Below are 57251 nucleotides of genomic sequence, written 5' to 3' on the forward strand. Positions count from 1 at the left end.
CCGGTGCTCTCGGCTGCAGCGAACGCGGATAGCTCCCGTCCACCACGGCGGCCCGCAGTTCGGGGAAGATCACCCCGTCAAACGCGCCGCTGACAAAGGGGGAGTGAATCCACTCCACGCTGCCGGCGCGGGGGGCCAGCTCGTCTCCGATCCGCTGAATCAGCGTCGAAGCCAGCCCCTCCACTCCTCCGGTCAGGACGAACAGGCGGTCCACCTCCGCCAAAACGGAATCAAAAAAACAGCGGTATCCTCTGGCCGTATTGCCGCCCGCGTAAATGTGGCGCACCGTTGCATTCATTGGCAACCCCTCCTGGATGTTGTGTGTCAATCCGGATCGGTTTTATCCTATGCGTTCATGAAGCGATAGGCTTCTGCCCACGGCAAGAAAATGTGCTGCCGCCTTGGCCCCCGCTGCATGGCCCACCCGTCGTGAAAGCCGGCGCCGCCCGCCGGGGCCGATCAGCTTCCCGATCAGCCGCCGTAAAAAAACCGGACAGCCCCGCGGACTGCCCGGTTTGTTGGGCGCGTTACTTGTTCAGATCGGTCATTTTGCCGGTGTTGAGGTAAATGATCCACTCGCAGATGTTGGTGACGTGGTCGGCGATCCGCTCCAGGTACTGCGCCACCAGGAGCAGGTGGGTGCCCTGGTTGATGGACTGCTTGTTGCTGCTCATTACGTCGATCAGGTCGCGGAAAATCGTGGAGAACAGCTTGTCGACGGCGTCGTCGCGCAGGGCGATCTCTTCGGCCGCTTCCTTGTCGCGGGCGATGTAGGCGTTCAGGCAGTCCCGCACCATCGCCTTGACATGGTCCGCCATCAGCGGAATGTCGATCAGCGGCTTGACGTACGGTTCCGCCATCAGCCGGCGCGTCGTCTTGGCGATGGCAACGGCGTGGTCGCCCATCCGCTCCAGATCCGTCACCAGCTTCAGCATCGTGCCCAAACGGCGCAGATCGCTTCCCACCGGCTGCTGCAGCGCGATCAGGCGGAAGCAGCCGCTTTCGATGTCGTGCTCCAGTTCGTTAATCATCGTATCGTGCTCAATGACCTGTTGGGCCAATTCCACGTCCCGTTCGACCAGACTTTTGATGGCCTTGTGGATGGCTTCCTCCACCAGCGTGCCCATGGACATCAGGCTGCGGTGCAGGACATCCAGTTGTTCTTCGAATGCGTGCCGCGTCATACCCTTTTCCCCTCCATTTGTCTGTACCCCCAATGCTACAGGGGGATTGTATACGGGGAGTGAAGAGAATGTTAGCGTTGTGTAAAGGTTGTGAACATCCCGGCGAGCGGCATGGCGGCCAAACAGGGGAGGGCATGCGGCCAGAACAAAAAAGCGAGAGCCCTTCAACTCTCGCTTCACGACGTGACGTGTTCCCCTGACGGCAGCGTCACCGTAAACGTGGTTCCCTCTCCCTCCACGCTTTCCACGCCGATCTGGCCGTGCAGATTTTCCACCAGGTGCTTGACGATGGCAAGCCCCAGGCCGGTGCCGCCGGAATCGCGGCTGCGCGCCTTGTCCACGCGGTAAAACCGTTCAAAGATGCGCGGGATGTCCTGCTCCGGGATGCCGATGCCGGTGTCCTCCACCTGAATCTGCACCTGCGCCCCATCCTGTTTCACCCGCAGCGCGATGGAGCCGCCTTCCGGGGTATAGGCCACGGCGTTGGACAGGAGGTTGAGCACGATCTGCTGCAGGCAGTCCTTGTCCGTCGTCAGCCAGACCGCCGGCTCCGGGTCCGGCAGGGTGAGCGACAACTGCTTGCGGTTCACCTGCTCCTGCACGATCGCGGCCGTCGAGGCGATCAGCTCCTGCACATGGACCGGGGCCATCTGCAGGTGGATGCGCTTCTGCTCGATCTTGGAGAGGTCGAGAATATCGCGGATCATGCGGTACAGCCGTTCGCTCTCGTCGTAGATGATTTGCAGGAAGTTGCGGCAGGTTTCCTCGTCCTGCATCGCGCCGTCCAGGAGCGTCTCCGTAAATCCCTTGATCGAGGTGATAGGCGTTCTGAGCTCGTGGGAGACGTTGGCGACAAATTCGCTGCGCATCTTCTCCAGGCGGCGGATCTCGGTGATGTCGTGCAGGACGACCACCACCCCTTTCGCCTCTCCCTTGAAGTTGATGTACGGCGCGAAGCTCACGTCCAGGATGCGTTCCTGCGGATAGTAGATGTGCACCTCCTGGCGGAACTTTTCCCCCGTGTCGAGGCAGCGGTCGATATACTGGCTCAACCCGAAGTTTTTGCTCGCCTCGATGTGCAGCCGGCCGACGAGTTCGTGTCGGGACGTGCCGAGGAGCTTTTCGACGGCGGGGTTGACCAGCATGATCCGGCGCTGTTCGGAGATGAAGATCACCCCGCTGGTCATGTTGGTAAGCACGCCGGTAAGGCGCTGCTGATTTTCGGAGATTTCGTACATCTGCTGTTCCAGGCTGGAGGCCATGAAGTTGATGGCTCCCGCCAGTTGGCCGATCTCGTCCTTGGCCTTGATCCGCACCCGGCTTTCATAGTGGCGCTGGGTGATATTGCGGGCCACCCGGGTAATTTCCTCGATCGGGCGAATGATGCTGTAGGAAATGCGCGAGACGACGATCGACCCGACCACCAGCGTCACCAGGAGTCCCGTGAGCAGGCTGTACCACATGTTGTGGACGGTGTCGGTGATGTCTTTCATCGACATGGAGGAGCGGACGGCCCCGATGATCTTGTTCCCCTGCTCGACAGGCACGGCCACGTACATCATGTCGTAGCCCATCGTTTCGCTGTAGCGGCGGGAAATGCCGATATCCCCGTGCAGCGCCGCGATAAATTCCGGCCGGTCGGCGTGGTTCTCCATCCGCTCCTTGTGGGTGCTGTTGTCATAGAGCACCTGCCCCGTCCGGTCAATGATCGTGAGGCGCACCTCTTCCGGGGCTACCTGGCGCACGCGGTCGGCCAGCGTCTTCTCGTCGGAAAAGACCTCGGGAAAGCGAACCACCTGCGACACCAGCTTGGACTCCCGGGAGAGCAGCTCATGCAGCGTCTGCAGGTAGGAACGCTCCAACACCTTCGCAAAATACGTTCCCATCAGCAGGAGGACCAGCGAGATGAGGCCGAGGATCGTCATGGTCAGTTTGATGCGAAAGCGCGTCAAGGAAATGGCCTCCCGTTATCCTTCCAGTTTGTATCCCAACCCGCGCACCGTTTTGATGTAGCGGGGATTTTTCGTGTCGTCCTCCAGCTTCTCGCGCAGATGGCTGACGTGGACGTCGACAATGCGCGAGTCCCCGATGAAATCGTAGTTCCAGACCGCGTTCAGCAGTTGGTCGCGGGTCAGCACCCGGCCGGGATGGCTGGCCAGGTAGTGGAGCAGTTCAAACTCCTTGGGCGTCAGCTCCACCTTGTCGTCCCGCCGGTACACCTCGTATTTTTCCGGATAGATGCGGATCTCGCCAAACTGCAGCACCACTTCGTCCGGCGCCGCCGTCGATTCGGGGCCCGTCTGGACGCGGCGCAGAATCGCCTTGACGCGGGCGATCACTTCCCGCGGGCTGAACGGCTTGGTCAGGTAATCGTCCGCTCCCAGCTCCAGACCGAGAATTTTGTCCAGTTCGTCGTCCTTGGCGGTCAGCATCAGGATCGGCGTGTTGTTCCGCTCCTGTCTCAGCGTCTTGCACACATCCATGCCGTCCATTTTCGGCAGCATCAAGTCCAGTATGATAAAATCGGGCTGTTCGCTCCGGACCACGTCCAACGCCTGTTTGCCGTCGAACGCGGTCACCACCTGAAACCCCGCTTTTTCCAGATTGAATTGCAACAACTTCACAATCGACACTTCGTCGTCCACAACCAAAATTTTGGTCACAAGCCAGTACCCCCCAGGTTTTTGCAGTCCTTTTCGCTAGCTTTACCAAAACAACATAAAAACTCAATTTTAGTCTGCCAGATGCCCAGACAGCTTTACAAGTTAATTTTCAGTAAAGAATACCCTGCCCGGATCTGTTTCCGTTTTCTGCCGTGTGGTAATATGTGGTTTCGGCCATAACGGTACGATCCACTGAGGAGGTGGCACATGTCTTCTTTCCGCGCCCATGTGTTGATTCTCGCATCGCTGCTGTTGATCGCGGGAGCTGGCCTGATCGGGTGTCATTCAGGCGGCGATCTTGAGATACCAAAAGCTCATGAGGACTATATCACTTCGTTTGGCTGGCATGTTGAGAAAGGGCCCGTATCCTGCACCCGAAAGGTTTCTACACCGGGGAGAAACTCGACATGCTGAAAAGCGTGGACATCGATGTATCTCCCTATAGAGACAAGGAAATCCAGGAATCGATCTATCTGCTGCAGGAACGGCAGGAACAGCAAGAACACGGAAGCATTTCCTTTCACATCTATGAGGTTGATGGGAAGATCATCGGGGCTCATTTGGCGTACGAAGGATATTCACCCGGGTTGGTGAAGCTGCGAAAACGTGAGTAACCCCAACAAAAAACGTCCCGCGTGTGCGGGACGTTTTTTTTGCTGCTCGCCGAGAGTCGGCGCCGCCTTCCTCAAAGGTCCGACGAGCAGCGTTTTTTATATTAGGCGAGAACTTTCAGCACGTTGCGAACCGATTCGGCAGATTTGTCGAGTGCCGCTTTTTCTTCCGGCGTCAGATCCAGCTCGATCACTTTTTCCAGGCCGTTTCCGCCCAACAGGGTCGGTACGCCCAGGTAGAGGTCGCTGTATCCGTATTCGCCTTCCAGGTAGGCGATGGCCGGCAGAATGCGCTTCTTGTCTTTCAGGATCGCTTCCGCCATTTGCACCAGGGAAGCGGCAGGCGCATAGTAAGCGGAGCCGTTGCCCAGCAGGTTGACGATCTCGCCGCCGCCTTTGCGGGTGCGTTCCACGATGGCATCCAGACGATCTTTCGGGATCAGTTTTTCCAACGGAATGCCGCCTGCGTAGGAGTAGCGCACCAGCGGCACCATGTCATCACCGTGACCGCCCAGCACGAAGCCGGTTACGTCTTCCACGGAGACGTTCAGTTCCATCGCCACGAAGGTGCGGAAACGGGCGGTGTCCAGCACGCCGGATTGGCCGATGACGCGCTCTTTCGGGAAACCGGACGTTTTGAAGAAGGTGTAGGTCATCGCGTCCACCGGGTTGGACAGCACGATCACGATGGAGTTGGGCGCGTAGGTTTTCACCTGTTCGGCCACGGATCGCATGATGCCCGCGTTGGTGTTCACCAGGTCGTCGCGGGACATGCCCGGTTTGCGCGCGATGCCCGCGGTGATGATCACGAGGTCGGCGTCTTTGATGTCGGCGTAGTCGGCCGTACCGGTGATGTTGGCGTCAAATCCCAGCACCGGCGAGGATTCCATCATGTCCAGCGCTTTCCCTTTGGTCGGGTTTTCCAATTGCGGAATGTCAACCAGCACGATGTCTCCCAGTTCTTTTTGCGCCAGGATGAATGCCGTGGTAGCACCGGTGAAGCCGCTGCCGATGACAGCGATTTTTTTGCGTTGGAATGCCATTTTGGTTCGCCTCCAATTGTTTTGAAGTGCAAAAGCCGGTGATCGTCTCGCTTACTTACATGTTACATGTTTTTGATCAGGGCGTCGGCAAACTCGGAGCATTTCAGCTCGGTTGCGCCTTCCATCAGACGAGCGAAGTCGTAGGTCACGGTCTTCGCGGAGATGGTTTTTTCCATGGAGGAAATGATCAGGTCAGCCGCTTCGTTCCAGCCCAGGTGACGCAGCATCATTTCGCCGGACAGGATGACGGAAGACGGGTTTACCTTGTCCAGACCCGCGTATTTCGGAGCGGTGCCGTGCGTCGCCTCGAATACGGCATGGCCGGTCAGGTAGTTGATGTTGGCGCCAGGCGCGATGCCGATGCCGCCCACCTGCGCAGCCAGTGCGTCGGAGATGTAGTCGCCGTTCAGGTTGAGGGTAGCCACGACGTCATACTCGGCCGGACGGGTCAGAATTTGCTGCAGGAACGCGTCGGCGATGACGTCTTTCACGATGATCTTGCCGGCTGCTTCCGCTTCTTTTTGCGCCTTGTCAGCGTCGCCGCCTTCCGCTTTGATGCGGTCGTACTGTGCCCACGTAAACACTTTGTCGCCAAATTCGCGCTCAGCCAGTGCGTAGCCCCAGTTTTTGAACGCGCCTTCGGTGAACTTCATGATGTTGCCTTTGTGCACCAGCGTGACGGATTTGCGCTTGTTGGCCAGCGCGTAGTTGATCGCTGCGCGCACCAGACGCTCGGTCCCCTCTTTGGAAACCGGCTTGATGCCGATACCGGACGTTTCCGGGAAGCGGATTTTTTTCACGCCCATTTCCTTTTGCAGGAACTCGATGACCTTTTTCACTTCCGGGGTGCCTTCCGCCCACTCGACGCCGGCGTAGATATCCTCGGTGTTTTCGCGGAAAATGACCATATCAGTCAATTCAGGATGTTTCACCGGAGACGGAACGCCCTCGAAGTAGCGAACCGGACGCACGCACGCGTACAGGTCCAGCTCCTGGCGCAGCGCAACGTTGATGGAGCGGATGCCGCCGCCGACCGGCGTGGTGAGCGGACCCTTGATCGCGATCAGGTATTCGCGAACGGCGGTCAGGGTATCCTCCGGCAGCCACTCGCCGAACTTGTTGTACGCCTTTTCACCTGCATATACTTCAAACCAGGCGATTTTCTTCTCGCCCTTGTACGCCTTTTCCACGGCCGCATCCAGCACGCGGACAGCCGCATTCCAGATGTCGGGACCGGTACCGTCACCTTCGATGAACGGGATGATCGGGTTGTTGGGAACCACCAGTTTTCCGTTGTCTACCGTGATTTTCTCACCGGCAGCAGGCTGCGACAGGGTTTTAAACACAAGAATCCCTCCAGTGTGAAAAAGTATTGAAAGAATATTTCCAGACGTAGGAGAACTACCACGCGACGTGGTAGTTCTCAAGCTTGCGCTCAGGAGTGTCGTGCCGCTGCGGCGGCCGCCTCCTCCACGCTCGGAAAAGCAAAGGTCTTAGCGCTGGTCAATCGGCACGTAGTGCTGGTTGACCGGGCCGGTGTAGTCCGCGCGCGGACGGATCAGGCGGTTGTTCTCATACTGCTCCATGATGTGCGCGGTCCAACCGGACATGCGGCTGATGGCAAAGATCGGCGTGAACAGGTCGCTTTCCAGTCCAAGCGAGGTGTAAACGGACGCGGAGTAGAAATCGACGTTCGGCTTCAGGCCTTTTTCGCCGGTTACCATTTCTTCGATTTTGACGGACATCTCGTAGAGCTCGGGACGGCCCACCTGAGCAGTCAGCTCCTTGGACATCTGTTTCAGCCACTTGGCGCGCGGATCGCCGTCCTTGTACACGCGGTGTCCGAAGCCCATGATCTTTTCCTTGTTGTCCAGTTTTTTGCGGATGTAGGATTCCACGTTGTCGATGGAACCGATTTCCGCCAGCATGGCTGCCACCGCTTCGTTGGCGCCGCCGTGGAGCGGACCTTTCAGCGTGCCGATGGCGGAGACGATGCCGGAGTAGATGTCGGTCAGAGTCGCGACAGTGACGCGCGCAGCGAACGTGGACGCATTGAACTCGTGATCCGCGTGCAGAATCAGCGCGATGTCAAACGCCTTCACGGCCGTTTCCGACGGTTCTTCCCCCGTCAGCATGTACAGGAAGTTTTTCGCAATGCTGTAGGACGGATTGGGGGCAACCGGCTCCAGCCCTTTGCGGATTCGGGCAAACGCTGCCACCAGGGTAGGGGTTTGTGCCACCAGGCGGATCGATTTGCGGTAGTTGGCTTCCGGAGACATGTCCTGCGCCTCTGTGTCGTAGAGCGCTAGCGAAGAGACAGCTGTGCGCAACGCCGCCATGGGGTGTACGCCTTTCGGATAGGTGCGGATGCTGTCGATAACCTCTTTCGGCACCGCAGCATTTTCACCCAACTGCTTTTTCAAAGCCTCCAGCTGATCGCGCTTCGGTAGGGCTCCATGCCAGAGCAGGTACACAACTTCTTCAAAGGTAGCGTTTTCAGCGAGTTCGTCAATGTTGATGCCTCCGTAGCTGAGCACACCGTCGACGATGGAACAGATCGAAGATTGAGCGGCAACAACGCCTTCCAGTCCGCGAGTAACTGTCATGTAACTCTCTCCTTTTCCACTCTAAGCTATATGAAATTGTCAGGAAGAAGTAGGGGCGGTTCTTTTTACTACCCCCCTCCGCTGTGAATGATTGAGAAGTGCTGAGGATCATCATTCGCTTTCTCGACGCGCCGAAAAGAGGAGGAGAGACCGGATGGCCTTGCGACTGCATGGCAATAAAAAGAATCCAACCGTAATTCGACACAATTATAAAAGATTATAGCGATTTTGTGAATGAAAAAAGTACAACTTGCCAGGAAAAGCCTGCGGCCCAGCCAAAACTTGTCAGCCGCGGAAAGCATGCGGCATAATAGGTACAAGTGAGTTCGCCGTCCCTTTGGGGTCAGAAAGGAGAACGCGTTTGAATCGGGAAAACTGGGTGGAACGCCTCTTTCAACTGATTCGCTTGTTGTGGGTCTGTCTGCTCGTGTACGCGGGCTTCAAGCTGATCCAATTCGCATTACCCTTACTTTACCCATTTCTCATCTCGTTAGTCATCGCGCTGATCATTCACCGGCCGGTCACCTATCTGACGAAAAAGGCCAGGATCCCCCGCTGGCTGTCGGTGACCATCGCCCTGCTCCTGCTGATGGTGCTCACCGCCGGCGTCGTCACCCTGGTCGTCACCGAGACGGTCGTCGAAATCGGGGAACTGGCCAAGCGGCTGCCCGGGTTTGCCAACGAGCTGGGAACGTACCTGCAGCGGACGATTTCCCAAGACTTCCTGATGGGGCTGTACAACCAGGTGCAGTGGTTCTACGAGCAGCTTGATTCCAGTTACAAGGAAGAGATCGACAACACCGTGGGCAAGGGGATCAGTTCGATCACCCAGGCCGGTCAGATCCTGATCGTGCAGTTCCTGGACGGGCTGAAAAACCTGCTCGTCTCGCTGCCGAACCTGGCGACCGTGCTGGTGATCTCGATCCTGGGCGCCTTCTTCATCGCCAAGGACTTTTTCCTCTGGGAAGCGCGCTTCCGCCGCCTTTTGCCAAACGGCGTGAACAACCGGCTGGATCAGATTTTCAAAGACCTGAAAGCCGCGCTGTTCGGCTTTGCCAAGGCGCAGTTGACGCTGATTTCGCTCACCGCCGCGATCGTGATTGTCGGCCTGTTGATCCTGCGCGTCGAATACGCCATCACGATCGGGCTGATTACCGGTCTGGTGGATCTGCTGCCGTATCTGGGGACAGGCACGGTCTTTATCCCGTGGATTGTCTATCTCTTTTTCAAAGGCAACTACAGCCTGGTGATCGGCCTGTCGATCCTGTACGCCATCGTCTTGATTTTCCGCCAGATCATCGAGCCCAAGGTAGTGGCGGAAAACGTCGGTCTCGACCCGCTGCTGACGCTGGTCGCCCTGTTCGTGGGGCTGAATCTGTTCGGCTTTCTCGGCCTGATTATCGGTCCCGTCTCGCTCGTGCTGATCAATGCGCTGGTGAAGGCGGACGTCTTTTCCGACATCTGGCGATACATCAAGGGCACGTAAAAAAGGAGGCGTCATCCCTCCTTTTTTTCATGTCCTGATGCCGATTTACCTGCGGAAAAGGATGTGCACGCGGCCGCTGGAGATGAGCGACCAGAGCCAGCGCTTCAAGAGATGGCGCACGATCATCCGCGTGTAGGGAATGAGAAACACGAGCCCGAACAGATCGGTGAAAAATCCCGGCGTCAAGAGCAGCACTCCGCCCGCGAGGATGAGCGCGCCGTCGATCAGCGCCTCCGTCGGCATCTGGCCGCGCGAGAGCTGGAGCTGCAGCAGCCGAAGCACCTGCATGCCCTGCTGCTTGGCCAGCCAGGCGCCGACCAGCCCGGTCAGGATCACCAGCGCCACCGTGTTCCAGCCGCCGATCACCTTGCCTACCGCGATCAGCCCCCACAGTTCAATCGCCGGCACGACGATAAACAAGACCACGAGGATGCGAACCAGCATGCTTACTCTCCTCCTTCGTACTGGGCCTGAAGCCAGGCGTAGACGTCCGGTTCCGCGCGGGAGAGACGGATCGGTTTCATCGCCGGTGTCGTGAAGGCGTGCAGCGTTTTGCCGGTCACCAGCAGCGCCTCGTCCGGGATGCGGTACAGCTCGTAGGCAAACGTCAGCCGCACCGGCGTCAGCTCCTCGATCCGCGTGCGAATCTCCACCCAGTCGTCGTACCGCGCCGGCAGCCTGTACCGAAGCGTCGCCTCCGTGACGGGCAGCAGCACGCCTTTTTCCTCCAGGTCGCGATAGGTCAGCCCCGATCGGCGAAGAAACTCCGTCCGCCCCACTTCAAACCAGGTCAGGTAGTTGGCGTGGTAGACCACGCCCATCTGGTCGGTTTCACCGTACCGCACCTGTATCCGGTGAGTATGTACAACCGCACTCAATGCAACCGCCCCTTTCTCCTGTTATTGTACCACAGTCCGGCGGAAAAACGCTTCTCCCGGCGGGATGAGCCGTCCGTCGGTGCGTTCCTCCGGCTTCGCCGCCTGTCCGCATGCCGTCCTCCCCTCCCGGACAAACAAAAAACCGGGGAAGAACGAAGGGGTTCGTTTCTTCTCCGGTTTTGTTCTGTGAAAACGGGCGGCGTTAGCGGATCGGGCACGCGCCGGATTCGCACGATTCCGCCGTCGACAGGTCGGCATCGCCGCCTGTCTCGAACTGCTGCAGGATGGCCGGGTCAAACGGCTTCATCGACGCTTTCAGCGCTTCGTACTCCTCTTTGGTGCAGGCTTCGTACGGAGCCAGTTGGTACGTGCCGCCGTCGAGCTGCAGGAACGACACGCCGACGAAATTGTCCCAATTGGAGTAGACGATCTCTTCCACCTCGCCCCACTCTTCCGGCCGAACGGTAATCGTGTTGGAGGAGTTGTGCTCCGTATACTCCTTCTGGAAGCGGAAATACGTCTCAAACTGCCGTCTGGCGCTGACCTGGTCCTTCGTTTCCTTGGCTCCGGAAGCCACCGGGAAGTCGATCACCAGCGTGCGGGCGTTGGCCATGCGCTCCTCGTGTGTTTCGCCCGGCGTGCCCACTTCCGGATGGACCCTCCAGCCCAACGCCTGAACCGCCTTCGCCAGCGGGTCTTCGGCGTTGATGCGGATGCGGCGGATGTAGTACGGCGAGTGGGACCAGTGCAGACCGCTGGACACCCCGCCGGCCACCTGGGAGAGCGTGCCCTCCGGTTTCACCGTGGTCACCAGGAGCGGCGCGTTGACGCGCAGCTCGTAGGCGTAGCGGTTCGCTTCCTCGCGCGCGGTTTTGCCGAGCAGGCGGAGCAGTTCCACTTCCTGCTCCTCGGTGTATCCGAGCGAAGCGATGGCGTCCTTTACCCCGGTCAGCGACGTGCCGAGCAGACGGTCACGCTGCTGCACCCTGTCCCAGTGGGGCAGTTCCAGGGTGACCAGCGTCATGCGCAGTCCGGCGCGGGCCGATCTGCGCTGCGCGTCCAGGAGGCCGTCCAGGTCCAGGTATTTGGAGCCGTCCGTGCTTTCCTTGACGAACTGCACCAGGTTGACGGTGGTCAGGTTGCAGACGCCGTAGGAGTCGAGCAGGATTTCCGCACACGGGTTGAGCCCCTCCGCGTTGGGACGGCGCCGGTTCGCCTCTTCCAGGTTGATGAAGCCCGGTTCGCCTTCCAACTGCATCATCGTGAAGACGAGGTGCAAAAACTCCCGACTCGGCTTTTGCGTGAAGGCGATGGAGTTGTTGGACATGCGGCGGTGATCCAGTCCAAAGCGGCCGTCTCCCACCTTTTGAATCGTGTCAAACCAGGACGGTTTCCGGTCGCCCAACAGTTCGCCCACTTTGCGGTGATGGTCGAGCTGCTCTTCCGTCCAGAATCCGTTGATGCCGTATTTGGCAAACAGGCACTCGTAGTCGTCGTGGTCAAACAGGAAGATCTCCGCCGTGCGGCGCACGCCGCCCACCACGACGTTGGCCCCGATCAGGTTGCCGATGTCGAGAATGTGGATCGGACGCACCTTGCCGTAGCCCTTCTCGTCGCTTTCAATCGGCGCCAGATGAGGATCGATCTGGTTTTTCAGCACCTTGTCGATGCCTTCGAACATCTCGCGGAGCGGTTCGTGGCCGCTGGCCGTGCCGCCGAAGCGCTTCAGCCGCTCCCCTTTGGGGCGGACGCTGTTGTAGGAGATCTTCACGGTATGGATGTGCTCGTATTCCTTTTTCGTCAGGATGTCCAGGTAGAGGCGCAGCGACTCCACCCAGCCTTCCTTGCTGTCGCCGACGTAGATTTTGGCGTAGCCGTTTTCCAGCACCTTCAGTTCGGAGCGCTCCAGCCGCTGGTGTTTCGGCAGGGGCTTGTACTCCGAGGAGAGCAGGGTGACATTGGTGCGAATCGGCGCGAGTCCTTCCGCCATCTGCTTCGTGCACTTGAAGCCGACGCCCGTCCCCACCAGCAGCAGGTAGAACAGGTCGCACAGGTCCTCCCACGACTTGATGTTCAGGAAGGAGCAGTTGAAATTGGCCAGCGGATACAAATCGGCCACGCCGTTTTCCGCTCCGCCCACCCAGAGGGTGCGGCCGGACAGGAACTGCCTGAGGTTGAACATGTTGTCAAACAGTCCCTCCGCTTCCTTCTCCAGTTCCCGCAGGTCGGGGGTCAGCCCGATCTTTTGCAGATGCTGGTAGGCCAGCTTGATATTGTAATCCACCGAGCGGCGGCAGGTTTCTTTCCAGGTCTCCCGCCTGCCTTTTTCCGGGAGAAAACGGGAATACGTCCGATAGTAGACAAATTGCCCCAGCGCATTCATGTGCGGCGGGAAATCGGGGTAACGGTCAAGAAATTCATCCCGCAAAAAACGGGTTCTCGTCTCTGTTGCCAACATGTCGGTTCCTCCTTCAATGCTATCATCTCTAGTTAACTCTTTTTCCAGCAAAAACTCAATAGTTTTTTCTATATGTTGTGTGCAATATTTTTCGACAACACAATATGTAGTGTTTTTATGAAAAAAGGGACTTGACAAGGCTGTTCGCCTGCCGGGAGAAAACACGTTCGGGAAGTCCTCATTGTAGCAGATTTTCTGTCGTTTTTCAGCCCCCTCCTGCACTTATGGTGCCCGAAATGGAAACCGCCCTGCCCGCGAAAGCAGTGCGGACAGGGCAGGAAGGAGGCTTTTTTCCGAAAAAACGGTATGGGAAAGAGAGGGTGACGCTGTCCATCACCCCCTCCCAGATTCAGGGTGTTTCCGGCACTTTTTTACAGCACTCGGGCATGTCCGGTGTAAATGTGGCCGCGTTCGGAGTCGACGGTGACGATTTGGCCGTCTTTCAACAGTTCCGTGGCACGCGCGACGCCGACGATCACCGGGACGTTGAGGTTGAGCCCGACAATGGCGGCGTGAGAGGTGAGTCCGCCCTCCTCGGTAATGACCGCCCCCGCCTTTTCAAATGCGCCGATCATGTCCGAATCCGTGCCAATCGTCACGAGGATGGTGCCCTCCTGCATCTTCTCCAGCGCTTCCTCCGCCGAGCGGGCGACCGCCACCCGGCCGGTCACCACTTTGCGGCCGATGCCTTGTCCCTTCGCCACAATATCGCCGATGACGTGAATCTTCATCAGGTTGGTGGTGCCCACTTCACGCACCGGCACGCCTGCGGTGATGACCACGAGGTCGCCGTGGCGGACATACCCCGCCTCCAGCGCCTGCTGCACGGACATCTCCAGCATTTCGTCGGTCGTGTTGGCCATCGGCCCGAGCACGGGGTAGACTCCGTTGACGAGCGCGAGGCGGCGCACCACGTCGGCGTGCGGCGTGACGGCGACGATCGGCGCTTTGGGCCGGTATTTGGAGACCATGCGCGCGGTATGGCCGCTTTCCGTCGCCGTGATGACGGCCGCGGCGTCCAGGTCGAGTGCGGCGTTGGCCACGGCCTGGCTGATCGCGTCCGTAATCGTCACCTGCTTTTGCAGCGCCTGGTTGTACAGGATCTCCCGGTAGTTCAGCTCCTGCTCCGCTCTGAGCGCAATCCGGTTCATCGTCTCCACCGACTCCACCGGATACTTGCCGGCCGCCGTTTCGCCGGAGAGCATGATCGCGTCCGTGCCGTCAAAGATGGCGTTGGCCACGTCGCTCGCCTCCGCCCGGGTGGGACGGGGATTGCGCTGCATCGAGTCGAGCATCTGCGTCGCGGTGATGACCGGTTTGCCCAGCTCGTTGCACTTCTTGATCAGCTTTTTCTGCACCAGCGGCACTTCCTCCGCCGGGATTTCCACGCCCAGGTCGCCGCGGGCCACCATCAGGCCGTCGGAAACGGCGAGGATCTCGTCCACGTTGTCCACGCCTTCCTGGTTTTCAATCTTGGCGATGATGTCGATGCGGACGCCGTGGCGTTCCAGGATTTCGCGAATCTCCAGGATGTCGGACGCCTTGCGCACAAACGAGGCGGCGATAAAGTCGACGCCCTGCCGGATGCCGAATTCGATGTCCTGCGCGTCCTTTTCCGTAATCCCCGGCAGGTTGATCTTGACGCCCGGCACGTTGACGCCCTTTTTGCTTTTCAGCGTGCCGCCGTTCTTGATGCGGCAGACGATCTCATGCCCCTCCACCGCTTCCACGGTCAGGCCGATGAGCCCGTCGTCGATCAGGATGGTGTCGCCCTTCTTCACGTCGCGCGGCAGATCGGCATACGTAATCGATACGCGTTCCGCCGTGCCGGGCACGTCCTCCGTGGTCAGCACGATCGTTCCGCCCTCCTGCAGTTCCACCGCATCCACGGCCAGCAAGCCGGTGCGGATTTCCGGTCCCTTGGTATCCAGCAGGATGGCCACCTGCTTGCCCGTCTCTTCGGCCGCCTGCCGGATGTTGGCGATCCGGGCGGCATGCTCCTCGTGCGAACCGTGGGAAAAGTTGAGCCGGGCCACGTTCATGCCGGCGTGAATCAGTTTTTTCAGCGTCTCGACCGACTCGCTCGCCGGTCCGATGGTACATACGATTTTCGCCTTACGCAGCACTGTGCGTCCCTCCTATAAAACAAGCTGTCATTCCCGCCGCTCTAAATGGACAGCGTGCGCGCCAACTGATAGACGGACAAGTCGAGCTGGTGCTTTTGCGACAACGCTTCCTTGAAATCGACGTCAACGATCTGGTTGTTGCGGATGCCGACCATTCGGTCCCGCTTTCCTTCCAGGAGCAGGTCCACGGCCGCCGCGCCCATGCGGCTGGCCAGCATGCGGTCAAACGCGGTCGGTGAACCGCCCCGCTGGATATGGCCGAGCACGGTCACGCGGGTCTCCCAGCCGGTCCGCTGCTTGATTTCCTCCGCGTAGGTGGCGGCGCTGCCGACGCCTTCCGCCACGATGATGATCGAGTGCTTCTTGCCGCGGCGGTGTCCGGCGAGCAGTCGCTCGATGATGTCGTCCATGTCCTGTTCCGCTTCCGGGATGATGATCGACTCCGCGCCTGCGGCCAGACCGGCCCACAGCGCCAGGTCTCCGGCGTCGCGCCCCATCACCTCGATGATGTAGGTGCGCTCGTGCGAAGTGGCGGTGTCGCGGATTTTGTCGATCGCTTCCACAATCGTATTGAGCGCGGTGTCAAACCCGATGGTGAAATCGGTGCACGGAATGTCGTTGTCGATGGTACCGGGCACGCCGATGGTGGGGATGCCCTTTTCCGTCAGCTTCTGCGCTCCGCGGAAGGAGCCGTCGCCACCGATCACGATCAATCCTTCGATGCCGTGGTTGTGCAGTTGGCGAACCGCCTTCTCCTGGCCTGCCTCCGTCTTGAACTCTTCACTGCGGGCCGAATAGAGGATGGTTCCGCCCCGATGGATGATGTCCCCGACGGATCCCAGCGTCATCTCCTGGATATGGCCGCGCATCAGCCCTTCGTACCCGTGGTACACCCCGTACATCTGCACGCCGTGATAGGCGGCGCGGCGCACGGCGGCGCGAACGGCCGCGTTCATCCCCGGAGAATCCCCGCCGCTGGTCAAAACTGCGATTTTCTGCATGGAAACCACCTCTCCTGTCGTAAACAAAGGCTCAACGACCCTTCTTATCGTCATTAGCATGTCTTGAAACGGAAACAGTATGTGCCAAAACGCGTTTGAAACATGCTGTATCAGTTCCACATTTATATCTGTTACACTCATTGCGGAATATGTGCCATACTTTTTGAAAGATCTGACAAATCCCGCATCCGAATACGATTGTAGCAGATTTCCCGCGCAGAAAAAAGCCAAAAACGCCTCCTCTGGATCAGAGGGAGGCGTAGGCGCCGATCTGTTTGAACTTTTCGTAACGATCCTGTATCAGTTGTTCCGGGCTCAAACGGTCGAGCTGTTCCAATCCTTCCAGCAGCTTCGCCTTGACATGGCTGGCCTGCTGGACCACATCGCGGTGGGCTCCACCAAACGGCTCCTCGATAATCCCGTCGATCACGCCCAGCTCTAAAAGGTCGGGCGCGGTGATCTTCATCGTTTCCGCCGCGCGCATCGCCAGGCTGGCGTCCTTCCAGAGAATGGCCGCCGCCCCCTCCGGCGAAATGACCGAGTAGGTGGAGTTCTCCAGCATGTAGACGCGGTTGCCGACGCCGATGGCCAAGGCGCCGCCGCTGCCGCCTTCGCCGATCACCACGCAGATGATCGGAACGCGGAAGCCCGCCATCTCCCGCAGGTTGCGGGCAATCGCTTCGCTCTGGCCGCGCTCCTCCGCCGCCTTGCCGGGATACGCCCCCGACGTGTTGATGAAGCAGATGATCGGGCGGCCGAACTTGTCCGCCTGCTGCATGATCCGCAGCGCCTTGCGGTAGCCTTCCGGATGGGCCATGCCGAAGTTGCGGCTGATGTTTTCCTTGGTGTCTTTTCCTTTCTGGTGGCCGACCACCGTGACCGGACGGCCGTCCAGTTTGGCGATTCCGCCGACAATCGCCAGATCATCGCCGAAACAGCGGTCGCCGTGCACTTCCAGAAAATCCGTAAAGATATGATGAATGTAGTCCAGCGTCGTGGGCCGCTCGGGGTGGCGGGCGATCTGCACGCGCTGCCACGGCGTCAGATTGCCGTAAATCTGCTCGGCCAGATCCTTGGCCTTTTTCTCCAAACGAACGACCTCATCCGAAAAATCGATGCCTTTTTCCTCGGTAAACCTGCGCAGTTCCTTGATCTTTTCCTGCAGTTCCACCAGCGGCTTTTCAAAGGGAAGTTCGCCTGCCATCTCTACACTCCCTCCCGAATCGTGTGCAGCTCGACGAGTTTGGCCAGCGTGGTCCGCATGTCCTTGCGATGCACCACCATGTCGAGCTGTCCGTGCTTCAGCAGGAATTCCGCCGTCTGAAAATCTTTCGGCAGCTCCTGGCGAACCGTCTGCTCAATCACGCGGCGGCCGGCAAACCCGATCATCGCGCCCGGTTCGGCGATGTTGTAGTCGCCGAGCGAGGCGAAGCTGGCGGTCACCCCGCCGTATGTCGGGTTGGTGAGCACGGAGATGAACAAGAGCCGCTCCCGGTCCAGCCGGGCCAGCGCCGCGCTCGTCTTGGCCATCTGCATCAGGCTGAGCACGCCTTCCTGCATCCGCGCCCCGCCGGACGCGGAGAAGAGGAGAAACGGCAGACGCCGCTCCACGGCCCGCTCGATCGCCCGGGTGATCTTCTCGCCGACGACCGAGCCCATGCTGGCCATCCGAAAGCGGGAGTCCATCACGCCGATGATGATGCGGTTGCCTCCGAGCACGCCCTCGCCGGTGATGACCGCCTCGTTGAGATTGGTGTTTTTCATGTCTTGTTCCAGCTTCTCCAGATAACCGGGAAAGCCGAGCGGATTGGCGGTGATCAGGTCCGCGTCGAACTCCTCGGTCAGCTTCCCGTCATCCAGAAGCGACTGGATGCGCTCGGGAGCGGACATGGGGAAATGGTACTGGCAGCCTTTGCAGACGCGCAGGTTTTTCTCCAGGTCCTTGGAGTAGTGTATGGTCCCGCAGTGCGGGCATTTATTCATCAGTCCCTCGGGAACTTCCTTTTCCTTGGGTCCCGTCACTTTGGCGCCGTCAGCGCCGGCGGGAACGCGCGCAAACGTCTCCGCGGGGACAGTCGCGAACTTTCGCTTCTTCCCGAACAGGTCTTTAAGCACAGTTACACCTCACCTTTCTGGTCAGTGAAGGATCGTGCCGAGTACTTCCTGGACTTCGTGAACTTCGCTTTCGGGCACGAGAATCTCGTACTGCTTCGAAACCTTCGCCTCGCGAACCTTGACCAGGAATCCTTCATCTGTCAAACGTTGCTGTATCCGTTCCGCGATTTTTGCGCTAGGAGCGATGTAGATGACCGTCCACATGCTGGCAACCTCCTTCATCGTCCAAAACAGGTCTGCATCATCATATCACAGCGCCAGCGCTCGTCGCAAATCGGGGGAGGGCGCGGACAAGGCGGGGCGCTCGCCTAGAGCTTGCTGTTTTCCAGGTGCTCCCTCATCCTCTCCACCGCCAGTGCTTCGTCTCCCTCGCGGATGGCTTCCATGATCCGACGGTGCTCCGCCAGCGCGGTGCGGGCCCGGCCTTCGCGTCCCAGCGATTCGCTGCGGACGCTGTCGCTGTACTCGACGAGCGGCGCCCAGATGCGATGCAGGATGGAGTTGCGGCTGGAGCGGCAGATGACGCGGTGAAACTGGTAGTCTTCCTCGGTGGGAACCTCGCCGCGCTCCACGCGCTCCTCCGCTGCTTTCAGGATCCGCTCCATCTCTTCAAAGTGCTTGTCTGTGGCGCGCCGGCAGGCCAGCCGCACCGCTTCCAGCTCCAGAATCCGGCGCATCTCGATCAGGTCTTTTTTCGTCTTGTAGTCCCGCAGGATAAAGTAGCCGAGAATGTCAATCAGGCGGTTGTGACGGTAGTGCTTCAAAAAGGTGCCTTCTCCCCGGCGGGTTTCAATCAGTCCCAGCAGTTCCAGGGCCCGAAGCGCCTCCCGGACGGAGGAACGGCCCGCTCCCAACTGTTCGGACAGCTCCCGTTCGGACGGCAGCTTGTCGCCGGGGCGCAAGTTTTTTTCCCGAACGATTTCATGGATCTGCAGCAGAATGCCCTCGTACACTTTTCGCTCTTGCGCAGAATCGAGCACCTTTCCACCCTCCTTATTGACTGTCTACGGCGAAGCACCCTCCCGACCGCTCGCACGGTTGGGAGGGTGTTCATCGTTGTTCCCGTACGGCCGGGATTACGCCTCTTGCAGCGAGATGGCGGCCAGTTTCGCCGTTCTTTCCTTGACCTCTTCGGGATCGACGGAAATGCGGGCCACGCCGCTCTCCATCGCCGCCTTCGCCACCGCAGCCGCCACGTGGGGAGCGACGCGCGGGTCAAACGGCGCCGGAATCACCTTGTCGGCAGACAGCTCTTCCGGCGAGATCAGATCGGCGATGGCGTAAACCGCCGCTCGTTTCATCTCTTCGTTGATGTTGGTGGCGCGGGTATCCAGCGCGCCGCGGAAGATGCCCGGGAACGCCAGGACGTTGTTCACCTGGTTGGGGAAGTCGGAACGGCCCGTGCCGACGACGGCAGCACCCGCCGCTTTTGCTTCCTCCGGCATGATTTCCGGAACCGGGTTGGCCATCGCAAAGATGATCGGATCGCGGTTCATCGACCGGACCATCTCCTGGGTGACGGCGCCGGCCACGGATACGCCGATGAATACGTCGGCGCCCTTCATCGCCTCGGCCAGATCACCCTGCTTTTTGCTGCGGTTGGTGATTTTCGCCATTTCTTCCTTGACCGGGTTCATGCCGAAGGGACGTCCTTCGTACACGATTCCCTTGGTGTCGCACATGATCACGTCTTTGACGCCCATGGACAGGAGCAGCTTGATGATGGCGATGCCGGCCGCTCCGGCCCCGTTGGTCACCACGCGGATGTCCTCCAGCTTTTTGTTCACCACGCGCAGCGCGTTGATCAGACCGGCTGCGGTTACGATGGCCGTGCCGTGCTGGTCGTCGTGGAAAATCGGGATGTTGGTTTCCTTTTTCAGGCGCTCCTCGATTTCAAAGCAGGCGGGTGCGGCGATGTCTTCCAGGTTGACGCCGCCAAACGTGGGCTCCAGCAGCTTCACCGTCTCCACGATCTTGTCCACGTCGGTGGTGTTCAGGCAGATCGGGAAGGCGTCGACGCCGGCAAACGACTTGAACAGGACCGCCTTGCCTTCCATGACCGGCATGGCCGCTTCCGGGCCGATGTTGCCCAGTCCGAGCACGGCGGTGCCGTCGCTGACCACGGCTACCAGGTTGCCTTTCATCGTGTAGTCGTACACCTTGGACACGTCGTCAAAGATCTCCTTGCACGGCTCTGCCACCCCCGGCGAATACGCCAGGCTCAGATCGCGGGCGTTGCGTACGGGCACCTTGGTGACCGCCTCCAGTTTCCCCCTGTGCTTCCGGTGAAGTTCCAGCGCATCCTCTCGCAAATTGGACACAAGTACCACTCCATTTCATGTATGTCTGGTATCGCTTGGTTAACTGTTTCACTTATCTATATCGAACCTAAGTGGTCAGACCACTTTTCTGCGTATGTCCCCATTATAACAAAACCCATTCTCCTGTAAAGCTGCCGAAAACGGCGAAAAAGGGAGGACTTGGTTCATCCTCCCCAGTTTACAGGCAATTCTTTCTGGATTACGCTGTCACTTCCCACAATTGCTCGCGCTTGCTCCAAAAAGGACTCATCAACCTCAACGCGGATCGCGTCCGGCAGGCGAATCGTCTGCTTTTTTCCTTCGTAGTACAGCACGACGGGAATCGTTCCTTTTTTTTCGACAAACAGCCGCTGCAGCCGGTGCAGCGTCGAATCGCGCTCCTGTTCCGGCGCAATTTTGACAAACAGCACCGGTTCCGTCGACGGCCTGGGCAGCGCTTCGGCATCCCACATGCGGGAGGCCAGCAGCTTCACCGCGTCGTCCTGATGATCCACCCGCGCTTCCACGACGACGATCCGCTCCCGCGCCAACAGGCCGGCGTATTTGGCGTACACCTTCGGAAAGACGACCATCTCCACCTGGGCGGTTTTGTCCTCCAGCGTGACGAAAGCCATCGGTTCCCCTTTTTTGGTCTGAATCCGCCGCTCTTCGACGATCATGCCCACCACTTTTACCGTCTGGTCCCGGGCGCACTCGGCCAGCGAAGAGACGGCGTGCACCTCCGGCCGGTTGACCAGGTGGGCGAACTGGTCCAGCGGATGGCCGGACAGGTAGACGCCGAGCAGTTCCCGCTCCTCTTTCAACCGCTGGCTGCGGGAGAACGGGGGAACGTCGGGGTACTCGGACGGCGGACGCGCCGGCTCCGTTCCGTCCTCTCCGGCAAACAGGTTGAGCTGGTCGGCGTCCCGCTCCTGCCGCCTGCCCGTCGCTTTGCCCATCGCCTCGTCCAGCAGCACCATGAGCTGGCTGCGGTGGCCGGGCAGCGAATCCAGCGCGCCGCAGAGGATTAGCGACTCGACCACCCGCCGGTTGACCAGCCTGCCGTCCACCCGGGCGCAGAAGTCAAACAGGTCGCGGTACGGCCGTTTGGCCCGCTCCCGCACGATCGAGTCGATGGCTCCGTAGCCGACGTTTTTGACCGCGGCCAGTCCGAAGCGGATGGCCTCCTGCTCCACGGTAAAGAAGGCCTGGCTCTCGTTGACGTCCGGGGGCAGCACGGTCAGCCGCAGTCGGCGCGCTTCTTCGGTGTACTCGGCGATGCGCGTCTGGCTGCCGATGGACAGCGACAGCAGCGCGGCCATGAAGGCGAGCGGATAGTTGGCCTTCAGGTAGGCCATCTGGTAGGCGATGATCGCGTAGGCGACCGAGTGCGCCTTGTTGAAGCCGTAGTCGGCGAAGCGTACGATCAGGTCGTAGATTTCGTTGCCGAGCCGCTCCCCGTAGCCCTGCTTGACGCAGCCGGCGACGAACTTCTCCCGCTGCTCGGCCAGCAGCTCCCGTTTCTTTTTGCCCACCGCCCGCCGCAAAATGTCCGCTTCTCCCAGGCTGAACCCGGCCAGCTTGGAGGAGATCTGCATGATCTGCTCCTGGTAGATCATGAAGCCGTGCGTTTCTTTCAGGATCGGCTCCAGGTCGGGGTGGGCGTAGTGCACCTGGGTTTCGCCGTGCTTGGCCTGGATGTACTGCGGGATAATCTCCATCGGCCCCGGCCGGTAGAGGGCGAGCACGGCGACGATGTCGGCCAGGCTGGTCGGCTTCAGCTCGCGCAGCACGCTGCGGAACCCCGCCGATTCCAGTTGAAAGATCCCCGTCGTCTCGCCGCGGCTGAGCATCCGGAAGGTCTTGGCGTCGTCGGGGGGAATCCGTTCCAGGTCGAGGTCGATTCCCTGTTCCCGCAGGTGGCGCAGCGTCTCCTGGATAATCGTCAGGTTGCGCAGGCCGAGAAAATCCATCTTCAACAGCCCGATCTCTTCCAGCGCTTCCATCGGGTACTGGGTCAAGGCCAATCCTTCGCTGCCGGTCTGCAGCGGCACGTACTCGGTCAGCGGCTCCGGCGCGATCACCACGCCGGCCGCGTGAGTGGAAGCGTGGCGGGGCAGCCCCTCGACGCCCTTGGCCGCCTCGATCAACTGCTTCGCCTGGCTGTTCGTCTCGCACAGCTTGCCCAGCTCGGGATTGAGCTGGAACGCCTTGTCGATGGTCATGCCGGGAGACTGCGGGATCATTTTGGCCACCCGGTCCACCAGGCCAAGCGACAGCCCCAGCGCCCGCCCCGCGTCGCGAACGGCCGCCCGGGCCGCCATCGTTCCGAACGTGATGATCTGGGCCACCCGGTCATGCCCGTACTTGTCGGCCACGTAGCGGATCACCTCGTCCCGCCGCTCCACGGAAAAATCGATGTCGATGTCCGGCATCGTCACCCGCTCCGGGTTGAGAAACCGTTCAAACAGCAGGCTGAAGCGGAGCGGATCGACATTGGTGATCTTCAGCGCGTAGGCCACCAGGCTGCCCGCCGCCGAACCGCGTCCCGGCCCGGTCGGAATGCCCTGCTCATGGGCGTGGCGCATGAAATCCCAGACGATCAGAAAGTAATCGGTAAAGCCGGTCCGCGTGATGATCGCCAGCTCGTGTTCCAGCCGCTCGCGCACCTCGGGCGTGATTTCCCCGTAGCGCTCGCAGCAGCCCCGTTCGCACAGGTCCCGCAGGAAAGCCGTCGGTTCCTGTCCGGCGGGCAGGGGAAATTTCGGCAAAATGTGCTGGCCAAACGACAGGTGCCACTGACAGCGCTCGGCGATGGCGGCCGTGTTGGCCAGCGCTTGCGGCGCGTAGGCGAACAGGCGGGCCATCTCGTCGCCGCTTTTCAGGTAGTACTCGTCGGTCTCGTAACGAAACCGGTTCTCCTCGTCCACCGTCTTGCCCTCGCCGATCGCCAGCAAAATGTCATGCTGCCGGTGCTGTTCCCGGTAGACGTAGTGCACGTTGTTGGTGGCGACGAGCGGAATGCCCGTCTCCTGCCCCAGGCGGAGCAGCCGCTGATTCAGCCTGCGTTCGATCTCCAGCCCGTGGTCCTGCAGCTCCAGGTAAAACCGGTCGGCGCCGAACACCTGCCGATACCAGAGCGCCGCCTGGCGGGCCCCCTCGATATCGCCTGCGAGCAGCAGCCGGGCCACCTCCCCCTCCCGGCAGGCGCTCAGCGCAATCAGCCCTTCGCTGTAGCGGGCCAGCGCCTCCTTGTTCAGCCGAGGGAGGATGAAGTGGCCCTCCGTGTTGGCCAGCGTAGCCAGCTTGAGCAGGTTGCGGTAGCCGCGGTCGTTCTCCGCCAGCAGCACGAGATGGTACGGTGCGGGGGCATTGCGCACGCGATCCTGCAGGTTTCCTTCGATGACGTACGCCTCCATGCCGATGATCGGCTTGATGCCGGCGTCCCGGCAGGCCTTGTAAAACGGCACGGCGCCGTACAGGTTGGCGTGGTCGGTCATCGCCAGGGCCGGCATGCCCAGCTCCGCCGCCCGGCGCACCAGTTCCTCGATGCGGGCCGCGCCGTCAAGCAAGCTGTATTCCGTATGCACGTGCAGATGGACAAAGGGGGTCATCGCGTTCCTTCCTCTCTTGTTCCGTCCCGTTGTCGTTTTCTTTCATTATACTCCATCCCGGCCCCGTCGCGGCAGGCGCGGGCTTTACAATCCCTCCCCGCAGGGGTATAGTGAAAGAAAGGGGTTCCCTTGCCGGCAACGGCCGTGGAACGGGAATCAAACGAAAGAGACCGAAGCGTTGCCGCGCTCCGGTCATCGCACAATAGACGTTTCCGCAAAGGGAACGGCCCGTTGGAAGAGGAGTAGGTCGCGGAGCTGTCGGACTCACGCGCGGCCTACTTCTTTTTGTTCGTCAGGAGCAAGACAACCAGGGTACCGAACGCCAGCATCAGACTCAACGCTTGGTATACCGTCATCGCGTCACCCCCTTTCTCGCAGGGATGGGGGGAGCCGCCCTTTGCGAACTGGTGTACTATTGTACAAGAAAATTATACCACAAAACCGGACGGGAACAAACATTCCCCTGTCCGGTTTGCCCGCTTTCGCAAACTTTGGTAGGATAGTACCAGATCGCAGGAGAGGATGAATCCATGCATGTGGTTTGCGACCTATGTAACCGGAGTGCTGGCTTCCCTGGTGGCCAGCGTGTACTACAGCATTACCGCTCGTCAGCGCGGGATGCACCCGCTGGCGTCGCGCATGACCCTGGGCAAGATGAACATGTCGCTCGGCGTGCTGGTCACCCTGCTGGGACTGAACCAGTTGACGTTTGAACCGCTGGACACGATCCGCGTCGTGATCGCCCTCTTGCTCCTGTTTGTCGGCGGCGTCAACCTGTTTCTCGGCACGCGCAACTTCCTCCACTACCGCGCCGCGTGGCAGGCGGAACTGAAAAAAGGCTCGTAGCCGTCTGCGGCCGAGCCTGCCATGGGAACGTTTTTCCTCCGTTCCCATTCATTTTTTCTGGCCAAAATCGTTGTTCCTGCGTATAATGAGCCTGTGTGACATTCTTGCTTCAGACAACCGGAGTGCCAGGTGCCGACGGTTGTCCTTTTTTGTTTGCGCCGCTGTCGCAGCCGCTCCGCTCTTCAGCGCAGGTCTTCCGCCTTGGCCCACATCTCCGGGGGATTCAACTCGTAGATGCCGTTCTCCCGGTACATATAGTGGTTCATCACAAATTCGCGCCGGATCGTGGCGTAATCGTCGTGGAAGCGGCGGATGTACTCGTTGATTTCCCGCTCCTCGTACTTTCGTCCCCGCTCCAGTCCCCGCACCATGTGTTCGAAGACGATCAGCTTTTTCTTCCGCTGCGTCGGGATGTGCTTCAGCCTGCCGTCCGCCGTGAAGAAATGGCGGATCACCTGCATTTTCTCCGCCGCCCACTTCTCGTCCGACTCCTCCGTCTCCGCCATTCCTTCCGATCCTTTCGCCTTGTCCAGCAGGGTCAGAAGCGCCTGCGATTTGCGCGTCAGATTGGTCTCGTGCAGGGTAAAGTAAATCGTGTTTTTATCCCGCCGCTCGTAGACGATCCCGGCCTCGCGCAGCTTTGCCATGTGGTGCGTGATGGTGGGCGGGGTGACGCCCAGCTTGCCGGCCAGCGCTTGGCCGTGCAGCGGACCGTTCGCCAGGAGCGCGACGATGCGCAGACGGGTCGGGTCTCCCAGCGCTTTGTAAAAGGTGACCAGCTTTTCCAGCTGCACGGGAACCCCCTCCTTCCGTTTCTATCGTGTATATCGTGTCCATTACATTAGATGATTGTCTAATCCTAAACATAAGCCGCTTTTTCTCCGCTGTCAATGCGGACCGCGAAACGTCCGGGCCGGTCAGCACGTATATACCAGTAAGAACTGGAAGAAGGATGGTGACGGGATCATGATGTACGTCCTCGGCTCCCTGGCGCTCGGCCTCATCGCCTTTGCCTGGAAGTTCCGCCGCTCCGGCATTCTGCCCGATCGGGATCAGTGTTCCGCGAAGCACTACCAGGAGGAAGCGATGCTGTATGGCGCAACCCACGGAAATTGGCACAGCCCGTGCCCGTAAGCAAAACGGGCGGTGACAGCCAAGCGGCTGCCGCAATACGCAAGGGAAGGTGGACAACCATGCGCAATCAATCCCCCTACCGAATCATTCTGTATATAGGTTATTTCCTGATTGGGCTGCTCGGTTTTTTCGTCGCAGTCGGACTGCTCAACTTTTTTCTGTCTTCGTACAGATAACCTCACCAATTGACATTGTACAGGTCCCGGTGAACAAACGTATATGCGGCCGACTGTCCGCCTGTTCGGCCCACGGGTGAAAGCGGCCAAACAGGCGGCCGCGTAAGGAACACACCTGTCCGGGACAGAAGGAGGCGAAAACCGTTGCGTACGCTCATCCATCACAACAAGCGTCTGTTTGTCCTGCTTTTCGCGCTGGGCGCGGCGTCGGCGGCCTGCGCCCTGCTGCTGTGGCACCGCATGCAGACGATGTCGAGCACCAGCTATCTGTGGCTGATCAAACCCAACCTGGCCCTGGCCTGGGTCCCGCTGCTGGCGGCGACGGCCATCCGCCTGATCTGGACGGTTCGGCGGCGGCTGACCTGGACGATGCTGCCCCTTGGCTGTCTGTGGCTGCTGTTCCTCCCGAACGCGCCGTACATGGTGACCGATCTCGCGCATCTGGCGGTGATCAAGGAGGGGATGCCGCTCTACTTCGATCCGCTGCTCAACGCTTTCGCCGCGTTCACCGCCCTGATCGCCGGTTTCGTTTCCCTGTCTCTCCTGCAGGATGTGGTCCGCTCCTTGACCTGCCCCGTCCTCGGCTGGCTGTTCTCGCTGGTCGTCCTGCTGTTGAGCAGCATCGGCGTCTACCTGGGACGTTTCTTGCGCTGGAACAGTTGGGACCTCTTGTCCCATCCGGGAGCGATCCTCCGCGATTCCCTGCAGGCGCTGGCAGAGCCCGCCGCCGTCAGCTTCATCGGGGTGTTCATGCTGTTTGTGACGTGTTCGTACTGGGTGTTTGCCTGCTGTTTCCACATGTCCCGGCCGGACCCGGCCAGCCGTTAGCCTTCCTCGGACACCCTCCGCCTGCAAGCCAAAAAGGCCGTCCGCAGCACTGCCGTCCGGACGACCTTTTTTCGTGATTCCGATTGATTACCGATCGATGATCTGCGCCGTCACCATCGCCTGGCCCACCTGCTGGTCGCCTTGGTACACGGAGACTTCCACCTTGCCGAAGCGGCGGCTGATGTCCATGAGGCGCGGCCGCACCTCGATCTGGCTCTCCATCTGCACCGGTTTCAAAAAGTAGACGGTGATGTTCTCCGGCACCATGTCCCCGCGCCGGTGCAGGCGCAGCAGGTTGCACGCCGCTTCCACCATGACGGTGGTCATGATGCCGCTAGCGATCGTCCCCAGGTGGTTGGTCATCTGGGGCGTCACTTCCCCTTGGTAGACGAGCTGCTCTCCCTGCCGCTCCTCGCGGAAGTGAGACATGATCAGGTTGGGAAACGTCTCGCTCATCTGCGGCTGCTTGGCCGTGTACTGCAGGGCCTTCAGCACGTCGTTGCGGCTGAGCACGCCGACCAGCTTGCGGTAGTTGTCCACGACCGGCAGCAGTTCGATGCCCTCCCACACCATCAGATGCGCTGAGGAGGCCACGGAGACGCGCGGCGAAGTGGTGATCGGATTTTTTGTCATCACCTTGTCGATCGTCGCTGTCTCCTCGTGGCCGATGATGTCTTTCGACGTGACGATCCCGATCAGCCGCATCTGCTCGTCCACGACGGGAAAGCGGGTGTCCTGATACAGCTCCGTGTACTGGTGCCACTTGGCGACCGTGTCCGTCGGGAGCAGCACGGGCGTCTCCGCCAGCGGTTTCAGGATGTCTTCCACCATGACGATCTCTTTTTTGATCAGCCGATCGTAAATGGCCCGGTTGATCATCGAAGCGACGGTAAACGTGTCATAGCTGGACGAGATGATCGGCAGGGCCAGCCGGTCGGCCAACTGCTTTACTTCTTCGCTGGTGTCGAAGCCGCCGGTAATCAGGACGGCCGCCCCCTGCTGCAGGGCGATTTTGTGCGCCTGGTAGCGGTTCCCCACGATCAACAGGCTGCCCGCGTCGATGTAGCGCATCATCGCCTCCAACTGCATGGCGCCGATGACGAACTTGTTCAGCGTTTTGTGCAGCCCCTCGCGGCCGCCCACGACGTGGCCGTCGACGATGTTGACCACTTCGGCAAACGTCAGCCGTTCAATGTTCTCCTTTTGCTTTTTCTCGATCCGCACCGTTCCGACGCGCTCGATGGTGCTGACGTAGCCCTGTGTTTCCGCTTCCTTGATCGCCCGGTAGGCGGTGCCTTCGCTCACGTCCAGATCCTTGGCGATCTGGCGCACGGAGATCTTCGTACCGATCGGAAGACGGTCGATATATTGAAGGATCTGCTCGTGTTTGGTTGCCATTCGTTTTGTACCCACCCTCCATCCTTTGCTTCCACGGCGGTACGGATGGCCCCGGCACGCGCTGCCGCCGGGACCGGCCAACCCGGGATGTTCAGGTACTCTCCTGGGTTCACTATACCCGATGGCCGGGTAAAAAAAAAGAGTAGCTTTGCGGCTACTCCGGCAGAAAGTATATCATTAAGGGGGTTTTCATCGTGTCTTTATCTTACCCCGGGAATATTACAGAAAGATTACAGCGGCTTTACAGTTTCGTTTCAGATGGTCATGGCCGGAGAGCAGGACGCATCGCTATCCCCACAAGGCGGCCAACAGCCCCTGCACCAGTCCGATGACGCCTCCGAGGATAAACCCGAGAATGGTGATCATGCGAAACTCCCGTCCGGAAATCCCCACGATCATCTCCTCGATCCGCTCGATCGGGAAGCCCTCCACCTGCCTGGTGACGATGTCGCGGATGGAGAGTTTGTGAAGCAGCCGCTCCACGTTGTGCTCCACCGTCTCCACCATCCAGCGTGCCAGCCGGGGAATCACCTGGCCCGCCACCGTCTCCCTCAGCGGGGACAGCAGATGGCCCAGCGGCTTGTCCAGAAGCCGGACGCCTTGCTCCTCCAGTATGGCAAAAAGGGCAGACGACCACGCTTCCACCTGCTCCGCTCCGATCCAGTCAAGCACTTCCCGCACGGTTTTGTCCAGCCATTTGTCCGCTTCCTGGCGCAAAAAGCGGTTGAGGCGATCCGCCAGTTCCGGATGGGCCAGCAGGTCGTCCAGGTAGGGCAGCAGCTTGCCGGCGATTTTCTCGTCCGTCAGAAACATGCCGACCAATCCGCCAAACATGCCCCCTCCGCCGAGCAGTCCGCGCAGCATCTGCTGTACCGTCTGCTGACCGTCGGGTGAATGCAGATAGGCGCGGAAACGCTCCAGCAGGAGACGGCTGACGTCCCCCAGCGCCGTGTCGATCCGGGCCATCCCCTCCGCGGGGATCAGCTCGCGCAGCCGCTTCTGTTCATAATGATGAATCAGCTCGTCGACAAACGCCTGCCACCGCAGGTGAAGCGAACGGCGCACGCTTTCGCTTACGCCGCCGTCTTCGGCCAACAGCCCGGGAGCGGCAGCGTGCAGAAACTCGCGCAGGGTGCGGCCGTCCGCGCACCATCTGTCGGCCACGCCAGTCAGCCAGGTGTTCAAGGTGTTCTCCATCCCGCTTCGGGCCAGCGCCCGTTTGATGCCCTCGGTGGTCAGCAGGTACTCTTCCACCAGCCGCCCCATATGGACGGCGATCTCATCCCGCCGGCGGGGAATCAATCCGGGCGTAAACGGTACCCGCCAGCCGCCAATCTTCCACGGCTTGTGCGGGCGAAACAGCATGCGGATCGCCAACTCGTTTGTCACGCCGCCAATGGCGGAACCGACCGCCACGTTCATCAGCAACACTATCCACGCATTCATCTATGCAAACGCCCTCTCTTTTTCCTCCATGGAACCAAAGTATATGCCTGCTCATAAAATAGACTAACTTCATGTCTGATGGGAAGGGGATTGCCATGTCTTACGTTCCGACGGTTCTGCAATCGTACGATCCCAAGACGGACATCGATTTGTATCTGCCCCAAGCGTGCCTGCGCAAGTGGAAGCTCGCCCCGTCGACGCTCACCGTCCAGTTTGGCTGCAAGACGGCTTGCGCCCGCGTAAAGGGTATGGAACGAAGCGGCCTCACCCTGATTCGCCCCTCACTGGCCCACACGCTGCATTTGCCTACGGGAGTTCCCCTGCTGGCACGTTTTTACGCGAGCCAGCAGCGTCTTGTTTTTGGCCCCTATCTGGGCGTTCTGGTCTCCCGCTACGACACCCAGTCCCCGGCCGCCCCGTTTGGTCCGTTCACCTCGTTCTTCAACGAGATGGCGGACGTCTGCAGCCGCCGCGGCGGGATCGTCTGCGCGTTTCGCATGCAGGACGTCAACTGGAATCAGCAGATTGTCCGCGGCATGATCCGCCGCAGCGGAGAATGGAGGCAAACGGTGCTGCCGCTGCCTCAATGCATCTACAACCGGCTCGTCTCCCGGAAGCGGGAGCAAAGCGAGGCCATGGGCGAATGGATCCAGCGGTGCAAGGAATTCAACATCCCGTTTTTCAACGAACAATTTCTCAATAAGTGGCACGTTCACACAGCTCTGGAAAACGAGCCGGCCGCCGCCGAACATCTGCCCCGGACGGTCCGCTATTACGGTTTGACGGATCTGAAACAGATGCTGGAGAGACACAGGACCGTCTACGCCAAACCGGCAAACGGCAGCATGGGACGCGGCATCATCCGCCTGCGGCGCACGGGCGGCGGGTATCAGACGACCCGGCCCGGCGGCGCGGCCAGAGCATTTTCGAGCATTTCCGGCCTGCATCAATACCTGCTGAGCCGGACAAACGGAAAGCCGTACCTGCTGCAGCAGGGGCTGCCGTTGATCGGCATCCAGCAGCGCCCCGCCGACTTTCGCGTGCTGGTGCAAAAAGACCGCAGAGGCGAATGGGTCGTCACGTCGATGGTCGCACGTCTGGGCCAAAACAGCGTCGTCTCCAACGTCTCGCGCGGCGGAGCGATGATCGGTCCCGCCCAGGCTCTGCGCATCTGCGGCCCCTGGGCAGCGGGAACGCGTCCGACCGTCGCGACGCTCCGCAGCGTCGCGCTGAAGCTCTCCCGGCTGCTGGAGCAGTCGCTCTCCGGCCTGTACGCGGAATTCGGCGTGGATCTCGGCGTCGATATCCGCGGCCGGGTCTGGCTCCTGGAAATAAACAGCAAGCCCTCCAAATCGGCCAACACGGTACCGCTGGCGGCCAGGGAGGAAGCCCCTCCCCGGCGCGCGCGTCCATCCGTCCTGCGAATGCTGGATTACGCCGCCTATTTGTGCGGGTTTCCCCGGACAGCCAAAAAAAGTAAAGGCAAGAAAATCAGACGAAGGTGACCCTCCATGACGTCAAACCAAAAAAGCCTGGGCATTATGACCCGATGCCACGGCTCCCATTTTCAGGAAAAAGCGTATTACAAAAAACTGACGCTGATCGGACGCAAGGCAGGCATCCACGTCTTTGTCTTTTCTCCGCGCCAGGTCGATTTTGCATCCCGTACCGTCGCCGGGTTTGAATATCGTGACGGCGCCTGGCGCAGCGGCACCTTTCCGCTGCCGGCCGTCATCTACGACCGCTGTTTTGTCGGTCCGTCATACCGCCACTATAAACCATTCGTGAAAAAGTTGCAAAACGATCCGCAGATCACGTTCCTGGGCCACGGTCTCTCCGGCAAGTGGCAGGTCCATCAGATGCTGAGCAAGTCGCCGGAGTTGGCCGCGTGGCTTCCTCCGACCGAGATCCTGACCATGTCCGCGCTGCGGGAGATGCTGGAAACGCATGGCTCGGCCGTGATCAAACCGATCGCCGGCACGCACGGTTCCGGCGTGGTGCGGATCGTTCCCACCCCCAACGGCTACGAGATTACCGGGCGGGACCGGAAAAACGAGCCGTTTTCCTGCACGATCCGCACGGCGGAAGGGCTGAAGACCTTCGTCACCGGCTTTACCGCGGGGCGGACGTTTCTGGTCCAGCCGTATCTGTCGCTGCACACGCCGGACGGGACGCCGTTTGACGTGCGCGTTTTGGTGCAAAAGAACGGCCTCGGTACGTGGGAAACAACCGGAAAAGCCGTACGGCTGGGCGATAAGCGCAGCATCACGTCCAATCTCCACGGAGGCGGCAAGGCTGTGCCGCTGGGTCCTTTTCTCGCCCGGCATTACCGACCGGAGACGCAAGCCCGCATCAAACAGCAGATCGACCGCCTGGCGGCTGAGCTCCCTCCCTTTCTGGAGCGGGTGCACGGCCGGCTGGTGGAGCTGGGGATCGACGTCGGCATCGACACGGCGGGCAGCGTCTGGATCATCGAGGTAAACAGCAGGCCGGGACGGACCGTGTTCCGCATGATTGACGATCCGAAGGCCCGGCTCCACTCCATCACGCATCCGGTTCGCTACGCCCGCTATCTCATGAAAAGCATGTAGGAGGTAAACAACGCATGGAATCGATCAGAGTGCGGCTCCGCTTCCTGTCCTACCCGCATGTCTCGGGCATTATCCTGCCGCCCCACCTCTTCCAAAAGCTGCAGCTACGTCCCCGTCAAAAGATCAAGATCTCGCTGGGGAAACGGGAAGTGGTCGCCACCGTCTTTCAGGACCGGCGAAACCCGGACAGCAATGTGGTCAAGATCACGAGCCTGTTGAAAGCCGAGCTGGGCATTCCGCACGGCGGGCTGATCCACCTCAAATGGGAAGATGACACCCTGCGCATCGGCCCCTCCATCGGCATCGTCACCACCGGGCTGCGCAGCAATTCCCGCCAGCCGATCGGAGGGCGCACCTCGTTCTTTTACAACCTGCTGCAGGCTCAAGAGGGGAAAGGCGTCTTTTACTTTATCTTCTCCCCGCACGATGTAAACTGGGACCATCACCGCGTGGACGCCTGGTTCTTGCGCCCAACCAAGCAGGGCGGGTACGTCTGGCGGAAAATGAACACCGCCCTGCCCGACGTCGTCTACGACCGCATTCCTTCCCGAACGATGGAGCGCCACGAAGCCGTTCAGGAATTCAAATACAAGCTGGCCCACTCCGCCAACCTGCCGATGTTTAACCAGGGGTTTTTCAACAAGTGGACCGTGCATCAGATCCTCTACCCCAATCCCGAAGTGAACGAGCACATCCCGGAAACCTATTCCTCGCCGTCGCTGCAGACGCTCCGAACGCTTTTGCGGAAGTACCCGATCGTCTATCTGAAGCCGAAAAACGGCAGTCTGGGGTACGGCATCGTCAAGATCGTCCGCCAACCGGGGCGCGGATATGACGTCTCCTACCACACCGGCAGCAGAAACGTCAAGCGGCGCTTTGCCAAGCTCTCCTCGCTGTACCAGCACGTTTTCCGCACCCGCCGCGTCGGCTCCTACCTGGCCCAACAGGGCATCTCGCTCCTGACGTTTGACGGCCGGCCGTTTGACTTCCGCGTCCACCTGCACAAGAACCAACAGAACAACTGGGTCGTCTCCTGCATGGCGGCCAAAGTGGCCGGCTCCGGCAGCGTCACCACCCACGTCCGCACCGGCGGAACCGTCATTCCGGGAGACGAACTGCTGACCCACCTGTTCGGCAAACAGAAAGACTTGATGGTGGAACGCATCACCCGGGCCGCCATCCTCATCGCCACCGCGCTCGAACAGGCGAGAGGGACGGACATGGGCGAACTGGGACTGGACATGGGGATCGACACCCACGGCCACGTCTGGATGTTTGAAGCCAATTCCAAGCCGGGGCGGTCCATCTTCAAACACGCCCGGCTGAAACAGGCGGACCAGGAATCCCGCCGCCTGCTTGTCGACTACAGCTGCTACCTGGCCAACTTTTGAGTGGTGAGGCGAACCACCGTACAGGAAGGAGGAAACACCCATGCCCCAACAGCGCTCCGGGTGGCTGACCATCCTCCCCAGCGGCCGATGGTTTTTGCACGTCCCGCGACAAGCGCTCACGCCGAGCAGTCACCGGCAGTTGATCGCCAGCCTGGGGCCGTTTGACTGCAAAAAACGGCTTCACCTGGGCAATCCAAAGCCGCAGCCGGGCCGCATCCGCACCCGCATCAACTACAAGACCGTCAACAACTCCCTGAAGATCGGACCGCTGATCGGCATCCTGACTGTCGGCGCCGGACCGACCTTTCTCGGCAATCGTGATCATTTCAGGGACCTCTCCCTCTCCGGCAAAAAGTTGGGCGCGCTGGTCTACGTGTTCACTCCTCAGGGGATCAACTGGGAGAAGAAAAACGTCCGCGGCTATCTGTACGACGAACAGCAGAATCTGTGGCTGGAAACCGTGCTGCCGTTCCCGCACGTCGTCTACAACCGCATCCCGTCGCGTCAGGCGGAAAGGCGCTCCGACGTGAAGAAAGCCCTGGACCAGATCGAAGACTTGCAGAACGTCACGCTGTTCAACCGCTGCTTTTTTGACAAGCACGCGCTGTTTCGCATGCTCAGCAGCCACGCCGAGGTAGCCCCCTTTTTGCCGGAGACGAAGAAGCTGGATACGTTCACCCGCTTCCGAACCTTCTGCAACCAGCACCGGTTTGTCTACCTGAAGCCCGTACGGGGCAGAGCCGGGCAGGGCATCATGCGGGTGGAACTGAAAAAGAACGGCTGGCTCCTGCAGCGGCTGAAGGAAAAACGAGCGGTTACCCGCCGCTTCTCCTCGCTGTACGCCGTCTGGAAACACGTCAGATGGCACATGCGGAAACAGGGATACATCATGCAGCAGGGGATCAATCGGGCGCTGTTTCAGGGAAAGCCGTTCGACGTGCGCGTCCTGGTGCAGAAAAACGGCACGGGTGAGTGGTGTGTCGCCGGGATCGGCATCCGCCGCGCCGGATCGCAGCACATCACCACCCACGTGCCGCGCGGCGGTTCGATTCACCCGCTGTCCACCGTGCTGAACGCCCTGTTCCATGAAGAAGCCCCGGCCGTTGAAACGAAGATCAACGAGACCTCGCTGACCATCGCCCGCGCCCTGAACGAAGAGATCAAAGCCTTGGCGGAAATGTCGATGGACCTGGGACTGACCGCGGAGGGACAGCTCTGGTTTTTCGAAGCCAACGCCAAACCGGAAAAGTTTGACGAACCGTCCATCCGCCGCTCCTCTCTGTCCAACCTGATCCATTACGCACAGTACGTCTCCCGCCTTCCCGGCGGCCAGGGAATGGCGGCGGGGTAGCGGGGATGAACCTGGTCGTCCTGTCTCCCCGCTCTCTGCAGCAGGTTCAGCCGATCTTGGTTCGGTTCGTGCGTCAGCAGGGGGATCGGCGCATCGACAAGCAGGACGTGAACTGGTTGGACTATTTGACCCCGGCGATGCTGGCCGATGAGGAGACCGCGCTGGTGGTCGCTTTGGACGGCAAGCGGCTGGCGGGCGTGTTTGCCGTCGCCCGCTGCGGGCTGACCCACTCCCTTCTCGTCGTCGACAGGCGATACCGCAGGCGGGGAATCGGTCGGGCGCTCGCGGCGCGCATGTGCCGTCTGCTGCCCAAGCTGTACGTACGGGTGGCCGTCGACAACGAGCCCAGTCTCGCCCTGTTTCACAGGCTCGGGTTCCAACCGGTGAAGGCGAGAATTGCCCCTACCGAAAAGCCCACCTTGTGGCTGGCGTTCGGAGGCTGGAGCGCGGAGGATTTGGAACAGCATGCCGGATGATGGGGCCGGCATGCTTTTTTGCCGTCCATCCTTGTCCGGTTCGCTTGGCATGATGCCAGAATCAGGAGGCAGTGCGCTTGCGGGCGCAGGCCGGAGCGCCCGTTTTCTTCCAAATGAGAATTCTCTTGAATTGTAGTCACGTGCATTAGCTTCTAATCCTTGGAAATGATAATGGCAGGAGGTGTAAACACACATGACTCACTTCACACAAGGACAGCAGTACCAGCAGTTTCCATCTGTCGGCGCCCCTGCAAACGTCGTGTTTCAACCTGGCTTTGCCGGCACCAACGTGCAGGAAGTGCGCCAACTGAACCAAGGCGGCTATTCCGCATCCCTGGGCGGCGGGTACGCGCAGCAGGCTCAGCCCCAGCAGTCGTTCGGCCAGTCGTTCGGCAGCGCCCAAGCCGTGTTCCAGCCCGGATTCGCCGGGACCAACGTACAGGAAGTGCGCCAGCAGAACCAGGGTGGCTATTCCGCGTCCCTGAGCGGCGGGTACGCGCAGCAGGCTCAGCCCCAGCAGTCGTTCGGCCAGTTGTTTGGCGGCGGCGCGCAAGCCGTGTTTCAGCCCGGCTTTGCAGGCACCAACGTGCAGGAAGTCCGCGCCCTCAACGCGGGCCAGTACGCTCCGCAGCAAATCGGCTCCATTTTCCCGGGCAGCTACTGATTCCGGCACAACCGGCACAAACGAAAAACGTGACCGTCACGAAACTGGCGGTCACGTTTTTTTCGTGTTGATCGTGAGCATACCCGTCCCCGGCGCCGGGCCGGACAGCCTCAGCCGGAGACGGTCGGCGCGGCGGGGGGATTGGCTTCTCTCGCGGCCATGATCGCCGCATACAAGGCGTGCAGGTCTTGAAGGCTCTGCTCGTCCACGGTAAACGTCACGTCTCCGAACCGGTATCCGTCCCTCTCGACGCACGCCAGACCGGGGCCGTCATGCTGCCACTGCGCCTGGACGCAGGCCTCGGTCTCATCCAGCAGCTCCCGCACCTTCACGTGCTTTTCCAACGTCTCGCGGAAGCGCTCCATCACCTCCGCCTGACGCTCGTCCTGCCGCGCCAGCCGATAGAGGGCCATCTCAATCTGCAGCCAGCAGGTGACGTACAAGTGAAACTCCAAAAACAGCGTGGTCATCGCCTGCCGCAGTTCCTGGTCGCTGCCGCACTCCCGTCGCCGCAGCCATGCTTCCCTGACGTCCGCCTTTTTCTCCTGGATCACGTCGTAGTGGCTGACCGCTCCCCGGTAAAACTTGCGCACGATGTTGTACAGCATCTCCGGCGTGCGGGGCGGCAGCCCCCGATAGCGATGTTTGACATCCCGCATCGTCACGTCGCCTCTTCCTGTGGTTTCTCTTTCTTTCATTGTACCGCAGAACCGGCAAAAACGCGCACGAAAACCGCTGGATTTTGCACGCTCTCCGTCCATGCCGCCGCGGTTCCTCCTGGAGAATGGTCCGGCTGACAGCGAACGCTGCCGGAGGGCGGACGCGTTTCGCCGCCGCCACCGCCGGAACGCCCGTGAACATGCAAAGAAGAGGAAGAAATTGGTAGCTCAGAGTCTGCGCGGCGTCGTATCCTTTCAAGTAATCATGTGCCCGGGAAGGAACACGACGTGGTGATTCTTGAAACAGAGAGGCTGCGCGTTCGGACGCTGGAGGAAGACGACAAGCCGCTGCTCGTCACATGGCTCACGAATCCGGTGGTTCTGGCGTTTTATGAAGGAAGAGACAATCCGCATGACAGGGAGAAGGTCGATCAGCACTTCTACGGCCGTAACGTCACGGCGAATGGCAAAAAAGCCTGGCGTTCTTGCCAAGCTTTTTTGCTTTGTTGCGTATTGGGGGCGAATCGTACAGCAGTCCCATCCCCCTGATTACAACGTTTTCATGCCGGGCTTCCAGTTGGCCGGGCAGAGGCCGCCCGCCTGCAGCGCCTGCAGGACGCGGAGCGTTTCGTCAACGCTGCGGCCGACGTTCATGTCGGTCACGACCTGGTAGCGCAGCACGCCTTCCGGGTCGATGATGAACAGGCCGCGGTGGGCCGCGCCGGTTTCTTCGTCAAGCACGCCGTATGCCCGGGCCGTTTCCTTGTTGAAGTCGCTGGCCAGCGGGAACTTCACCGGTCCGATGCCGTTCTGTTCGCGCGGGGTTTGGATCCAGGCGCGGTGCGTATAGACGCTGTCCGTCGACACGCCCAGGACCTCGCAATCCAGGTCGTGGAATTCGTCCAGGTGGTCGCTGAACGCCGTCACTTCCGTCGGGCAGACGAAGGTGAAGTCAAACGGCCAGAAGAACAGGACGAGCCACTTCCCCTTGTAGTCGGCCAGGGTGACGCGCTCTTCCAGCGTCTCCAGGTTTTTCGTCGTCAGCATGGTAAAATCAGGGGCGGGTTTGCCCACTTTCAGTTCCACTCGCGGTGCGGTCGCGTTCGTTGTCATGTTGGTTTCTCTCCTCTCCGGGTATGGGTGTCGGGTTACTGGCTGCTCGCTTCCAGGCTGGCCAGCGCCTTCTTGATGCGGGTCGGGTTGAAGCCGAGAATCTGCTTGTCGCCGATCAGCGTCAGCGGCACGGACATCACGCCCAGTCGTCTCAGCTCCTCGCGATACGTCTCGTTTTCGTCGATGTTGCGCTCTTCGTAGGAGATGTTCTGCTCCTCCAGATAGGTTTTCAACTGCTTGCAGAAGCCGCAATTGGTGCTGGAATAAACGATTGCTTGTGCCATGAAACGGTCGCTCCTTTTCTCTCGGAATTCTTATTTGTACTGCGGTACGATTTTGGACCGCTTGTTGATGTACTTGTCGACGGCCATCGCCGCGATGGCGCCGTCGGCGGCTGCGACGACCGCCTGCTTGACCGGCGTTCTCCGCACTTCGCCGGCGCCGAACACGCCCGGTACGGCAGACTGCATGTACTCGTCGAGAATCATGTACCCTTCCTCATCCAGCGGGACCTGATCCTCGAGAAAGTCGGTGCCCGGTTTGCTGCCTGACAGGAAGATGAACACGCCGTCGACGGGAAGCAGTTCCTCTGCGCCGTCCGGCCGCCGGATGCGGACGCCTTCCACCGTCTGTTCGCCGACGATCTCCAGCGGACGCGTGCGGAACAGCACCTCCGTATTGGGCAGCTCCGGCATCTCGTCTACGCCCTGCAGGTCGCCGCGCGGGATGATGAAGGTGATCCTGCTGGCAAACTTGGTCAGCGCCATGGCTTCCTCCAGCGCCTCCTCCGTGTCGCCGATCACCGCGACGTGCCCGCCTTGGTAAAACGCCCCGTCGCAGGTGGCGCAGGTGCTGACGCCTCTGCCCAGCAGGCGTTCCTCGCCGGGCAGCATGCGGTTGCGTCCCTTGGATCCGGTGGCGACGATCACCGCTTTGGCTTCAAACGTGCCGTGCGCGGTGTAGATGCGTTTCACCTCGTCCTCCACATCCACCGCCGTAATCGTCGTCTGCAGGAACTCGGCGCCAAAGCTCTGGGCCTGCCGCTTCATTTTGTCCAGCAGTTCTTTACCCGTCAGCTCGCCTTCCACACCGGGGTAGTTGGCGATTTTATGGGTCAGGGCAAGCGCGCCGGAGCCGGGCGCTTTGTCGATCACCAGCGTCTTCAGGTTGCCCCTCGCCGTGTAGATGGCAGCGGATGTGCCCGCCGGACCGCTGCCGATCACAATCACATCGTACATGCCAGCTCCCCCCTCTTTCCATGATCAAATTAAAATGATTATCAACTGGGAACAGTTATCATTTTACTAGATCCAAAGTAAAAGTCAATATCTATTTATAATTATTTTAATTAAAACGTATATGTAAAACACTTTTGACATTTTTTCGGAAGATTGGTACGCTGTACATGTAAAACATCTTTTACATTTTCACAAGGAAGAGACCGCCAATGGAAAACAAGATCAAGCAACTGCGCAAGCTGAAAGGCATCTCCCAGGAAGAACTGGCCAGGGTGTGCGGCGTCTCCCGGCAGACCATCAACGCCATTGAAAACAACAAGTACGATCCCAGCCTCAAGCTGGCGTTTCAGCTTGCCCGCGCGCTTGGGGTGACGGTCGACGAACTGTTTCACGCAGAGGAGGAGATGTGAGATGAAGATGACGACACGGAAATGGGGAGCCGCCTTGTTCGGAGCGGGCACTGCCATCGCCGCAGGGTTTACCGTGTACAAATGGCTGACGGGCCAGTCCGTCGGCTTCAGCGAATTGACGTCCACGGCGATTCTGCTCGGTTCGTTTCTCTCCGCAATCACCTGGGGATCGCGTGAAGAGGGCGACGGCCCGGCCCAAGATGAAGAACTGGGTCGGCATATCACGATGAAAAGCGCCAAGATCAGCTACTTTATCCTCACCGGCCTGCTGCTCGCTGCCCTCGTTGTGGAAAAATGGGCGTTCGGCCGGGAAAACATGGCGCTGATCGTGGTCACCTGCTTCTCGATGATAGTTCTGCCGCTCACGGAGTGGATCGTGTCCAGGCAGTACCGCTGAAAGGGAGCCGCCCCAACGAACACAAGCCCGATCTGTCCGCCCGGGCTTGTGTTTTTCCCCGCCTATAACACGTTGGCTGTGCAGATGTGCCGGTAGCGATTGCAGCGGCCCATCCCCTCCCTGTGCGCTCTCTGCGGGCCGTCAAAGTACAATCGCTCCGCCTCCAGTTCCTCGATGTTCCCGATCGTTCCCTGCAGATAGTCCGTGACGCGCCGGATCGCGGTATCGATCCGGGCGAGCAGTCCGCCGTAGCGGATATCCAGCACCTCCCAGCCGAACGGCTTGTAGATGCGATGCCACTGGTCGCGATGCGCCCGCCGCAGTTCGTCGACGCGCCGGTGCAGCTCGGGCAGATCGCGGGCGCACAGCCGCTCCAGTTCGTCCCGCCTGTTTTCCTCGTACCCGCGCTTCAGCCTGATGCCGATCTCGCTTTTCACGCTCAAGACTTCACACAGCCTGACCGGCACCTCGAAAACGTGCCGCCACGCCTCGTTTTGCCTCGCCGCCTCTGCCAGCGCACCGGCCAGCCGCCGGTAATGGGAGGCGACGTCCCGCCCCTCCACGTGCTGGTCAAACAGGCCGAGCAGGACGTCCTGCCAGAGCAGGTACCGGCCGGGATTGTCCGGCTCCAGTGTCTGCCGCCACTCGGCACCGGGCGGCGTGTCGATCGAGCCGAGCAGCCTGAACGCTTCGGGATCGGCGCCTGCGCAAAAGCGAAACCGCCTGTTCAGCTTGCCCTCGTCCAACTGCCGGGCGTAGCCGTGTTCGGCAAACAACTGCAGGCCGAGCAGGCTGGAAAACAGGTGGTTCTCCCCTCCGTCGTCCATCCAGATCGCGGCAAACACGTCCGTGATCCCCTCCCGCTTGCACGCCTCCAGCGCGGCGTTGGTGGCGAGGAACGTCTTCTCGTAATGGGTCCCGATCCCCGAGAACGTCCAGATTCCTCCGGCAAAGACCGGCAGGGAGCCGAACTGCTTGTGCAGGCGAATGTACTTCTCGTAAAAGGCCGGGTCGGTGTGGTAGTAGTCCCAGTAGACAAACCGGACGTCCCGCGGCATGCCGGCGATCACGTCCGGAGGGATGACGGCGGCCTCGTCGTAGTAGTCACCCGTCTTTGACCCGATCCGGATGTACATGTCGCTCCAGATCATCGGGGTAAGCCCCAGTCTGCGCGTAATCGCGAGCACGCTGTTCAGGTGGTGCGTCATGATCTCAAACCGGGGCCGATACCCGTACAGGTCGAGATACCTCCCTCTGCCCAGCCCGTGCGCTTCGTCCATCCCGATGTGAATGTTTTTGCTGCGAAACGGCCTGGCGGCGGCCGTGATCATCTCTTCGACAAACCGATAGGTCCGCTCGTCCCCCGCCAGCAGCACGTCCGGCGTGTCCCGCAGACCGTCGGCCGCCCTCCACTTCAAAAACGTCTCCAGGTGGGCCAGCGTCTGGATGCACGGGATGACCTCGATGCCGAACTGATGGGCGTAATCGTCGATCTCCCGCAGTTCCCGGGGCGTGTACCTGCCGCGCATGTAGCCGAAGTAGGGTTGGCTGTCGACGGTGTACGTGTCTTCCGTGTACAGCATCAGCACATTCAGGCCCATGACCGCCATGTGCCGCAGCAGGGTTTTCACGCTGTCCACGGTCGGCACGGCATTGCGCGACGCATCCACCATCACGCCGTTCATCGCAAACTGGGGTTCCTCCCGTAGCCGGACCGGCCTCTCAGGCGCCTCCCGCAGGGCCTCCACGAGCAGGCCCAGGCCGCGGAAGAAGTGAATCGGTTGGCCGTAACGAATCTCGCCCCGTCCGTTTTCCCACGATACCGTCATGTCGCCCGGCGTGCGGATCGCGCGCACGGGAATGCCGTCCGGCGCATGAAACACGCCCAGTTCCCCGCTCAGCGCCTCCACGCCCGCCGCCAACTCCGCCAGCTCTCCGTCCAAGCGAATCCCAAGCCGTTTGCCCATCGGTTCCTCTCCCTCCTCCTTCGCACAAGCGGTCACACCTTCACGACATACGCATGTTCGCCCTGACCCGCTTCCCGGCGAATCAGCATCACCTCGCCGCTCATGTGCGTTCCCGCGAATTGATAGCTGTCCGGCCCTTGATGGGAAAAGAGCGCCACCGCCGACCGCCCCTCCCGCCGGATCTCCAGCGCCGTCACCTGTTCCGCATCCAGCAGGCTGTCCCGCGTATCCCTGACCTCCAGCTCCCGCACGGCAAGGCCGGCTTCCTCCCGCCCCAGATGGGTGGTGAGGATGGTCACGAACGCGTGAAACCCGTGTGCCACCTGCCGATAGACCAGCTTCGTCGCCTTCCGCTTCTGGTTGTAGTGGCGGGAAATCCAGCAGGGCTGCATCGTCCACTCGCCCCGGCCCCGGCCGAGCTGCATCAGGGTCAGGTTGCCGCCCTCGGAAAAGGCGGTACGGGCCGTGCCTGTCTCCTGATCGATCCGCAGCGGGACGTCCTCGGCAAAGTGAAAGTGCTGCGCGTATCCGTGAGCGCCGTCGGAGCGGAAGGTATCCACCACGATCCAGCAGTCCGGCGGGACGTACAAAATCCGCCGCAGGACCTGCACCGGCCGGCTGAGCGACAGGTACCCGTCGTGCCCTGCCTGCGCGTACGCATACGCCTCGTGAATGCGGCAGTACCTGTCAAGGGGCAGCGCCGTCCTGCCCCACTGCCACGAGTCGATGTAGGCCGACACCGGCAGGCCGTCCACGGTGACGACGTTGTGCTGAAACGCCTCCTTAAAATACCGGCGCTCGTCGTTTTCCATGTAGGTATAGCGGCCGGCATCGACGAGAAACTCGCGGCCGTGGGCCGACAGCTCGATGTGCAGCAGATCGTCGTGGCCGTGCGCTTTTCCCGTCAGGGCCATGTGTCCGGCGTCAAACAGCAGGTAATGGGCGTCCGGCGACCACCCGCTGCGCATCGCGATATACCCGGCCTGTTCGAGATGTACCGAGGCAAACGCAGGCGGTTCGGCCGGGAGCCGCTCGTACGCGTCCACCCCCTCGCGGCCGAAGTACCAGATGCCCTGATAGTCCAGCACGGGATAGGCCTGCGATTTCAAGTCTCCCCGTCCAAACAGCACGGCGCCCTGGCAGAGAATGTCGCGGATGTCGGTATCGTCGCTGTCGCTGGCCATCGGCTGGTGACCGTTGGGTTTCAGCAGAGCGAGGGAGGCCGTGTACATGCTATAGAGCGTCCGCTTCAGCTCGTCGGGATACGCCAGTCCGTTTTTCTCCGCCAGCCAGACGCATTCGAACAGACACTGCAGCACTTCGTGGTGGTACATCGGGGACTGCTCGTTGTGCATGCCGTCTTCAAACACCTGCAGGCGGACCATCGCGGCCAGCCGCTCGACGGCCGCGCTCAGCCAGGTCTGCGCCTCGGCCAGGGCGGGAAACAGCAGCCCGATTTGAAACAGTCCGTTCGTTTCCAAAAATCCCCAGTTGCTCTGCCGGTCGTGCGGCACGTAGGCGATGTGCAGGTACATCCCGTGCAGCCGGAGCGCATCCCAAAACAGGCGCTCTTCGTCCCTTCCCCAGGCGGGAGAGGTGCGGACGCAGTAATAGCCCTTGATCCAGTTGACGATCCGGATGCCGCTGTCCAGCTTGCGCCACGTATCCTTTACGTTGTAAAAACGCTCCCGGCTGGCGTGCACCTCTTCTTCCGTCAGCGGGTTTTGCGCCAGCCAGTCCGTCATCAGCCGAACAAACCCGGCCGCGTACTTCTCGTCGCCGGTCAGCCAGTACGCCTGCCCCAGTTCCGCCATGTACCGCGCCCGATTGAGCATGACCGTCCACTCGAAATCCCCGTTGAGCCGGTACGTCCAATCGATGCGGCCGGGAAAGGAAACCGGCGTGTCGCAGCGTTCCATGTCCCAGCGGTGGGTAAAGACAAAGGTGTTTTCGCAGGCGAGGTCCGCCCGTTTCAGCACCTCGGCGACTTCCTGCGGCCAATGGGACCGGCAGGCGGCAGCCAGATACTCCCGGTCCTGTTCGGACCAAAAAAACGCAGGCGTTGACCTGTGTTCAGCCATGGTTCCTCCTCCTCGGGAAGCGGGAAGTCCTTCTGCGTGACCTCGTCCCCGCTCCGTTCATTCTGTCGGCGCGATCGTCTTCACCTCGTCAAGCGATTGCCTGACGCACGACTCCGCCTGCTCGCCGAAGTATTCGAACGACACGAAGCCCCGGTAGCCGCGCCTGCCCAGTTCGGCCAAAAGCTTCCGGTTGTCCACGTCTCCCGCAAAGACGGAGACGGGAACGCTGTCGGCCCACCGCTGCGGCTGCCAGCGGTAGTTTTTGAGATGGACGTGGTCGACCCAGCGGTACAAGCGATCAAGCGCGTCCAACTGGTCCCGTCCGTCCACGTATAGGTTGAAGCCGTCAAAAATCAGGCGAAGGCGCGGGTGATTCGCCGCGGTCAGAAGCGTTTCCACCCCCTCGACGCTGTCGGCCAAGGTGTTGTTGTGCAGCTCCACGGCGACGGTTACGCCGTACCGCTCCCCTCGTTTCGCCGCCTGCTCCAGGGCGGCCGCCATCCGCTCCCGCTCTTCCGCCGTCGACTGCGCAAACGGCTTGCCGCCGGCAAAGACGCGGACGGCCGGACAGCCCAACGCGACCGCCTGCCGCATCGCCGCCTCCGTCTCCGCCAGACTCTCCGCTTCCCCGCCGGCGGAAAAACGGGCGTACGTGCTGATCACGGGCACGGACATCCCCAAGCGGCGCAGCAGCTCGCGCGCCTGCGCCAGCGCCAGCGTCCCGTCACGCCCGTTCCCTCCATCCAGATGTCCCGTCCAGATTTCGATCCCGTCCAACCCCAACCGGCCGGCAGCAGCGGCTGCCTCTTCCAGCGTGTTTTCCTTCCATCCCGTCGTGCACATGCTCCATTTCACCGCGCTGTCCCCCCCTGTGCGACTTCGACTTCCGCGCCGAGACGATGGGAGCGGTACATGGCCTCCACCACGCAGACGACGCTTTTCCCATACGCTCCGGAGCACTCCGGTTCGGAGCCGGAGCGGATCGCCTGCAGCAGCTCCGCAAACTGCAGCGCGAACGGATCGACTTCCTCCTCCACGGCGACGCGCCGGTATTCCCCGCCATCGCTCATCCACAGCCCTTTCCCGCTGACCAGCTTCAGCATCCCGCCGGTAAAGATCAGCTCGGTTTCGTCTTTCGCCGCTCCCTTGTACCCCGACTGCGAAATCGTCGCCGCCACGCCGCTGTCCGTCTCCAGGTAGGCCAGCCCGCTTCCCTCGACATCTCCCCTCGGGCCAAAATGACTGACGGACGCCTTCACCCGGACCACCCTGCTGTCCGTCAGCCACTGCAGCTTGTCGACGGAATGGACGCCCAGATTCATCAGGATGCCGCCGCCCGCCTTGGCCCTTTCCAAAAACCAGGCAGGGCGCTCTTCGCGGAAGTAGTGGAGGTGGCGCGTGTCGTTGACCATCACCAGCCGGCCCAAAGCCCCGGTTTTCGTCAGCTCTTTGGCCCTACGGTTCTCCGGCTTGAAGTGCTGGGTATGGCCCACCATCAGCGTCACGCCGTGCTGCTGCGCCGCCCGGATGATCGCATCGCACTCCGCTTCGTTCCGCGCCATGGGCTTTTCCAGCAGGATGTGGCAGCCGTGTTCCGCTGCAAAGACGGCCGCCTCCCGGTGCAGGTGGTGCGGCAGCGCCACAACCGCGATGTCGGGCTGTTCCCGCTCCACCATCTCCCTGTAGGACACGTAGGGAGTGACGCCGAAGCGTCTGCCCGCCGCTCGCGCCCGATCGGCGTCGATGTCGGCGACCGCGACCGCCTGCAGCTCACCACTCGCGCCGATCGCTTCCAAATGGCTGTTGGCGATTTCGCCCGCCCCGATGACGACGACCCGGTACATGTAAGTCCCTCACCCTTTCCGCTTCCGCACGGAGCCGTTCGCCCCTGCGCGCCGTTTACTTCAAACCGGAACTGCCTGCTCCGTGGACAAAGTACTTTTCTCCCAGGAGAAAGACAATGAGAATCGGCAGGAGGCTCATCAGCGCGGCCGCCACCAGGTACTGTTCGTTCCCCGTCCACTGCCCCTGCAGCGCCAGAATGCCGATCGGCAGCGTGTACTTTTCCTTGGACGTCAGGTACAGCACCGGCAGCAGAATCTCGTTCCACTTGGTCATGAAGGTAAAGATGGCCAGCGTGGCGAGAGCCGGCTTGCACATGGGCAGAAACACCCGCCAGTAGATTTGAAACGGGTTGCAGCCGTCCAGCTTGGCCGCGTCCTCATACGCCGTCGGGACGCTTAAAAACGCCTGCCGCAAAAGAAAGATCCCGAACGGCTGCCCGAGCCACTCGATGATCCACAGCGGCATCAGGGTATCCAGCATGTTCAGCTCCTTGAAGATGATAAACTGCGGAATCATCGTCACGACGGCGGGGATCATCATCGTTCCCAGCACGATCAGGAACAGCGTGTTTTTCAAGGGAAACTCCAGACGGGCAAACGCGTAGGCGATCATGGAGTTGGACAGGATGGCCCCGATGACCGACAGGATCGCGACGATCAGGCTGTTTAAAGTGTAGGTGCCAAAGTCGGCCATGTTCCAGACTTCGGCGTAGTTGCTCCACTGCGCGGGATCGGGCAGCCACGTGGACGGCACCGCCGTGTACTGCTGATACGTCTTCAGCGAGTTGAACACGGCGGTGGCAAAGGGCAGCAGCATCACGAGCGAACTGACCAGAATCACGGCGTAGCCGGCCGCTTTTTTCAACCGGAAGTAGTTCATGGAACGTCTCCTTTCGCTCCGGGACCCACCCTTATTTCTCGTAATACACCCAGCGCTTCTGCAGTTTCACCTGGATCAGCGTGAACGCGAACAACATGATGAACAGCACCCAGGCGATCGCCGAGGCATAGCCCATATGGAGGAAGGAAAAGCCTTCGCGATACAGGTACACCATGAGCAGCAGACTGGCGTTGTTGGGGCCGCCGGCCGCCGTGGCGTCCACCGATCCGCCGGTCATCACGTAGATTTGCTCAAACGCCTGAAACGTGGAGATGGTGCTCAGGATGAGGACCAGAAAGGTCGTCCCGGAGATCATCGGCATGGTGATGTGGAAAAACTTCCTGACCGCTCCCGCTCCGTCCATGTCCGCCGCCTCGTACAGCTCCTGCGGAACGTTTTGCAGCCCCGCCAGAAAGATCACCATGATGTAGCCGACGCCCTTCCAGACGGCCACCAGCACCAGGATGGGGATGACCAGCCACTCGTCCTGCAGCCATTTCTGCGGCTCCAGCCCCAGCCGCATGAGGAGGGAGTTCGCCATGCCGAAGCGCGGGTTGAAGATCGCGTCGGCCACGTAGTAGATCACCGTCCAGGAGGAGATGACCGGCAGAAAGTGAGCCAGCCGGATCAGCTTCAGCCCCCTCAGCTTCTGGTTCAGCGCGACCGCCAGAACCAGCGCCAGAAAGGTTTGGGCCGGCACGAACAAGACGGCGAAATAGACGGTGTTCCACAGCGCCTTCCAAAACACCGGGTCGTTGACCAGCTTCTCGTAATTGGCCAGACCCACCCACTGCGGCGGATTCAGGATGTCGTAGTCCGAAAAGCTGAAGTAGAGCGAGGTGAGAAACGTCACCGCCACAAACACGACGAAGTGGACGATGTAAGGGGAGACCATCAACAGCCCCCATCTCCCCTCGCTCTTCTTTTGGGCATGTTTCTTCACCGTTTCCATCGCGACGCGCCCTCACTTTTGGTAAAATGCGTCCAGCACCTGCTGTACGTCCCGATCCGCCTTGGCCAGCGCTTCCTCCACCGGCATCTCGCCCAGAAAGGCGCGGTTGATACTGTCGTTGAACTTGCTCAGCCACTCTTCCCACACCGCGTTGTCGTCCAGCCGGCCGGCGAAGGCGAAGCTGTCCAAAAACGCCTGCTTGTTTTGCGGCGGAGTGCCGGTCTCGAGGAACAGCGGGGAGTTTGCCACCGATTTTTTCACCGGCACGGCTTCGCCCAGACGGGCCCATTCCTTCTGCACCTCGTCGTCCGTCACCCAGTACTTGATCCACTCCCAGGCCGCCTGCGCCTTCGCGTCGCTCGTCTTGCTGTTGATCACCCAGGAATTGGCGATGATCGGGGCGAACCGCTTGCCGTCCGGCCCTTTGGGCAGCAGGGTCACGTCGTAGTTCAGGCCCGCTTCGTTGGCCGCCAGCACCCTGGCGTAAATGCCGATCCGCATCGCCGCCTGCCTGCTGGGGAACGGGGCGACCGGGCTCTTGAAGCTCTTCAGATCGCTGGGATCGGTAAACAGGTTCCGCTTCATCCCGTCCACGATCCACTCCAGCGCCCGCTTGTTTTCCGGCGATTGGATGACCGACTTCTGCATCGTCTCGTCCAGCACGCCGCCGCCGTAGGACTTGAGCACGCTCATCCAGCCCTCGGTGATGCTGAAAAAGGCCAGGCCGAATTGATTGACGGCCTTGCCGTCGAAGGCCGGGTCGCGGGCATTGCGTCCGCTGCTGTCAAGCGTTAGCACTTCCGCCGCTTGTTTCAGATCGTCCCAGGTCCAGTTCTCGTTCGGGTACGGCTGGCCTGCTTTGTCAAACATCTCCTTGTTGTAAAACAGCACCGCGATCTGAACCCCCTGCGGCACTCCCCAGTAGCGTCCGTTGGCGTCCTTGTTGAACTCCAGGCCGTAGTAGTCGTCCGTGTTCAAGTCTTTGCTGACCCAATCGGTCAAGTCCTTGGCAGCCCCCCGCTCGGCAAACTTGGCCACGTAGACGCCGTCGGAGAGCCAGACGTCCGGTGCGCTGCCGGCGGCTATCTGGGTGTCCAGCTTTTGAAAGAACTTGCCGTACGGCGCCGATTCGGTCGTGACTTCGATGCCGGGGTGCTTATCCATGAACCGTTTCACCAGCTCCTGCATTTTCGCGTCCGAACTGCCGGACGAGTAGTAGCCGAGCTTCAATGACACTTTTTCGCCGGTGTTCCCGGCGGCGTCCCGGCTGCCCGAACAGCCGGAGACGAGCAGCGCTCCGCTCAGGCCAACGGCTGCCAGCCACGTGACGATGCGGTGTTTTCGCATGCGAATCCCCCCGTTTTTCTTCTCCGTTTCAAACCGGATGAGCCGGGACTGCCGTCAGGACGGTGGGCCGCTCATCCGCGTCGAAGTCCTTATTTGTTCAAAGGTTAAAAACATTCAGATAAAAATAGCCGTACTTCAACTGTACGCAATCCCCGGATAATGGGTCAATGTCGAAAACCCGTCTGGAATTCCCGCCCGCTCACTCGGCCGAGGCCCGCTCCTGCTCGCCGCGGCAGACCGGGGAGGCGGCAAAGGAGAGGCGGTACACCTGCCGCGGCCTGCCCCGCGACGTGATTTTTTCCACCCCGACGATTTCCACCAGCCCGGCGTCGAGCCACTGCAGCATGATACGGTGGGCGCTGCGGACGGTCACCCCGAGGATCGAAGCCAGCTCCTGCGCGGTGTACTCCGTTTTCCCCAGGCGCGTCACCTGTGCCATCAGCTTGCTCATGTAGGCGGCGGTCATGCCCGCCTTTTCCGCCTTTTGCAGCAGATCCTTGTCGGTGATGGACAGCCCGTACACCATCGGATGAGCCATCTCGACCGGACCGATGACGCTTCTGTCTTCCAGCACGATGAAGCAGATGTCCCCTCCGAACTCTTTGGACTGGCGGAGCGCCAGCCGGGCGTGGGTTCCCGCTTCGTTGGCCGACTTGCCAAAGCCGACGCCGATGCTGAGCGAGACGCCCAGGGCGGTTTTCGCGTCCGTCAAGAGCGGAATCGATTTGTACCCTCTCGTCTCCCGCTCGAAAATCCCCCGGGTGGTGACAAACTGGTACTCTCCCCCGCCCAGGCTGGTCAAATAGCCGTCCAGACAGCCCACGTAATCGAGAAACATCCGGTGAATCTCCAACTTCCGCTTCTGCACGTCGTACTCGGACGTGCTCCGCTCCACCCACTGCGTGTAGCCGTCGATCTGAATCAGTCCGAAGACGATCTGCGACTCCTTGTTGCGCCGCTTCTCCGTCGACAGAAGGGCCCGTTCCAGGGAAACGGTGATGTCCTGGACGGTGGGCGTCACCCACTCGTTGGGGATGCCGAGACCGGTCAGCGCGTCGGACACGGCCTTCACGCCCGTCAGCGCCCCGTCGCTGATCCCCTGTTCAAACGCTTCCCGGTGAAAGCGGATCATCTCCTCCACCTGATAGGAGCCTCCGCCGTAGTAATGCATCGCGGCAAACGGCTCCCCCAGTTCATCCAGCACCTTCTCCACCGCCTGCCGGGCAAGCGTGTCAATCGAGAAACTGCCTCGCCGCCTGTGCGGATTCAGGCGAAACAGCGCGCGGTACAGACCCGTTCCCGTCAGCGGCACGTAGTGGACCGGGACGGAAAAGGCCACGGATTCCTTGGCGATTTTGTACGGATAGTAGCCGGAGAACAAGAGCACCTCCACTTCGTCCATCAGCTCGCGGGCAAAGACGGGCGCGTCCGCGATCTGATCGGAGGCGCGAAATACCGGGATGAAATTGGGAAACGATTTGATCGCCTCCCGGATGCTTTCCACGATCGCGACAGGGCCGATGACCCCGATCTTGATTTTGACCTGCATCGCCACGCCCTCCTCCCTGCGCCTGTCGGGACTTACGACAGCCACTCGTCCAGATGTTTCCGGACAAACGAATCGTCGTTCAGCTCCGGGTACTCCCGGTACACGCGGTCGATTTCCTCCCGCTGGCCGTCCGACAGCTCTTCATCCGGCCGAAGGCACCATCGCCCGGCGAGGAGCCCCTGCCGCCGCAGCACTTCGTGGATGCCGGGGATGCACCCGGCAAACTGATGAGCGGGGTCGAAAAAGGCGGCATTGGCGTCCGTGACGGCGATCCCGCGGGCCAGCAGTTCCGCCGGGATCACCCCGCTCGCCCTCACCCGCTTGATCTCGTCGAGCAGCCGCACCGCCGCATGCGTCCAGACCGCCCAGTGGCCGAGCAGCCCCCCGACGATCCGTTTTTCCACCGGTCTTCCGTCCACCCAAACCCGATAGGTCGTCAGCAGATCGGCGACGATGTTGTCGTCGTTGCCCGTGTACAGGGCGATGTCGTCGCGGCGGCTGGAGCGGCAGACCGCCCGCACCACATCGAGCGTCTGGTACCGGTTGAACGGGGCCAGCTTCACCGCCATGACGCCAGGTATCTCGGCAAACTCCCGCCAAAACGCGCCGCTCAGCTCCCGTCCCCCGACAGCGGGCTGCAGGTAAAAGCCAAACACCGGGATCACCTTGGCGATCTCCTCGGTTCGCCGGAGCAGGTCCGCCTCACTCCAGTTGTGTAGCCCCCCCATGCTGACCAGCCCCAGATCGTAGCCCAGACGCGCCGCCAATTCCGCTTCGTGCAGCGCCTGCGGGGTGGGGCCGCAAATGCCGGCCACCTTGATGAACGAGTCGGTTTTTCCCGCCCGCTCCACCTCCTCGACGGCGAGGCGCAGCACCGGTTCCAGCAGATTGATCTCCCGGTCCCTGATCGCAAACTGGGTCGTGTGGACCCCCACGGCCACTCCACCGGCTCCGGCAGCCAGATAGTATCGCGTCAGTCCGCGCTGCCGCCGTTCGTCCAGCTTGCGGGAGGCGTCGAGAGCGAGCGGGTGGGCGGGAATCACCACTCCGTCGCGCAGGTGTGCGGCAACGGCCGGACGAAGCTCTTGAACCACCTCAAAATTCCCCCTTTCGCTCCTGGAAGCGCGTCGCTTTATTCAATATCTCGCCGCCCGCTTCGATCCACTCCGCCGTCCAGTCGATCATCTGCCTAAGCGAGACCCGCGGGTACCCGAACAGCCGATGGGCTTCGGCCGCATTGCTCAAGAGGGCGGTCTCCTGCTCCTGATTCACGAAGACGGGATCGACCGCAAACCGCTTGGCGAACTGTTCGGCCAGCCAGCGTACGGAAACGGTTTCCGGACCGGTTACGTTCAGGACGCGCGGAGGCGTCTCGCACAGGGCGAGGGAGCGGATGGCCATGTCGTTGGCGTCCCCCTGCCAGATGACGTTGACATGCCCCATGCCCAAATCGATCGGCTGCCGGTCGCGGACGGCTTTCGCCACTTCGAGCAGGACCCCGTACCTCATGTCTATCGCGTAATTCAAGCGAAAATGCAGCATGGGGATGTTGTAGGCAGCGGAAAAGTAGGAAAAAATCCGCTCCCGGCCCAGGCACGACTGCGCGTATTCGCCCACCGGCGACACCGGCGTCTCCTCGGTGGCTCCTCCCCGGTTCAGCGGCATCAGCGGATAGACGTTCCCCGTCGAATAGGAGACGATCCGCGCGTGGCGAAACGCTTCCGCCACCCGCCCCGGCAGGTAGGCATTCATCGCCCAGGTATACGGCTCTCTGCCGGTCGTGCCAAACTTTTGGCCGGCCATGAAGATCACATTTTCCGCCTTGGGCAGCCGCTGAAGCTGTTGGTCGTCCAGCAAATCGGCGGCGATCGTTTCAATCCCGGCCGCTTCCAGCCTGGATCGGAGCGTCCCGGAGGAAAAACGGGAAACGCCGATCACCCGTTGGTTTCCCCCCGCCGCCCTGATCGCGTTTTTCGCCAGCATGGCCAAACTGGGTCCCATCTTGCCGCCGACGCCGAGGATGATCAGGTCCCCGTCCAGTTGGGATACTGCTCGGATTAAATCGACTGAAGGTTCTGTCATTTTTCGTTCCAGCTCTTCCACTGTCTTCATGCGTTCCTCCCGATTTACGTGTTCTTCCCGCGAGAAGCTGCAGCACGACGCTGTAGGTTTATTGTATGAAGGGGGACGTTGAACAGACAAGGACGAAAACGCGTCTGAAAATCGGCGGACAGAGGCCGGAAATTCCCCTACTACTCGGTATTTTTTTGCCATTCCGAATTCGGTCAAATTCGTTGACGAATCAAGCAAATCGGGCTACAGTACCTCTATCCCGCTTAAACGCACAAAAGCACAAAAGCCGTAAAGCCAAAAAGCGGGAACGTGCATGCATCCCACTTTGTATAAGGAGTATGACTATTGATGAACAAATCGTTGTCGTTTGCGCAAAGCGCGTCGGTGCTGATCGCCGTCTTCGCCGTGCTGTTTCCCGCCCTGTTCTGGGGAAAAGCGGAGCCGCACATGCCGCTCCTGGCCGCGACCGTGGCCTCTGCGGTTCTGCTGCGCCTGTACGGAATCACGTGGAGCCAGATGGAGGAAGGTTTGGTGAAAGGGGTGCAGTCAGCCGTCGGGCCGATGCTGCTCCTCGCGCTGATCGGCATCCTGATCGGGGTGTGGATGATGAGCGGGACGATTCCGACCATCCTGTACTACGGGATCGCCACCATCCAGCCGCAGTACTTTACGCTGAGCGCCCTGTTCCTGACGATCGTCGTCTCGACCGTGACCACCAGTTCGTTCACCACGATCAGCACGGTCGGCGTCGCGATGATGGGGGTCTCCGCCGCCCTGGGGCTTGACCCGCTCGTGACGGCGGGCGCCGTCATCTGCGGTGCTTGCTTTGGGGACAAAATGTCGCCGCTGTCCGACACGACCAACATTGCCGCCGGGGTGGCGGGCGTGCCGTTGATGACGCATATCCGCTTCATGACGCGGACTACAGTGCCCGCGTTTGCGATTACCGTGCTCTTCTTTGGCCTGCAGGGACAGACATCCCCTGTCGACCTGCAGGGGATTTCCGCCATCCGGCAGGAGCTGGAGCAGCACTTTACGCTCTCGGCCCTGACGCTGCTGCCGGCGCTGGCCGTGCTCGTCTGCTCCGCCATGCGCATGCCGCTCATGCCGACGCTGATCTTGGGCATTGCCAGCGGGATCGCGACCGCTGCGCTGCTGCAGGGGGCGACCTCGCCGGCCGAATGGCTGAACGTGATGCAAAACGGCTTTCACGCCGAGTTCGCCAACGACACCGTCGCCTCGATCGTCAACCGGGGCGGCCTGATGTCGATGACCTGGTCGCTCTCCCTGATCCTGATCGCGCTCTCCCTGGGCGGTCTGCTGCAGCACGGCGGCGTGTTTGACGGCCTGTTCCGCGCGCTGATGCAGCGGATCAAGCGGGACGGCGACCTGGTCGGGCTGGCCGGAACCTCCTCCATTCTGGTCAACGCCCTGACCGGCGAGCAGTACCTCTCCATCCTGCTGCCCGGCCAGATGTTTCGGGACGCCTTTGCCCGCAGGGGGATGGCGCTCAAGCGTCTCTCCCGCACCCTGGAGGACTGCGGCACGCTGGTCAATCCGCTCATTCCATGGGGGGTGAGCGGCGCGTTTTTCACCACCACCCTGCACGTGTCGACGGTTGACTACCTGCCGTACGCCCTGTACCTGTGGCTGTCGCCGCTGTTTACGTTTCTCTACGCCTGGTTCCGCCGCTGAGCGCTACGCCGTGCCGTACACCGTGGCGCAGTTTTTCCCGTTGTGCTTGGAGCGGTAGAGCGCTTCGTCCGCCGCCCGCTTCAACCCGTCCGCCGTAGCGGCGTGCTCGGGATAACAAGCGATTCCCACGCTGACCGTCACCGGGATGACCCGCCCTTCGTAAACCAGCGGGTGCAGGCGCAGGTACTCCCGGATGGCCCGCACTTTGGCCATCGCTTCGTCCAGCGTCGCTCGCGGGGAAAGCAGCATGAACTCGTCTCCTGCGTAGCGGTAGACGCTGTCTCCTGGAGAGGCGCTCTGCTTCAGAGCCTCGGCGATGCGCCGGATCAGCGCGTCGCCCAGGTGATGGCCGTACTGGTCGTTCACCGCTTTCAGATGGTCGGAGTCGAGCATGACCAGCGCGACGGAGGGCGGCTCGCTCTGCAGGATCTGCTCCAGGTCGCGGTGAAAGGCGCGGTAGTTCAGAATGCCGCTCAGCTCATCCCGAAACGACATCTGGTACATCCGGTCGTACAGTCTGGCGGTCTCGATCGCGCTGGCCACCTGAAAACCGATGATGGCGAGCAGTTCCTCGTGCTCCTTTTTGTAGGCGAACTCGCGGTACGACTGGGCGGAGATCACCCCTTTGATCTGGTTGTCCAGCATCAGCGGCACAAAAATGCAGGCGTTGGTGTCGCTGTCGGGGTTGCCCCACCGCACGGACGCGCCCTCCGTCTCGTCTCCCGACGTCTGCAGATGGACGGTTTGCCGGGTGGCGAGCACTTTGGAAATCAGCCCTTTTCCGTACGGGAGGGTGATCGGTCCGTAGTTGACCCCGTTGTCGATGCTGATCGGAATGCGGATCTCGCTGTCCCCTTCATCGTAAAAGGCGATGAAGAAGGCGTCGGTCGGCATCACCCGGGAGACCAGTTCAAAGGCCTTCCACAGAATCTCTTCTTCCTCGAAGGTCTTGGCGAAGATGTGGCTGAGATCATGGAGAATTTTCAAATGTTCTGACAGCCACAGCAGGTGTGTCACTTTTTCGTTTAGTTTGACAATTTCCTCCAGCAGTTGTTTGTGACCGATGCGTTCCCGCTCCGGCAGCACCCCGGCCAGTTCGCGGGAGAGCGCATCCACTTCCCCGCGGTCCACCTGTTCGATCCGGTGCAGCCACTGGCTGTACCGTTTCAGCAGGTGTTGCGTGTACTCTTCCCTTGTCGATGTTTCTTCTCGCATGTACAACCCTCCAGCACCTTCGGGCGGTTGATTCCGTTGGCATCCTGCAACTGGCTGCGCTTTTCCTATCGTTTTCTCTCGTGATAACGGTCGACGGCGGCGCGAATCGCCTGCAGCACCGCTCCCTGTCCGGGCGCCAGGAAACGCTCCTGTACCTCCTGCACAATCTCCGCCATCCCGTTTGCGACCGATTTGCCCCTCAACAGCGAGGCGAGAAAGTCGCTGGTTTTCTCCATGACAAACGTAAAGCTGGCGTCGCAGATGACTTCGTCTTCCACGTCGATGATGAGCACGCATCCCACCATCGTGGACAATTCGTACAAGGTCGTCCCCTTGGGAATTTGGGCAAAGCCCGCCGTCAGCACGGTCCGCTTGTCCGCCCAGTCCGCCATCCGATTCATCCTCCTCGCTCACCGTCCGTTTCCGTTTTGCAATGGCCGCCGCACGCGGCTTGGCCGGCACCGATGCGGGCTGACGATCCGTCCGGTGCGGGCCAGCGCCGAGGCCATGCAGGCCATCCACGATGGAAAAGAAAGTTCGCCCGATCCGCTCCCTTTTTTGGCGGACGAGAAAACGGCTACCCCTTCACGGCAATAGCCTGTACCGTTTTTTTCTGCTATGTACAACCAATATTACCCTATTCCCTCTGTTGTTTCCATCCCCTGTTCGCGGCATAACGTTCGAAATCGTCTGCAGAACAGACAGAGGAGAAAGAGCCCGCGGATCAGCACGTCGAAAAAGACGGACAGCCGCCGGTCGGGCAAAACCAGCGAAGGCAACGAGCACCACTTCCTTGCGCCTTTCAGGATGTCAACCACGCTGCCCCTCATACGCAAACCGGCCGAAATCATCCAGTCTTTTTCGCCAACTCTCCCGCGTGCCGACGCCTCCCGCAAACGACACGAGGCGCAGGCGATCCGTTTCGCCGGACCCGCCTGCGCCGCTGTCTTTTTCCGCCTATTCCTTCGCCTGATGGATGGCGTTCCGCACTTTGCCGCCGGCCCGGCGCAGCCGCTCCGCCGCTTCCGCCGCCGACAGGCCGGCCAGCTTCATCACAATCGCCACGCGGGCGTCTCCGGCCGCGTCGGCGATCAACTGCTCCGCCTCGGCGTAGCCGACGCCGGCTGCCTGCATGACGATGTGCTTGGCCCGCTCCCGCAGCTTGTGGTTGGTCGCCTGCACGTTGACCATCAGGTTGCCGTACACTTTGCCCAGGTGGACCATGCTGGCCGTCGTCAGCATGTTCAGCACCATCTTGGTGGCGCTCCCCGCCTTCAGCCGCGTCGACCCGGTCACCACTTCCGGGCCGACGACGATGTTGATCGAGACGTCCACGCCCTGGCTGATGTCGGGATCGGGGTTGCAGGAGAGGGAGACGGTGGCCGCCCCCCGCGCCTTGGCTTCCTCCAGCGCGCCGATCACGTACGGCGTCCGCCCGCTGGCGG

At 60.9% G+C, this 57251-nt stretch carries 54 protein-coding genes (2 of these 54 running past the window's edge); 15 read left to right on the forward strand and 39 right to left on the reverse strand.

Going from position 1 to position 57251, the window contains the following annotated elements:
- The 4 genes from FOI68_RS03720 to FOI68_RS03735 form a co-directional block, all read right to left on the reverse strand.
- Positions 1-298 carry the beginning of a PRK06851 family protein gene (locus FOI68_RS03720; RefSeq protein ID WP_029097722.1) on the reverse strand. It extends 794 nt beyond the left edge of the window, so only the first 298 of its 1092 coding nucleotides appear in the window; its start codon is at positions 296-298; its stop codon lies off the left edge, out of view.
- Positions 299-527: 229 nt separating this feature from the next.
- The gene (gene phoU / locus FOI68_RS03725; protein ID WP_029097723.1) at positions 528-1184 is read right to left on the reverse strand and encodes a phosphate signaling complex protein PhoU; all 657 of its coding nucleotides are present in this window, start codon (positions 1182-1184) and stop codon (positions 528-530) included.
- Positions 1185-1360: 176 nt separating this feature from the next.
- Positions 1361-3136 (reverse strand): two-component system histidine kinase PnpS, encoded by a 1776-nt coding sequence (gene pnpS, locus FOI68_RS03730; protein WP_143862363.1) that lies wholly within the window; start codon positions 3134-3136, stop codon positions 1361-1363.
- A 15-nt stretch (positions 3137-3151) separates the two neighbouring features.
- On the reverse strand, positions 3152-3847 hold the full coding sequence (locus FOI68_RS03735) for a response regulator transcription factor (RefSeq protein WP_035300619.1): 696 nt from the start codon (positions 3845-3847) through the stop codon (positions 3152-3154).
- Positions 3848-4254: 407 nt separating this feature from the next.
- Here FOI68_RS03735 and FOI68_RS03740 point away from each other — a divergent pair, with 407 nt between their 5' ends.
- Positions 4255-4461 (forward strand): DUF4830 domain-containing protein, encoded by a 207-nt coding sequence (locus tag FOI68_RS03740; RefSeq protein ID WP_143862364.1) that lies wholly within the window; start codon positions 4255-4257, stop codon positions 4459-4461.
- Positions 4462-4562: 101 nt separating this feature from the next.
- Here FOI68_RS03740 and mdh read toward each other — a convergent pair whose 3' ends face one another.
- From mdh to citZ, 3 genes are all read right to left on the reverse strand, one after another.
- On the reverse strand, positions 4563-5501 hold the full coding sequence (gene mdh / locus FOI68_RS03745; RefSeq protein ID WP_029097727.1) for a malate dehydrogenase: 939 nt from the start codon (positions 5499-5501) through the stop codon (positions 4563-4565).
- Positions 5502-5563: 62 nt separating this feature from the next.
- Positions 5564-6847 carry an NADP-dependent isocitrate dehydrogenase gene (icd, locus tag FOI68_RS03750; protein ID WP_029097728.1) on the reverse strand — a complete coding sequence of 428 codons (1284 nt, stop codon included), beginning with the start codon at positions 6845-6847 and terminating at the stop codon, positions 5564-5566.
- Between the two features lie 147 nt (positions 6848-6994).
- Positions 6995-8107, reverse strand: coding sequence for a citrate synthase (gene citZ, locus FOI68_RS03755; protein WP_035300623.1), 1113 nt, complete (start codon positions 8105-8107; stop codon positions 6995-6997).
- A 361-nt stretch (positions 8108-8468) separates the two neighbouring features.
- On the opposite strand from citZ, the gene ytvI reads away from it, so the two are divergent.
- Positions 8469-9593 (forward strand): sporulation integral membrane protein YtvI, encoded by a 1125-nt coding sequence (ytvI, locus tag FOI68_RS03760; protein WP_029097730.1) that lies wholly within the window; start codon positions 8469-8471, stop codon positions 9591-9593.
- 45 nt (positions 9594-9638) lie between these two features.
- Here ytvI and FOI68_RS03765 read toward each other — a convergent pair whose 3' ends face one another.
- From FOI68_RS03765 to FOI68_RS23770, 12 genes are all read right to left on the reverse strand, one after another.
- Complete coding sequence (locus FOI68_RS03765) at positions 9639-10037, reverse strand: FxsA family protein (protein ID WP_035300628.1); 399 nt, start codon at positions 10035-10037, stop codon at positions 9639-9641.
- Between the two features lie 2 nt (positions 10038-10039).
- The gene (locus FOI68_RS03770) at positions 10040-10471 is read right to left on the reverse strand and encodes an acyl-CoA thioesterase (RefSeq protein WP_029097732.1); all 432 of its coding nucleotides are present in this window, start codon (positions 10469-10471) and stop codon (positions 10040-10042) included.
- Positions 10472-10673: 202 nt separating this feature from the next.
- The gene (nrdJ, locus tag FOI68_RS03775; protein ID WP_143862365.1) at positions 10674-12929 is read right to left on the reverse strand and encodes a ribonucleoside-triphosphate reductase, adenosylcobalamin-dependent; all 2256 of its coding nucleotides are present in this window, start codon (positions 12927-12929) and stop codon (positions 10674-10676) included.
- A 371-nt stretch (positions 12930-13300) separates the two neighbouring features.
- Positions 13301-15055 carry a pyruvate kinase gene (pyk, locus tag FOI68_RS03780; RefSeq protein ID WP_029097734.1) on the reverse strand — a complete coding sequence of 585 codons (1755 nt, stop codon included), beginning with the start codon at positions 15053-15055 and terminating at the stop codon, positions 13301-13303.
- Between the two features lie 41 nt (positions 15056-15096).
- Positions 15097-16056: a 6-phosphofructokinase gene (pfkA, locus tag FOI68_RS03785; protein ID WP_044898728.1), complete on the reverse strand. Its 960-nt coding sequence runs from the start codon at positions 16054-16056 to the stop codon at positions 15097-15099.
- 247 nt (positions 16057-16303) lie between these two features.
- A complete protein-coding gene (gene accA / locus FOI68_RS03790) occupies positions 16304-17260 on the reverse strand; it encodes an acetyl-CoA carboxylase carboxyl transferase subunit alpha (RefSeq protein ID WP_029097736.1) in 957 nt (318 codons plus the stop codon).
- A gap of 2 nt (positions 17261-17262) precedes the next feature.
- Positions 17263-18171, reverse strand: a complete 909-nt coding sequence (gene accD / locus FOI68_RS03795) for an acetyl-CoA carboxylase, carboxyltransferase subunit beta (protein ID WP_029097737.1) — start codon at positions 18169-18171, stop codon at positions 17263-17265.
- Positions 18172-18192: 21 nt separating this feature from the next.
- Complete coding sequence (locus tag FOI68_RS03800) at positions 18193-18375, reverse strand: hypothetical protein (RefSeq protein WP_029097738.1); 183 nt, start codon at positions 18373-18375, stop codon at positions 18193-18195.
- Between the two features lie 104 nt (positions 18376-18479).
- Complete coding sequence (locus FOI68_RS03805) at positions 18480-19151, reverse strand: FadR/GntR family transcriptional regulator (RefSeq protein WP_029097739.1); 672 nt, start codon at positions 19149-19151, stop codon at positions 18480-18482.
- Between the two features lie 96 nt (positions 19152-19247).
- Positions 19248-20492 (reverse strand): NADP-dependent malic enzyme, encoded by a 1245-nt coding sequence (gene ystJ, locus FOI68_RS03810; protein WP_029097740.1) that lies wholly within the window; start codon positions 20490-20492, stop codon positions 19248-19250.
- 164 nt (positions 20493-20656) lie between these two features.
- Complete coding sequence (locus FOI68_RS03815) at positions 20657-24085, reverse strand: DNA polymerase III subunit alpha (RefSeq protein WP_143862366.1); 3429 nt, start codon at positions 24083-24085, stop codon at positions 20657-20659.
- A gap of 275 nt (positions 24086-24360) precedes the next feature.
- A complete protein-coding gene (locus FOI68_RS23770; RefSeq protein WP_221935111.1) occupies positions 24361-24441 on the reverse strand; it encodes a putative holin-like toxin in 81 nt (26 codons plus the stop codon).
- 178 nt (positions 24442-24619) lie between these two features.
- Here FOI68_RS23770 and FOI68_RS03820 point away from each other — a divergent pair, with 178 nt between their 5' ends.
- Positions 24620-24931 (forward strand): YtpI family protein, encoded by a 312-nt coding sequence (locus FOI68_RS03820; protein ID WP_029097742.1) that lies wholly within the window; start codon positions 24620-24622, stop codon positions 24929-24931.
- A 182-nt stretch (positions 24932-25113) separates the two neighbouring features.
- Here FOI68_RS03820 and FOI68_RS03825 read toward each other — a convergent pair whose 3' ends face one another.
- Positions 25114-25725, reverse strand: a complete 612-nt coding sequence (locus FOI68_RS03825) for a DUF2087 domain-containing protein (RefSeq protein ID WP_143862367.1) — start codon at positions 25723-25725, stop codon at positions 25114-25116.
- A gap of 172 nt (positions 25726-25897) precedes the next feature.
- Between FOI68_RS03825 and FOI68_RS23265 the strand changes: the two genes are divergently transcribed.
- Complete coding sequence (locus FOI68_RS23265; protein WP_185973861.1) at positions 25898-26065, forward strand: hypothetical protein; 168 nt, start codon at positions 25898-25900, stop codon at positions 26063-26065.
- Positions 26066-26385: 320 nt separating this feature from the next.
- Entirely contained in the window at positions 26386-27069 is a 684-nt protein-coding gene (locus tag FOI68_RS03830) for a DUF1361 domain-containing protein (protein WP_143862368.1), read from the forward strand.
- An 87-nt stretch (positions 27070-27156) separates the two neighbouring features.
- On the opposite strand, the gene FOI68_RS03835 is transcribed toward FOI68_RS03830, so the two are convergent.
- Positions 27157-28467 carry a DRTGG domain-containing protein gene (locus FOI68_RS03835; protein WP_143862369.1) on the reverse strand — a complete coding sequence of 437 codons (1311 nt, stop codon included), beginning with the start codon at positions 28465-28467 and terminating at the stop codon, positions 27157-27159.
- Positions 28468-28755: 288 nt separating this feature from the next.
- Entirely contained in the window at positions 28756-29913 is a 1158-nt protein-coding gene (locus tag FOI68_RS03840) for a DUF445 domain-containing protein (RefSeq protein WP_143862370.1), read from the reverse strand.
- Between the two features lie 95 nt (positions 29914-30008).
- Here FOI68_RS03840 and FOI68_RS03845 point away from each other — a divergent pair, with 95 nt between their 5' ends.
- From FOI68_RS03845 to FOI68_RS03870, 6 genes are all read left to right on the forward strand, one after another.
- Complete coding sequence (locus tag FOI68_RS03845) at positions 30009-31418, forward strand: YheC/YheD family endospore coat-associated protein (RefSeq protein WP_143862371.1); 1410 nt, start codon at positions 30009-30011, stop codon at positions 31416-31418.
- 6 nt (positions 31419-31424) lie between these two features.
- On the forward strand, positions 31425-32504 hold the full coding sequence (locus FOI68_RS03850; RefSeq protein WP_143862372.1) for a YheC/YheD family endospore coat-associated protein: 1080 nt from the start codon (positions 31425-31427) through the stop codon (positions 32502-32504).
- Between the two features lie 14 nt (positions 32505-32518).
- Entirely contained in the window at positions 32519-33895 is a 1377-nt protein-coding gene (locus FOI68_RS03855; protein WP_029097748.1) for a YheC/YheD family endospore coat-associated protein, read from the forward strand.
- Between the two features lie 40 nt (positions 33896-33935).
- Entirely contained in the window at positions 33936-35246 is a 1311-nt protein-coding gene (locus FOI68_RS03860) for a YheC/YheD family endospore coat-associated protein (RefSeq protein ID WP_029097749.1), read from the forward strand.
- A gap of 5 nt (positions 35247-35251) precedes the next feature.
- On the forward strand, positions 35252-35722 hold the full coding sequence (locus FOI68_RS03865) for a GNAT family N-acetyltransferase (protein WP_029097750.1): 471 nt from the start codon (positions 35252-35254) through the stop codon (positions 35720-35722).
- Positions 35723-35915: 193 nt separating this feature from the next.
- On the forward strand, positions 35916-36386 hold the full coding sequence (locus FOI68_RS03870; RefSeq protein ID WP_143862373.1) for a hypothetical protein: 471 nt from the start codon (positions 35916-35918) through the stop codon (positions 36384-36386).
- 110 nt (positions 36387-36496) lie between these two features.
- On the opposite strand, the gene FOI68_RS03875 is transcribed toward FOI68_RS03870, so the two are convergent.
- Positions 36497-37045, reverse strand: coding sequence for a hypothetical protein (locus FOI68_RS03875; protein ID WP_029097752.1), 549 nt, complete (start codon positions 37043-37045; stop codon positions 36497-36499).
- Positions 37046-37333: 288 nt separating this feature from the next.
- Here FOI68_RS03875 and FOI68_RS03880 point away from each other — a divergent pair, with 288 nt between their 5' ends.
- On the forward strand, positions 37334-37594 hold the full coding sequence (locus FOI68_RS03880; RefSeq protein ID WP_143862374.1) for a GNAT family N-acetyltransferase: 261 nt from the start codon (positions 37334-37336) through the stop codon (positions 37592-37594).
- Here FOI68_RS03880 and FOI68_RS03885 read toward each other — a convergent pair whose 3' ends face one another.
- The 3 genes from FOI68_RS03885 to FOI68_RS03895 are packed head-to-tail and all read right to left on the reverse strand — an operon-like array spanning position 37595 to position 39396.
- Positions 37595-38158: a peroxiredoxin gene (locus FOI68_RS03885; protein ID WP_044898715.1), complete on the reverse strand. Its 564-nt coding sequence runs from the start codon at positions 38156-38158 to the stop codon at positions 37595-37597. It abuts the gene before it with no gap.
- Positions 38159-38193: 35 nt separating this feature from the next.
- A complete protein-coding gene (locus FOI68_RS03890) occupies positions 38194-38442 on the reverse strand; it encodes a glutaredoxin family protein (RefSeq protein WP_143862375.1) in 249 nt (82 codons plus the stop codon).
- A gap of 30 nt (positions 38443-38472) precedes the next feature.
- Positions 38473-39396, reverse strand: a complete 924-nt coding sequence (locus FOI68_RS03895; RefSeq protein WP_143862376.1) for an NAD(P)/FAD-dependent oxidoreductase — start codon at positions 39394-39396, stop codon at positions 38473-38475.
- Positions 39397-39605: 209 nt separating this feature from the next.
- On the opposite strand from FOI68_RS03895, the gene FOI68_RS03900 reads away from it, so the two are divergent.
- Both FOI68_RS03900 and FOI68_RS03905 read left to right on the forward strand, forming a co-directional pair.
- Positions 39606-39806, forward strand: a complete 201-nt coding sequence (locus FOI68_RS03900; protein WP_143862377.1) for a helix-turn-helix transcriptional regulator — start codon at positions 39606-39608, stop codon at positions 39804-39806.
- Position 39807: 1 nt separating this feature from the next.
- A complete protein-coding gene (locus tag FOI68_RS03905; RefSeq protein WP_083989892.1) occupies positions 39808-40203 on the forward strand; it encodes a hypothetical protein in 396 nt (131 codons plus the stop codon).
- A 62-nt stretch (positions 40204-40265) separates the two neighbouring features.
- Here FOI68_RS03905 and FOI68_RS03910 read toward each other — a convergent pair whose 3' ends face one another.
- From FOI68_RS03910 to FOI68_RS03955, 10 genes are all read right to left on the reverse strand, one after another.
- A complete protein-coding gene (locus FOI68_RS03910) occupies positions 40266-42170 on the reverse strand; it encodes a beta-N-acetylhexosaminidase (RefSeq protein WP_143862378.1) in 1905 nt (634 codons plus the stop codon).
- Between the two features lie 32 nt (positions 42171-42202).
- Positions 42203-44251: an alginate lyase family protein gene (locus FOI68_RS03915; RefSeq protein WP_143862379.1), complete on the reverse strand. Its 2049-nt coding sequence runs from the start codon at positions 44249-44251 to the stop codon at positions 42203-42205.
- A 57-nt stretch (positions 44252-44308) separates the two neighbouring features.
- Complete coding sequence (locus tag FOI68_RS03920) at positions 44309-45106, reverse strand: sugar phosphate isomerase/epimerase family protein (protein WP_143862380.1); 798 nt, start codon at positions 45104-45106, stop codon at positions 44309-44311.
- Positions 45103-46095 carry a Gfo/Idh/MocA family protein gene (locus FOI68_RS03925; RefSeq protein WP_044898810.1) on the reverse strand — a complete coding sequence of 331 codons (993 nt, stop codon included), beginning with the start codon at positions 46093-46095 and terminating at the stop codon, positions 45103-45105. Before FOI68_RS03925 ends, FOI68_RS03920 begins: the two co-directional genes overlap by 4 nt.
- A gap of 55 nt (positions 46096-46150) precedes the next feature.
- Positions 46151-46975 carry a carbohydrate ABC transporter permease gene (locus FOI68_RS03930; protein WP_029097762.1) on the reverse strand — a complete coding sequence of 275 codons (825 nt, stop codon included), beginning with the start codon at positions 46973-46975 and terminating at the stop codon, positions 46151-46153.
- Positions 46976-47006: 31 nt separating this feature from the next.
- Positions 47007-47927, reverse strand: coding sequence for a carbohydrate ABC transporter permease (locus FOI68_RS03935; RefSeq protein WP_185973862.1), 921 nt, complete (start codon positions 47925-47927; stop codon positions 47007-47009).
- A gap of 12 nt (positions 47928-47939) precedes the next feature.
- Positions 47940-49274: an ABC transporter substrate-binding protein gene (locus FOI68_RS03940; protein WP_143862381.1), complete on the reverse strand. Its 1335-nt coding sequence runs from the start codon at positions 49272-49274 to the stop codon at positions 47940-47942.
- A 199-nt stretch (positions 49275-49473) separates the two neighbouring features.
- A complete protein-coding gene (locus FOI68_RS03945) occupies positions 49474-50823 on the reverse strand; it encodes a helix-turn-helix domain-containing protein (protein WP_035300660.1) in 1350 nt (449 codons plus the stop codon).
- Positions 50824-50855: 32 nt separating this feature from the next.
- Positions 50856-51917: a dihydrodipicolinate synthase family protein gene (locus FOI68_RS03950; RefSeq protein ID WP_029097766.1), complete on the reverse strand. Its 1062-nt coding sequence runs from the start codon at positions 51915-51917 to the stop codon at positions 50856-50858.
- A 1-nt stretch (position 51918) separates the two neighbouring features.
- Positions 51919-52935 carry an NAD-dependent epimerase/dehydratase family protein gene (locus FOI68_RS03955; RefSeq protein WP_035300662.1) on the reverse strand — a complete coding sequence of 339 codons (1017 nt, stop codon included), beginning with the start codon at positions 52933-52935 and terminating at the stop codon, positions 51919-51921.
- A 309-nt stretch (positions 52936-53244) separates the two neighbouring features.
- Here FOI68_RS03955 and nhaC point away from each other — a divergent pair, with 309 nt between their 5' ends.
- Positions 53245-54591, forward strand: coding sequence for a Na+/H+ antiporter NhaC (nhaC, locus tag FOI68_RS03960; RefSeq protein ID WP_143862382.1), 1347 nt, complete (start codon positions 53245-53247; stop codon positions 54589-54591).
- 3 nt (positions 54592-54594) lie between these two features.
- On the opposite strand, the gene FOI68_RS03965 is transcribed toward nhaC, so the two are convergent.
- From FOI68_RS03965 to murQ, 3 genes are all read right to left on the reverse strand, one after another.
- Complete coding sequence (locus FOI68_RS03965) at positions 54595-55806, reverse strand: sensor domain-containing diguanylate cyclase (RefSeq protein WP_029097769.1); 1212 nt, start codon at positions 55804-55806, stop codon at positions 54595-54597.
- A 65-nt stretch (positions 55807-55871) separates the two neighbouring features.
- A complete protein-coding gene (locus tag FOI68_RS03970; RefSeq protein WP_029097770.1) occupies positions 55872-56198 on the reverse strand; it encodes a DUF3870 domain-containing protein in 327 nt (108 codons plus the stop codon).
- Between the two features lie 565 nt (positions 56199-56763).
- A protein-coding gene (gene murQ, locus FOI68_RS03975) for an N-acetylmuramic acid 6-phosphate etherase (RefSeq protein ID WP_035300664.1) crosses the window boundary here: on the reverse strand, positions 56764-57251 show its 3' portion. The gene runs 421 nt beyond the window's last position; only the last 488 of its 909 coding nucleotides appear in the window; its start codon lies beyond the right edge, outside the window; its stop codon occupies positions 56764-56766.

This window comes from Brevibacillus sp. LEMMJ03, assembly GCF_007197875.1.
Lineage (GTDB): Bacteria > Bacillota > Bacilli > Brevibacillales > Brevibacillaceae > Brevibacillus > Brevibacillus thermoruber.

Excerpts from the sequence above, each read along its gene's own strand:
- FOI68_RS03915 (WP_143862379.1), bottom strand. The coding sequence starts at position 44,251 with ATGGCTGAACACAGGTCAACGCCTGCGTTTTTTTGGTCCGAACAGGAC.
- FOI68_RS03870 (WP_143862373.1), top strand. The coding sequence starts at position 35,916 with ATGACTCACTTCACACAAGGACAGCAGTACCAGCAGTTTCCATCTGTC.
- FOI68_RS03895 (WP_143862376.1), bottom strand. The coding sequence starts at position 39,396 with ATGTACGATGTGATTGTGATCGGCAGCGGTCCGGCGGGCACATCCGCT.
- FOI68_RS03940 (WP_143862381.1), bottom strand. The coding sequence starts at position 49,274 with ATGCGAAAACACCGCATCGTCACGTGGCTGGCAGCCGTTGGCCTGAGC.
- FOI68_RS03945 (WP_035300660.1), bottom strand. The coding sequence starts at position 50,823 with ATGCAGGTCAAAATCAAGATCGGGGTCATCGGCCCTGTCGCGATCGTG.
- FOI68_RS03860 (WP_029097749.1), top strand. The coding sequence starts at position 33,936 with ATGCCCCAACAGCGCTCCGGGTGGCTGACCATCCTCCCCAGCGGCCGA.
- FOI68_RS03865 (WP_029097750.1), top strand. The coding sequence starts at position 35,252 with ATGAACCTGGTCGTCCTGTCTCCCCGCTCTCTGCAGCAGGTTCAGCCG.
- FOI68_RS03820 (WP_029097742.1), top strand. The coding sequence starts at position 24,620 with ATGTGGTTTGCGACCTATGTAACCGGAGTGCTGGCTTCCCTGGTGGCC.
- FOI68_RS03885 (WP_044898715.1), bottom strand. The coding sequence starts at position 38,158 with ATGACAACGAACGCGACCGCACCGCGAGTGGAACTGAAAGTGGGCAAA.
- FOI68_RS03800 (WP_029097738.1), bottom strand. The coding sequence starts at position 18,375 with ATGTGGACGGTCATCTACATCGCTCCTAGCGCAAAAATCGCGGAACGG.
- FOI68_RS03815 (WP_143862366.1), bottom strand. The coding sequence starts at position 24,085 with ATGACCCCCTTTGTCCATCTGCACGTGCATACGGAATACAGCTTGCTT.
- mdh (WP_029097727.1), bottom strand. The coding sequence starts at position 5,501 with ATGGCATTCCAACGCAAAAAAATCGCTGTCATCGGCAGCGGCTTCACC.
- FOI68_RS03970 (WP_029097770.1), bottom strand. The coding sequence starts at position 56,198 with ATGGCGGACTGGGCGGACAAGCGGACCGTGCTGACGGCGGGCTTTGCC.
- FOI68_RS03955 (WP_035300662.1), bottom strand. The coding sequence starts at position 52,935 with ATGAAGACAGTGGAAGAGCTGGAACGAAAAATGACAGAACCTTCAGTC.
- FOI68_RS03765 (WP_035300628.1), bottom strand. The coding sequence starts at position 10,037 with ATGCTGGTTCGCATCCTCGTGGTCTTGTTTATCGTCGTGCCGGCGATT.
- FOI68_RS03740 (WP_143862364.1), top strand. The coding sequence starts at position 4,255 with ATGCTGAAAAGCGTGGACATCGATGTATCTCCCTATAGAGACAAGGAA.
- FOI68_RS03840 (WP_143862370.1), bottom strand. The coding sequence starts at position 29,913 with ATGAATGCGTGGATAGTGTTGCTGATGAACGTGGCGGTCGGTTCCGCC.
- accA (WP_029097736.1), bottom strand. The coding sequence starts at position 17,260 with ATGGCAGGCGAACTTCCCTTTGAAAAGCCGCTGGTGGAACTGCAGGAA.
- FOI68_RS03835 (WP_143862369.1), bottom strand. The coding sequence starts at position 28,467 with ATGGCAACCAAACACGAGCAGATCCTTCAATATATCGACCGTCTTCCG.
- nhaC (WP_143862382.1), top strand. The coding sequence starts at position 53,245 with ATGAACAAATCGTTGTCGTTTGCGCAAAGCGCGTCGGTGCTGATCGCC.
- FOI68_RS03855 (WP_029097748.1), top strand. The coding sequence starts at position 32,519 with ATGGAATCGATCAGAGTGCGGCTCCGCTTCCTGTCCTACCCGCATGTC.
- FOI68_RS23770 (WP_221935111.1), bottom strand. The coding sequence starts at position 24,441 with ATGACGGTATACCAAGCGTTGAGTCTGATGCTGGCGTTCGGTACCCTG.
- phoU (WP_029097723.1), bottom strand. The coding sequence starts at position 1,184 with ATGACGCGGCACGCATTCGAAGAACAACTGGATGTCCTGCACCGCAGC.
- FOI68_RS03850 (WP_143862372.1), top strand. The coding sequence starts at position 31,425 with ATGACGTCAAACCAAAAAAGCCTGGGCATTATGACCCGATGCCACGGC.
- nrdJ (WP_143862365.1), bottom strand. The coding sequence starts at position 12,929 with ATGTTGGCAACAGAGACGAGAACCCGTTTTTTGCGGGATGAATTTCTT.
- citZ (WP_035300623.1), bottom strand. The coding sequence starts at position 8,107 with ATGACAGTTACTCGCGGACTGGAAGGCGTTGTTGCCGCTCAATCTTCG.
- FOI68_RS03905 (WP_083989892.1), top strand. The coding sequence starts at position 39,808 with ATGAAGATGACGACACGGAAATGGGGAGCCGCCTTGTTCGGAGCGGGC.
- FOI68_RS23265 (WP_185973861.1), top strand. The coding sequence starts at position 25,898 with ATGATGTACGTCCTCGGCTCCCTGGCGCTCGGCCTCATCGCCTTTGCC.
- FOI68_RS03935 (WP_185973862.1), bottom strand. The coding sequence starts at position 47,927 with ATGGAAACGGTGAAGAAACATGCCCAAAAGAAGAGCGAGGGGAGATGG.
- pfkA (WP_044898728.1), bottom strand. The coding sequence starts at position 16,056 with ATGCAGAAAATCGCAGTTTTGACCAGCGGCGGGGATTCTCCGGGGATG.
- FOI68_RS03925 (WP_044898810.1), bottom strand. The coding sequence starts at position 46,095 with ATGTACCGGGTCGTCGTCATCGGGGCGGGCGAAATCGCCAACAGCCAT.
- FOI68_RS03890 (WP_143862375.1), bottom strand. The coding sequence starts at position 38,442 with ATGGCACAAGCAATCGTTTATTCCAGCACCAATTGCGGCTTCTGCAAG.
- FOI68_RS03900 (WP_143862377.1), top strand. The coding sequence starts at position 39,606 with ATGGAAAACAAGATCAAGCAACTGCGCAAGCTGAAAGGCATCTCCCAG.
- FOI68_RS03930 (WP_029097762.1), bottom strand. The coding sequence starts at position 46,975 with ATGAACTACTTCCGGTTGAAAAAAGCGGCCGGCTACGCCGTGATTCTG.
- FOI68_RS03845 (WP_143862371.1), top strand. The coding sequence starts at position 30,009 with ATGTCTTACGTTCCGACGGTTCTGCAATCGTACGATCCCAAGACGGAC.
- FOI68_RS03910 (WP_143862378.1), bottom strand. The coding sequence starts at position 42,170 with ATGGGCAAACGGCTTGGGATTCGCTTGGACGGAGAGCTGGCGGAGTTG.
- FOI68_RS03875 (WP_029097752.1), bottom strand. The coding sequence starts at position 37,045 with ATGCGGGATGTCAAACATCGCTATCGGGGGCTGCCGCCCCGCACGCCG.
- FOI68_RS03965 (WP_029097769.1), bottom strand. The coding sequence starts at position 55,806 with ATGCGAGAAGAAACATCGACAAGGGAAGAGTACACGCAACACCTGCTG.